This is a genomic window from Haloarcula amylovorans, assembly GCF_004681185.1.
Lineage (GTDB): Archaea > Halobacteriota > Halobacteria > Halobacteriales > Haloarculaceae > Haloarcula > Haloarcula amylovorans.
The window spans coordinates 1-57,671 of record NZ_SRIF01000006.1; the positions used below are offsets into that span (position 1 = coordinate 1).

41 protein-coding genes and 2 pseudogenes (1 of these 43 running past the window's edge) are annotated in these 57,671 nt (G+C 55.9%); 29 read left to right on the forward strand and 14 right to left on the reverse strand.

Annotation, left to right across the window (positions count from 1 at the left end):
* Nucleotides 1-596: 596 nt before the first annotated feature.
* The 10 genes from E4S61_RS18350 to E4S61_RS25590 all read left to right on the forward strand — a co-directional run bounded on the left by E4S61_RS18350 (nt 597) and on the right by E4S61_RS25590 (nt 14,217).
* The gene (locus E4S61_RS18350; RefSeq protein WP_135305401.1) at nt 597-899 is read left to right on the forward strand and encodes a pilin; all 303 of its coding nucleotides are present in this window, start codon (nt 597-599) and stop codon (nt 897-899) included.
* Between the two features lie 299 nt (nt 900-1,198).
* On the forward strand, nt 1,199-2,767 hold the full coding sequence (locus E4S61_RS18355) for a hypothetical protein (RefSeq protein ID WP_135305402.1): 1,569 nt from the start codon (nt 1,199-1,201) through the stop codon (nt 2,765-2,767).
* Between the two features lie 74 nt (nt 2,768-2,841).
* Nucleotides 2,842-3,645, forward strand: a complete 804-nt coding sequence (locus tag E4S61_RS18360; RefSeq protein WP_135305403.1) for a hypothetical protein — start codon at nt 2,842-2,844, stop codon at nt 3,643-3,645.
* An 81-nt stretch (nt 3,646-3,726) separates the two neighbouring features.
* A complete protein-coding gene (locus E4S61_RS18365) occupies nt 3,727-5,310 on the forward strand; it encodes a hypothetical protein (RefSeq protein ID WP_135305404.1) in 1,584 nt (527 codons plus the stop codon).
* Nucleotides 5,303-8,656, forward strand: coding sequence for a VirB4 family type IV secretion system protein (locus E4S61_RS18370; RefSeq protein ID WP_135305405.1), 3,354 nt, complete (start codon nt 5,303-5,305; stop codon nt 8,654-8,656). The genes E4S61_RS18365 and E4S61_RS18370 overlap by 8 nt, the downstream gene beginning before the upstream one ends.
* A complete protein-coding gene (locus E4S61_RS18375; protein ID WP_135305406.1) occupies nt 8,649-9,026 on the forward strand; it encodes a hypothetical protein in 378 nt (125 codons plus the stop codon). The genes E4S61_RS18370 and E4S61_RS18375 overlap by 8 nt, the downstream gene beginning before the upstream one ends.
* Nucleotides 9,026-9,487 carry a hypothetical protein gene (locus E4S61_RS18380; RefSeq protein WP_135305407.1) on the forward strand — a complete coding sequence of 154 codons (462 nt, stop codon included), beginning with the start codon at nt 9,026-9,028 and terminating at the stop codon, nt 9,485-9,487. Before E4S61_RS18375 ends, E4S61_RS18380 begins: the two co-directional genes overlap by 1 nt.
* Entirely contained in the window at nt 9,484-10,071 is a 588-nt protein-coding gene (locus E4S61_RS18385) for a relaxase/mobilization nuclease domain-containing protein (RefSeq protein WP_135305408.1), read from the forward strand. The genes E4S61_RS18380 and E4S61_RS18385 overlap by 4 nt, the downstream gene beginning before the upstream one ends.
* Complete coding sequence (locus E4S61_RS18390; RefSeq protein ID WP_135305409.1) at nt 10,071-12,599, forward strand: type IV secretory system conjugative DNA transfer family protein; 2,529 nt, start codon at nt 10,071-10,073, stop codon at nt 12,597-12,599. The genes E4S61_RS18385 and E4S61_RS18390 overlap by 1 nt, the downstream gene beginning before the upstream one ends.
* Nucleotides 12,600-14,064: 1,465 nt before the next feature.
* Nucleotides 14,065-14,217 carry a DUF7837 family putative zinc-binding protein gene (locus E4S61_RS25590; protein ID WP_167768564.1) on the forward strand — a complete coding sequence of 51 codons (153 nt, stop codon included), beginning with the start codon at nt 14,065-14,067 and terminating at the stop codon, nt 14,215-14,217.
* A 21-nt stretch (nt 14,218-14,238) separates the two neighbouring features.
* On the opposite strand, the gene E4S61_RS18395 is transcribed toward E4S61_RS25590, so the two are convergent.
* Nucleotides 14,239-15,288: a TrmB family transcriptional regulator gene (locus E4S61_RS18395; protein WP_135305410.1), complete on the reverse strand. Its 1,050-nt coding sequence runs from the start codon at nt 15,286-15,288 to the stop codon at nt 14,239-14,241.
* A 255-nt stretch (nt 15,289-15,543) separates the two neighbouring features.
* Here E4S61_RS18395 and E4S61_RS18400 point away from each other — a divergent pair, with 255 nt between their 5' ends.
* From E4S61_RS18400 to E4S61_RS27000, 3 genes are all read left to right on the forward strand, one after another.
* Nucleotides 15,544-18,297: a glycoside hydrolase family 97 protein gene (locus E4S61_RS18400; protein WP_245180832.1), complete on the forward strand. Its 2,754-nt coding sequence runs from the start codon at nt 15,544-15,546 to the stop codon at nt 18,295-18,297.
* 142 nt (nt 18,298-18,439) lie between these two features.
* Entirely contained in the window at nt 18,440-18,586 is a 147-nt protein-coding gene (locus E4S61_RS25600) for a hypothetical protein (RefSeq protein WP_167768565.1), read from the forward strand.
* A complete protein-coding gene (locus E4S61_RS27000) occupies nt 18,562-18,723 on the forward strand; it encodes an HVO_A0114 family putative DNA-binding protein (protein WP_449405168.1) in 162 nt (53 codons plus the stop codon). Before E4S61_RS25600 ends, E4S61_RS27000 begins: the two co-directional genes overlap by 25 nt.
* Before the next feature lie 193 nt (nt 18,724-18,916).
* On the opposite strand, the gene E4S61_RS18410 is transcribed toward E4S61_RS27000, so the two are convergent.
* The 9 genes and pseudogenes from E4S61_RS18410 to E4S61_RS18450 form a co-directional block, all read right to left on the reverse strand.
* The gene (locus tag E4S61_RS18410; RefSeq protein ID WP_135305411.1) at nt 18,917-19,210 is read right to left on the reverse strand and encodes a PadR family transcriptional regulator; all 294 of its coding nucleotides are present in this window, start codon (nt 19,208-19,210) and stop codon (nt 18,917-18,919) included.
* A 277-nt stretch (nt 19,211-19,487) separates the two neighbouring features.
* Nucleotides 19,488-19,676, reverse strand: a pseudogene (locus E4S61_RS26770) (S8 family serine peptidase); the annotation flags it as partial.
* Nucleotides 19,677-19,917: 241 nt separating this feature from the next.
* Nucleotides 19,918-20,217, reverse strand: a complete 300-nt coding sequence (locus tag E4S61_RS18420; protein ID WP_135305412.1) for a hypothetical protein — start codon at nt 20,215-20,217, stop codon at nt 19,918-19,920.
* Nucleotides 20,218-20,826: 609 nt separating this feature from the next.
* Nucleotides 20,827-21,873, reverse strand: coding sequence for a single stranded DNA-binding domain-containing protein (locus tag E4S61_RS18425; protein ID WP_135305413.1), 1,047 nt, complete (start codon nt 21,871-21,873; stop codon nt 20,827-20,829).
* Between the two features lie 1,190 nt (nt 21,874-23,063).
* Nucleotides 23,064-23,309 (reverse strand): hypothetical protein, encoded by a 246-nt coding sequence (locus E4S61_RS18430; RefSeq protein ID WP_135305414.1) that lies wholly within the window; start codon nt 23,307-23,309, stop codon nt 23,064-23,066.
* 147 nt (nt 23,310-23,456) lie between these two features.
* On the reverse strand, nt 23,457-23,921 hold the full coding sequence (gene hepT, locus E4S61_RS18435) for a type VII toxin-antitoxin system HepT family RNase toxin (protein WP_135305415.1): 465 nt from the start codon (nt 23,919-23,921) through the stop codon (nt 23,457-23,459).
* A complete protein-coding gene (gene mntA / locus E4S61_RS18440) occupies nt 23,918-24,406 on the reverse strand; it encodes a type VII toxin-antitoxin system MntA family adenylyltransferase antitoxin (protein WP_135305416.1) in 489 nt (162 codons plus the stop codon). The genes hepT and mntA overlap by 4 nt, the downstream gene beginning before the upstream one ends.
* Nucleotides 24,407-24,825: 419 nt before the next feature.
* Nucleotides 24,826-25,017, reverse strand: coding sequence for a hypothetical protein (locus E4S61_RS18445; protein WP_135305417.1), 192 nt, complete (start codon nt 25,015-25,017; stop codon nt 24,826-24,828).
* A complete protein-coding gene (locus E4S61_RS18450) occupies nt 25,018-25,257 on the reverse strand; it encodes a hypothetical protein (protein WP_135305418.1) in 240 nt (79 codons plus the stop codon).
* Nucleotides 25,258-25,407: 150 nt separating this feature from the next.
* Between E4S61_RS18450 and E4S61_RS18455 the strand changes: the two genes are divergently transcribed.
* The 6 genes from E4S61_RS18455 (at nt 25,408) to E4S61_RS18480 (ending at nt 35,574) form a co-directional block, all read left to right on the forward strand.
* A complete protein-coding gene (locus E4S61_RS18455; RefSeq protein WP_135305419.1) occupies nt 25,408-25,902 on the forward strand; it encodes a hypothetical protein in 495 nt (164 codons plus the stop codon).
* A 12-nt stretch (nt 25,903-25,914) separates the two neighbouring features.
* On the forward strand, nt 25,915-27,159 hold the full coding sequence (locus E4S61_RS18460) for a hypothetical protein (RefSeq protein WP_135305420.1): 1,245 nt from the start codon (nt 25,915-25,917) through the stop codon (nt 27,157-27,159).
* A gap of 183 nt (nt 27,160-27,342) precedes the next feature.
* Complete coding sequence (locus tag E4S61_RS18465; protein WP_135305421.1) at nt 27,343-30,231, forward strand: VirB4 family type IV secretion system protein; 2,889 nt, start codon at nt 27,343-27,345, stop codon at nt 30,229-30,231.
* Entirely contained in the window at nt 30,231-34,205 is a 3,975-nt protein-coding gene (locus E4S61_RS18470; protein WP_209309556.1) for a type IV secretion system DNA-binding domain-containing protein, read from the forward strand. Before E4S61_RS18465 ends, E4S61_RS18470 begins: the two co-directional genes overlap by 1 nt.
* A gap of 166 nt (nt 34,206-34,371) precedes the next feature.
* On the forward strand, nt 34,372-34,866 hold the full coding sequence (locus E4S61_RS18475; protein WP_135305422.1) for a hypothetical protein: 495 nt from the start codon (nt 34,372-34,374) through the stop codon (nt 34,864-34,866).
* A 432-nt stretch (nt 34,867-35,298) separates the two neighbouring features.
* On the forward strand, nt 35,299-35,574 hold the full coding sequence (locus tag E4S61_RS18480; protein WP_167768566.1) for a hypothetical protein: 276 nt from the start codon (nt 35,299-35,301) through the stop codon (nt 35,572-35,574).
* A 929-nt stretch (nt 35,575-36,503) separates the two neighbouring features.
* Here the strand turns inward: E4S61_RS18480 and E4S61_RS18485 are convergent.
* Both E4S61_RS18485 and E4S61_RS18490 read right to left on the reverse strand, forming a co-directional pair.
* Nucleotides 36,504-36,887, reverse strand: coding sequence for a hypothetical protein (locus E4S61_RS18485; RefSeq protein ID WP_135305424.1), 384 nt, complete (start codon nt 36,885-36,887; stop codon nt 36,504-36,506).
* A gap of 663 nt (nt 36,888-37,550) precedes the next feature.
* Nucleotides 37,551-38,561, reverse strand: a complete 1,011-nt coding sequence (locus E4S61_RS18490) for a tyrosine--tRNA ligase (RefSeq protein WP_135305425.1) — start codon at nt 38,559-38,561, stop codon at nt 37,551-37,553.
* An 878-nt stretch (nt 38,562-39,439) separates the two neighbouring features.
* On the opposite strand from E4S61_RS18490, the pseudogene E4S61_RS26775 reads away from it, so the two are divergent.
* The 9 genes and pseudogenes from E4S61_RS26775 to E4S61_RS18535 all read left to right on the forward strand — a co-directional run bounded on the left by E4S61_RS26775 (nt 39,440) and on the right by E4S61_RS18535 (nt 51,892).
* Nucleotides 39,440-40,624, forward strand: a pseudogene (locus E4S61_RS26775) (site-specific integrase).
* A gap of 1,437 nt (nt 40,625-42,061) precedes the next feature.
* Entirely contained in the window at nt 42,062-42,586 is a 525-nt protein-coding gene (locus E4S61_RS18500) for a vWA domain-containing protein (RefSeq protein WP_135305426.1), read from the forward strand.
* Nucleotides 42,587-43,017: 431 nt separating this feature from the next.
* Nucleotides 43,018-43,800 carry a CAP domain-containing protein gene (locus E4S61_RS26780; protein ID WP_135305427.1) on the forward strand — a complete coding sequence of 261 codons (783 nt, stop codon included), beginning with the start codon at nt 43,018-43,020 and terminating at the stop codon, nt 43,798-43,800.
* Nucleotides 43,801-43,958: 158 nt separating this feature from the next.
* Nucleotides 43,959-45,620 carry a protein kinase domain-containing protein gene (locus tag E4S61_RS18510; protein ID WP_135305428.1) on the forward strand — a complete coding sequence of 554 codons (1,662 nt, stop codon included), beginning with the start codon at nt 43,959-43,961 and terminating at the stop codon, nt 45,618-45,620.
* A 291-nt stretch (nt 45,621-45,911) separates the two neighbouring features.
* The gene (locus tag E4S61_RS18515) at nt 45,912-47,183 is read left to right on the forward strand and encodes a hypothetical protein (protein WP_167768569.1); all 1,272 of its coding nucleotides are present in this window, start codon (nt 45,912-45,914) and stop codon (nt 47,181-47,183) included.
* 121 nt (nt 47,184-47,304) lie between these two features.
* Complete coding sequence (locus E4S61_RS18520; RefSeq protein WP_167768570.1) at nt 47,305-48,048, forward strand: vWA domain-containing protein; 744 nt, start codon at nt 47,305-47,307, stop codon at nt 48,046-48,048.
* Between the two features lie 2 nt (nt 48,049-48,050).
* On the forward strand, nt 48,051-49,826 hold the full coding sequence (locus tag E4S61_RS18525) for a protein phosphatase 2C domain-containing protein (protein ID WP_135305431.1): 1,776 nt from the start codon (nt 48,051-48,053) through the stop codon (nt 49,824-49,826).
* Between the two features lie 13 nt (nt 49,827-49,839).
* Nucleotides 49,840-50,616, forward strand: a complete 777-nt coding sequence (locus E4S61_RS18530; RefSeq protein ID WP_135305432.1) for a protein phosphatase 2C domain-containing protein — start codon at nt 49,840-49,842, stop codon at nt 50,614-50,616.
* A gap of 205 nt (nt 50,617-50,821) precedes the next feature.
* Nucleotides 50,822-51,892 carry a protein kinase domain-containing protein gene (locus E4S61_RS18535; protein WP_135305433.1) on the forward strand — a complete coding sequence of 357 codons (1,071 nt, stop codon included), beginning with the start codon at nt 50,822-50,824 and terminating at the stop codon, nt 51,890-51,892.
* A 270-nt stretch (nt 51,893-52,162) separates the two neighbouring features.
* On the opposite strand, the gene E4S61_RS18540 is transcribed toward E4S61_RS18535, so the two are convergent.
* On the reverse strand, nt 52,163-55,441 hold the full coding sequence (locus E4S61_RS18540) for a hypothetical protein (protein ID WP_135305434.1): 3,279 nt from the start codon (nt 55,439-55,441) through the stop codon (nt 52,163-52,165).
* 12 nt (nt 55,442-55,453) lie between these two features.
* A complete protein-coding gene (locus E4S61_RS18545; protein WP_135305435.1) occupies nt 55,454-57,220 on the reverse strand; it encodes a hypothetical protein in 1,767 nt (588 codons plus the stop codon).
* A gap of 433 nt (nt 57,221-57,653) precedes the next feature.
* Here E4S61_RS18545 and E4S61_RS18550 point away from each other — a divergent pair, with 433 nt between their 5' ends.
* On the forward strand, nt 57,654-57,671 hold the 5' portion of the coding sequence (locus tag E4S61_RS18550; RefSeq protein ID WP_135305436.1) for a metallophosphoesterase family protein. It continues 462 nt past the right edge of the window; only the first 18 of its 480 coding nucleotides appear in the window; it begins with the start codon at nt 57,654-57,656; its stop codon lies beyond the right edge, outside the window.

The following is a 57,671-nucleotide window of genomic DNA, read 5'->3' on the forward strand; positions in this document are numbered from 1 at the left end:
CACGTCTTGAGTTAGACTTCACTAGTAGTGAGAGCGGCTTGGTGTGTGGGAGAATTATAGGATAAAAATACATTCTAAAGCGGACTGATTGCTAAGGGAGTAATCTAAATGAAACTAGTGTCGCGTCTACGAACCACGGCTTTCTGGTCACCAGGGAATATCCGTATTCGCTCTACCCCCTAAAGGGGAGTAGAGCTAATATGGGCTTGAACCAATGTCACTCGGTACATTTTTTACCCATCCACTTGTAAATCTCACTGAGATTGGAGTTGATTTCACAATAATTGAGCCATCAAAATTCAAATAAATCTGACATCGGTTTAGACGAGATCGCCTCCACGGTGACTGGGTGCGTGTGACGCGGCCCGCTCGTGGGGGTAATCAGGGTCTCCAGTAGTATCGCCAGCCAACCAGAGCAATCAGTAGCAAACCCCAATATGAGTATCAAACCGACCTCAGCGAATGACTCGCCCTCTAATCAGCGCCGAACTTTCCGTACCCGTATTCGGGCGGTACTGTTCACCGCACTCGGCAACCCCCGGTTTCGGTCGCTTCTCCAGCTGTCGCTTATTACTGTTCTCTTTAGTGGGTCGGCGATGGCCCAGACAGATGTCGGCTCGGTGTACTGTGGGACGGCTGTCGAGACTGCAATTAGTGTTGTCTTCGGCGCATTTGCGGCGTTGGGACTGCCAGCAGCGATGATCTTCACTGGTCGGAGTGGGCTTTCGTACATGCGCTCAACCGGAAACCCGAATCAGCAAAACGAGGCGCGGCGAGATCTGATTCTCTCGATGACCGGATTGGGGATTGTGTTCCTGGCTCTGATGGCGCCGGAGATCATCAACAAGTTCGGTAGCGAGATCGGCTTCTCGTTCTCTGACTGCGTCAGCCCGTTCTAACGAGATTCCCCGATTCACCTCCTGAAATGTCGCTGCTACGCCGATTCGTCGTGATTGCGGTGGTCGCCAGCAGTTTGGTGACGCCAGCCGTCGCTGTCTCGCCACAGGTGACGGCAGCATCGGAATCAAGTTCGTCCGCAGGGAATTGGACGTCTCAAAGCGGCGGAGTGGGCGATCCGTGTGGTGTAGATGAGTCGGCTCGCTCGGAACGGCCGGGGACGAGGCCGCCAAACTACACCCACACGTTCGATTCGTCGGCATTTCGGGCGTATTGGTCAGGTGACTCGGACTATGCGGACGTGAGTAACGAATCAGCTGACTCGTCGACAAGCCCGGCCGGCCACATCGCCTGCTCAGGAGACGTGACGTTCCGCGAACCCCCGGCAGTCGAAGCGTGGAACGACCGCGAGCTCGAACGGTACAATAACAGTAGTTGGTCGCGGTACCCAGCGCGGGTCGACTCGAACGATGGCCTCGTGGCAAACACATCGTACGTTGAGATATTCTCGACCAACCCGTCGACGGTCGTCCACACCGAGACAGGGACAACGCAGTACGTCCGTCCGAACGGGACGGTTCGCACGGTTGGCAGCTATAATGGTTCAGCACTTGGCTGTGCGAACACGAGCGACTTCTGCGTTCTCGAGTCAGTGAGCGTCAACGAGGTTGGCCTGTACGCTAACGGAACGCGACAAGACACTGCGGCCTCGCCGACTGCGGAACTCCAGTACCGGAATCTCACCGGGCCGACGACGCTGACTGTCCGGCTGTCGCTCTCGGTGACGGTGAATCAAACAACCGTCACTGGCGACAGCAACATCACGACATACAATCGCACGCTACGCGATTCGCGGCAGGTTACTGCCTACGAAGTGACGCCGTCGGATGTCGAGGTGTCGTTGGCAAATCATCGCAATAGTACGGGTGCAAGCCTCGCGGTGCCGAAGTTGTGGCGGAGTGTGACGTTCAAGACGGGCGATGTGGTGTATAGTCGCTGGCGGTTCTACACACGAAGTCCGCCGGGCTGGGAGCGCTGGAATACGTCCTCGGGAACGAACGTCTCGTCGGCCCAGCGGATTCGCCCGTTGCAAGTTCACGCCATCCCGGCACGGCAGGGACCGCTGGCGAATCTTGACCAGCACTCCCTCGCCGGGGATGCACAGTTCTTCCAGTTGGGTGACGACTACGACCGCATCCAGCTGGAGTTCGTCGTGTCTTATCGAAACGGAACGACGGCGAACAAGTCTCAGCTACCAGTGGAGGTCCAACTGACCCAGTCTCGCACCCATACTCGAACGGAGCGGTTCACGCTTCGAGCGAACGACACGCATCCGCTGAGTGACTATCGGTCGCCGACGGTGCATGGAATCGTTCGCGGAGAGAAGACCGAAAGTCGACTCTCGACGACGGCTGTCGTCGATGCCTACCCGGCTAACATGAGTGCGACGGTGGTCAACAGGACCACGAACGGAACGACGCTGGCGGTGACTGTGCGCTCAACCCGTGGGCATCCCGTGGATTTCGGGAACGTGACTGTGGTCGCTCGCAACAGCACGCGGATACACACGCTTGCTCCCGACGAACGTGGGGTGTTCAATATCACGGTGCCGGAGCGGGCTCTCGACCGGGTGACGCTGACCTACAGCCCGAAGTACTACTGGTGGGAGCAGGGCAATCCGGTAGTCAGCGATATCGTCGCGACCGAGCGGACGACGACTGTGGAATGGCTTGATGCGGGCCATCCGAAGTTCGTTGATATCGCGAATTTAGTGGTCGTGACCATACTGTGGTTCCTGCCGCTGGGGCTGTTGCTGTACGGTTTCGACGTCTGGACGAACGGACGGTTACTTGGAGTGTACTCATCATGACAGACAAGAATTCTCAATCGGCAGTATCGAATTGCATCGACCGACGGGGCCTCCTGAGCGCAGTCGGAGGTGGGATGGCAACGTTCGCCGGATGCAGCAGTATCGGTGGCTCGTCGAACGGGACCGCTTCGGGACCGACGGCGACCAAGAGTCCAAGTTCGCAGTCAGATGCGTTGAAATCGCTCACATTCGAGCCCAAACCCAAGACAAGCCCCCGGGTAATGGCACATGTCGAGTTGGCGGCGGATTCGCGGATCACGCAGATCGGACTGATAAACGGGATGGGAAACGAGGTCCATCGGGCGTTTATCTCCGCCCGTGAGACAGTCGCTAGTTTTCTCGTTGCCCGGATTGGCGATGACCCTTCCGAGCGAATTACGCGAGGCGAGAATACGCTGGTTCTCGTCGGCGAGGAAACAGATGTCGAGATTCCAGTGACGTACTCGGCATCGTTGGAACTTCAGGAAGTCATTGGTCCCGACGAATCCGATGGGTTTCCGCCGTCACATCGTCGAAATCGAAGGCATATCGGACTCATTGTAGAAAACACCGGGCAGCACGCCGATATTGCTCAGAAAGTCGTCTCGGAAGATGGTCCACATACGGAAGCCTTCGACAAGACCACTCTAGAGTATGATCTTGATTCGATGATTAAACCGGGAGAGAGAAAGCTTCTTCCAGTTCGCAACTACCTGGCGGAGTTATTCGATTGTTCAGAAAGCTATACTCGAGAGGCTAGTATGACGCTACAATCGGCATTTAGTGAACAGGTTCCTTTCACGCAAACATTCAGCTATAACCCGGCTGAGAACTCCTGTAGTCTCTCGCTGAAGGGAAACTATACTGTTGTCGAACAGACGGAGACGAAAACTCCCTAAGCAATGCAGAGTCAACCTCCAACACCGACTCCAACCCCAGGACAGGGAGCTGGAGGGTCCGCTGGACAGTTCAGTGGTGACGTGCCTACGTTCACCGAACTGGTTTTTCGGGCATTGATAGAGTTCTTGAAGATGTTTCCGACTGCCTTCGAGAGTTGGTTCAAAGAAAATGTACTGGATGTACTCGTCCAGCCTCTCGTTGGCACTCCAGCGCCCGTAGGGCCCGGAGCGGGCGGGCTGAATATGGCGTTCAACAGTGCCGTGAATAGCCCGTGGAGACCGCTGATCAACACACTCTATTTCGAGTATGTCGTCGGGCTGGCGTTTGGTGTCCAGATTATCGTCGTCGCCGTCGTGGGAGTGCGCTACAATGCGATCAATCCAGTCGTTCGAAAACGGATTGGACGTCGATTGGTGTTTGCGTTCCTTGCGCTCTTTTTCTGGCTCCCGATTGCGTCTCTTGCGTTGCAATTCTTCGATGTCATTGGTGAGACCGTCTCGACGTTCGCGAATGCGACTGAAGGCCAGATCGCCCAAGAACTGCTGGTCTTTGCGAAACTGTCTCTGTATAGTCCAGCAGTCTCATTCGTGTTGCTACTGGGCTTGCTCTATATCTATGCGAAAGTCCTCGTGGTATCGATTACCCGATGGATGGCGGTAATTCTCACTACGTTAGCGATGCCGCTGGTAGCGACGTTCTGGGCGTTAGAGGTCTGGCCGTTCAAAAGCTTCAGTGGCCTCTCGAAGCAGATTGCCGGGACGTATCCTGGTGCTATCGCGGCAAGTATTCCGACAGCGTTGCTCATCCGGATCTCGATTGAGATCAACGACTGGGGAATCCCCGGACTGGGGCTGTTCATTACTCCAATGGTGCTGTTGCTCTGTGCAAAGATCCAGAAGGCGATGCTCAAGAGGAGTAGCCCGACGTTGGTTAGTCTCAGCGATAAGATGATGGCAGCAGGGAAGAAGCCAGCCAAAGCTGCGGGGACTGTCGCAGGAGCAGGTGTGACCGCTGGAGCCTATCTAGCGGGCGGTCCGGCTGCTGCGGGGGCAGTTGAAGCTGGCAAAGGTGTGGCGAAGGGAAGTTCGCGAAGAGTGTTGAACGGCGCGCAGATGGTTCACCGAGGGAAATCTGGCTCGTCTGCAACCACGGCGGCGGGCACGTCGACGGGCCAACAGAGCGGGCAGACTCGAAGACAAGGAAGGGGTCCGTCGTCTTCGTCGTCGAAGAGGGGTGGATCATCTGGTGGGAGTACACCTAGCGGAGGACCCCCGCCCAGCGGTGGGAGCGGGGCTGGTAGTGCCAGCAGTTCAAGCGGTCTCGGACAGACTGTCGCTGTCCCATCTTCGTCTTCAACGCCAACGTCGAGTGGCAGTTCGAACAAACCGACTCGAACCGCGAAGAAGTCGGCCAGCGGCACAACGACAATTCCACCGACGAGCAGCAGTTCCGGCGGAGCAGCCACGAAACCGGTTCCGAACCGATCAGACACCAAAGTGTATCACCACGAAGAGGAATCGGCAGCGGACGGCGACCCGCCCGAGTTTGACTCGGTCGGTGAGCTGCTGCGCGAGCGGCTGAAGACCGATGAGGAACTCGGTCCCGATGCGTACCGCCTCGATGAGCAAGATCTGGCGATGGTCAAGGACAACAACGATGAGTAACTCGTCTAGCGAATTCAATACGAACATTATTCACGACGATCTCGGTGGCACCACCGAGTTCTGGGGACAGTACACGTTCGGTGAACTAGCGTTGTTCATCTTCCCTGTCTTTGGGTATCTCGCGCTCTTGGGCCTGCCGTTCGTCCCGGCTAGTTTCCTGCTGCCGGCGACTGGTCTGTTGATTGCGACCGAACTCCTCCTGTTCGGCCTGCATCGAGCGCGGCCCCGCTACTACCGACTAACTGAGTGGCTGGAGGTCCGCCTGCGGTGGGCGGTCAAGAAACCGGAGTACCTGTTCGGTGATGGCGCGCAGGATACGCGGACAGTCACGCGACTCGACCGCGTGCTTCCGCACGGCATCAAGCGCATCGACGGCACGCATCTCGGTGCTGTGCAGGTCACGCCCGCCAACATGGCGCTCAAAGATGGCAGCCAATGGGAGAAGGCCGTCAGTTCACTCACGGACTTAGCGAACTCCTTAGAGGGCGAGACGAACCTGTACGTCACCACCCGTGAAATTGACCGGGAAGTGCACGTCACCACCCATCAAGACCGTCTCGACGATGCCGACACCCAACGGCTGCCGATGCTCCGGGGTCTCTTGATGGAATGGCTCGACCGACACACGGATGACGAGAGCAATCCCGTCGGCGGGACCGAAATGGCGCGGGAGTATTACATCATCGTCTCGGTGACCGACGCCGACATAGACGACCTCGACCGTGAGTCAGCATCGCTCGTTGGCTCGCTGGATTCTGTGCCGGTCATCGGCCGTCTTGTCGAGATGATCTCCTCGGAGGGTCTCACCGAAAGCGAGCGAGATACCTACAAAGCGAAGAAATTGAAGGACAGAGTTGGGACGACGGCTCGTGCGATCAACAGCCTGTATCGTTGTAGTGGGGAGCCGGTGTCGCCACTTCGCCTTGCGACGCTCACAAAGGAGTATTGGGCATGTGAATCACAGTCGTTCGGCGACCTCGAAGAGACGACGGGCCTTTCGCCAGTTCATTACTCCCGGTCACAGGAAGCCGAGGCGCTGGACCGCGATATCGAAGATGTCGAAGACCTCGAAGATATCGAGATGCACGACTTTGACGACGACGATGTCGGGGAAGTGCCGCCGGCGTTCAGACAGCCCGGTGAGGAACAGCGGTCGTGGCTGGCGCCGTCGGCTATTGACTGGAACGAGGACTACACGGTCCTCGACAGTGAGACCTATGCTCGGACGTTCTGGATAGAAACCTTCCCCGAACACCCGACCAGTGGGATGCTTGAGCGACTGCTGCTAGACACCGACCTGAAAGCCGACGTCTCGATCCACATCAATCCATACGGGTCACAGGATGCTGTTTCGGTGATCTCCGAGTGGGTGTCTTCGCTGCGCGTGTTGCAGCAGGACGTCGGCGAACTGGACACGGAGGACCTCCAGCAGGATATCGAGCGGGCGAAGTACATCCGGCAGGCCGTTCGTCGGAACCACACGTCGCTGTATCAGGCTGGTGTGTTCATCCGTCTGACTGCCGACAGCAAAGAGGCCCTTCGTGAGCAGACCAACCAGTTAGAGACGCTGATGCGGGACTCGCCGGCGAACTGCTCGATCAAGCGAGCGACCCGCCGTCAGGAACAGGGATTAGCCACGGTCTCGCCACTAGGCGCGAACGAACTCGGGAACGAGCGATTGTCGTCGATGACTGGGGAAGCTCTCGGAGCGTTGTTCCCCTTCTCGTCGAACTACCTCCGGATGACTGGCGGAATTCGCTACGGTATCCACGACCACAACGACTCCTCAGTGCTGATTGACCCGTGGGACCTAGAGACAGGTCACTCGGAACTAGTGACGGGAATGCCCGGCGGCGGGAAGACCCACGGCACACAGGCTCGGGGCTTGCGGATGATGAAGAAGCGGTCAGACGTCAAGCAGGTCTTCATCGACCCGGTCGGGGATATGCGCGGCAGCGCTGAACTGCTGGATGCGAAGCGTATCACCGTCAGCGGGGACACGCCGCTGAATCCATGTGAGATGCATCCGACGCCCCAGCACGTTCTCGATGCCTCGCCGGACATGGAACCGGTTCGGGCGAAGATGGACGAAGTGTACGGGGTCATCATGAACTTCCTGACCTCGCGGGATATCGACCTCGAAATGCACAGCGGGCTGATTACGTTCCTGATTCAGACAACGTTCGAGCGGTCGGCCATCGACCCCGACGACCCGTCGACGCACACGCCGGCGAACTCGCCGACGATGCAGGACCTGCTCGACCTGATCGATGAGATTCAGGCTGACCCTGGAGTGTTCCCCGGCGCGGAGACCGCCAGCTCAAAGCAGAAGATTCGGCAGTACGCCGACGAGCTCTCGGTGGCGCTGCAGCCGTTCCGCCGAGGCAGTACCTACGGCAACCTCGCCGAAGAGTCAAACCTGAATCTGATCGATAACAATAGCAAAGCGGTGTATCTGGACCTCCAGCAAGTCGAGGGCTCTGGTGATGGACTGGGCAAGCAGTCGTTCATTATGCAGTTGCTGCTCTCGACGCTGTACCAGCAGGCCAAGAACATGGAAACGAAGGTGGAGGTGATCATCGACGAGGCCCACTATCTGTTCGCCGACGACGCGAACCTCGCCTTCCTCAATCAGATCGCTCGCCACCAACGTCACGCCGGGATTCGGCTGGTGATGCTCTCTCAGACGCTCAAAGAGTTCTACGATGGCGATGCTGCTGAGGAAATCGCGGGGATGTGTCCGATTATGGTCCATCATCGGGAGCCAGAACTGGACGAGCAGACGGCAAAGCGGGCGGGAATGACCCGCGAGCAGAAACACTATGTGAACAACGCGGAAGCCGGGAAAGAGACGGTCGGAAGCGAACACGGCTACAGCGAAGCGCTGGTCCGGGTCGACGAGCACGGCGACTACCCGGTCAAAGTTCGGACGTCGTGGGAAGAAAAGCGGGTCATCGATCTTGACCCGCACGAGCAAAATCCGCTAGACATCCTCGTCGAAGAGCAATCCGAGCAAGTCGAAGCATTCGAAGAGTTCCTCCGGACGGAGTCGATGAAGGGCGTGCTGGCCCATCATGGGCTGACGGTCGACCAGGCTGAACACGTCCTCGAAGGACTCTCTGCGGCGGAACTGGTCGAAGCGATGTCGACGGCACTGGATCAGGCGGCGGTTGAGAAGGCTGTCGAAACGACGGAGAACAGAGCGCCAACTGACGACGACTTTCAACCAGATACCATGTCTCGCGCTGAATCAGAATCACAGGTGCAACGCCAGTCAGATATGCCGTTCACGACGAATGGAGCCGACGGAGCACTCTACGAGAATAGGGGTGAGTCGGATGAGTGAGAACGTGACGTTCTACGCGCCGGATGAGCAAAAGGAGCTGATAGAGCGGATGGCCGACCGGCAAGGGATGAGTCTCTCAAAGTACTGCGTCGTCGCGCTGGACAAACAGATCGCTCGTGATGTACGCTCCGAGCGAGTCTCGGAAACCGGTCTCGAAGAGCAGTTGAATGACATGGAAGCGGCTATCTTGGATGAGGTAGAGGCCGCTCTGTCGCCCTCGACAGAGGAGGAAGTGCTACACGGTGTTGCGCTCTGGAATTTGATCGGTGGGGAATATCCAGGTGAGAAGCAAGCGGAGGCACTTTCGGAGGCGTCTGACCGGCTAGATACTGGGTTGGAGAAGCTACAGCGCCAGGAGGCGGATGACTGATGGTCGAAGACGCGCGCCTCCAGATTTACACGGACGAAGCACTCAACACGAAGCTCGACAAGCGTGCTGATTCCGCGGGGCTCTCGAAATCGAAGTACTGCGAACTGATCTTAAAGAACCACCACGGGATGGATTTAGATGGACGTCTCTCTCGGTACTCTGCCAATGATGATGTAGTCTCGACTATCGACAGGACGAGTACCGAAATTATCGCTGCGATTGAAGAGTTGAAGCAAGAAACGACGTCCGACGTGGAACATCTGCAGTCACTCCGAACGATGTACGTGCTGTCTCTGTGGGAACTGCTCAAAGAGGAGTACAGTCCCGAAAAGCGTGAGGCAGCGATTAAACGAGCGGCGCTCCAGATGGCCGATAGTCCTGTCACACAGACGAGTGATGGGAGGGAATCGGACAGAGAGGGCTCGTCGCCACTCGACTCGCTGCTCGCTGTTGACCGATGATATTGAAGACGGATTTCCAGCGGAGTGGCGCTGGGAAGCTACTGAAGTATATTCGCCGGGATCGAGAGCAAGATGCATCCCGAACAAAGGTTCCGCTCCGAGACCGGATCGGTCGTGAACTCGACGAAGAGCGAATCGAGCAGTTCATCGAGAAGAGTGAGAAGTTCGGGTTCCAGCGTCACCTCATCATTTCTCCGGACCCCGATGCCGACTTCACCGCGGAAGAAATCAGCGCCAAGACACGGAAGTTCATGTATCAAGGGTTCGGTGACCAGCCAACGACGGATTATGCGTACGCCGTCCACACTGATACGGAGATTCCACACTCTCACGTCGCTGCGACCGGGCATGAACCAGAACTGAAGATGGACGTCGACGACATCAAGCGCCTCCGTGACCGTGCAAAAGAATCATTTGACGAGCCTGAACGTCTCAAGGAGAAAGGCGCGGACAAGCACGCTGAACAGGCTGCTGAGAGTCCCGATGACGACCCGGAACAGACTCGGCCCCAGAAGGAGAAACTCGTGGAGGCAGCACAAATTGAGTCGGGTCCGGAGCGTGACTTCGACGCCGGTGGGTACTGATGGCAAACGATTCCCAATCGCCCAGAACAGCCCCGGGTCAGAAGTCCGGCGAGATGCCGACGAGTCTGAAATACGATGGGCCGGCGATGCTGTTCTGGAGCGTGTTCATGCTCTTGGTCCCGCCGATGTGGATAGATAGCGACAAGCTACTCCACAGGCGCTTCTGGGCGTGGCGATACATCTACGCCGGGTTCGCCATCATCACGGGACTGCTCTTCGCTGAAGCGCTGCTCAGCGGCGATTTGCTGGTGTTGCTACTGGCTCCCTTTGCTCACCTCCTCGCGGCGGCGCTCGTCATCGGATTGTTCGCTGGATTCCAAGTGCCCGGCGTGGCTCCGCCTGTTGTCTCGTATGAGACTGGGGTAGCGATTTACGTTGGGGCGCTGGTGCTCATTGGCGTCGTCGACATCGCCCGTCGCACCTCACCTCGGTCACTCGCTCGAAACCCATGGGGCTGCGGGGACGACGAATTGGCGGTACCATACGAGACCGTCAAGACGAAAAACGACGCTGCGCCTTCACTCCCAACACTTAAAGAGGACGTCTCGACCGCCGTCCTTGGCGAAACGGGGAGCGGGAAATCCTCGGCTATGCAACTCTTGGCCTACCAGTTCCCGTACAATCGGGATACGGCTATTATCGCCCACGACGCTGGCGAAGAGTTCCAGCAGTTCTACGCCGACCTCGGCTTCGACGTCAAGCGTGTCGGGATTGACGGGGATGTTACCTGGAACCTCTTTCGGGATGCCGATTCCCGACGGGACTTTCGGGAGATCGCAGCTGCGGTGTTTGGGAATCCATCTGGACACAACCCATTCCATACGCCAGCCAAGCAGGTGTTCGAGGATATGCTGCGCTATCTCCACTTGGAAGCCCAGCGAAACAACCGTCGGGAGAACCTCTCGCACATGGATATCGTCTCGCTGCTCGAAGAGGGGCGAGCTGGTATCTACGACGCACTCGACAGCTACGACCAACTCGAATCCGGACACTTAGACACCGAACAAGGGAAAGCTGCCCAGAACGTCTACCAGACGCTCGTCGAGTACACCCGGCCTATTTTCGTCGAGGACTTCGCCGAACACGGCTCGTTCTCACTGCGAGAGTACATCGAGAACCCCGATGGTCGGGTTCTTATCGTCGATTCGAGGCCCTCTCGGATGGCGACGCTCGGCCCGATGTTCCAGCTGCTGTTGGATTGGTCGATTCGCTTCGCGATGGAGTCACCCAATCCGACGGTCCACGTCCTTGACGAAATTGACCAACTCCCGCCGCTCGGTCAGATTACGAACCTCACAGCGCGTGGTCGCAAGGAGAAAGCGCGGGCATTGATCGGCGTCCAGACCATCGGCCAACTCTCAGATACCTACAGCGATATCTCGGGGATTCTGGGCAACTGCCCGCAAGGCCTGTACTTCGGGCCGGGTGACTCCCAGTCGACGGAGTTCATCCGCAACGAACTCGGTGAGCGGCGAGTGCTAGACCGACGCGAAACCCACTCGCTGTCGCGGCAGTCTGGGTCTCATTCGCATCGGTCTCAAGCGCGGGAAAGCTACCAAGAGACCGAGAAAGCACCCATCACATCCGGTCAGCTCCGAGACTTCGAGCCCGGCGAGTGTATCACGGTAACACGAACGGACTGGTGGTACGGACAAACTCACCAACTGCACGAAGTTCGTTCTGGACTACCTGAACGCGGGGCGGAGTCGCCGGGAACGCCGCGACAGGCAGACTCCGACGGAGACATCACCGAAACGGATAGCTGGATGGCGATACTTCGACACTACACTGGACGTATCGGGCAGTCCAACAGCGATGGGACGGAGCAACGAACCGATGCTGAGACCGACCCAGATGTGTGGGCTGCCGATGACGTCGACGAGACTCCGTCGATCACCTACAGCGACCGTCGATGGCAGGATGCACTCTCTCGCCTCGATGTCGAAGCAGGTCCAGTCACGCGAGGCCAGAACGTCGACGCGCTCTCAGACCTCGGGGCGATGCTCGACCGGCGCGCGCTCGACCTCCCTCCGGGAGCAGGAACGACGCTCGAAATTCGAGAGATGCTTACCGACCTTTATGTCGAGACTGGACTGACACCGACTGAGGTCCTCGCTGCTGTCGAGAAACGAACGACTGTCCTCCGGATGAGTGAGACGTTCCGCGATGACTATCGGTCCGTTGCGAAGGACGCCACCCCTACCATTGAATCATCTGATACGGACGATGAGATGGACGTCCCTGAAACCCTGTTCGAAGAGCAGCTGGACACCCAACCGACTGCTGAAAGTGACGGGGAACCAGCGCTGGAAGATGACGGTGAACCCAGGAATGATACGGATTCTGATATAGATTCAGCTGCCGAAACGTCGCCGCAATCTCCCGAAGACAACGCGGACGACACAGTCACTGATACTAGCACCGATGACCACCCCGAGAACGCTTCTCCAACTGCTTCATCCTCCGCCGAATCTGAAGCGGAGTCCGAGAGTGACGGCGACGATTTCGACGCAGCGGACTTCATGTAGTTCGGCCCTTCGACTGACTCACTTTTCGCTCGTTGTCGCTTCGAATCCCATACTAACACACCCAGCGCATGACAGTGGACAGATCCTCTTTGGTATCTTAGAATCCTAACTATTCTATCCCCCGCCTCGGTTCGTTCCCGCTCTATTGCTCGCTCCACTTCTGAGTGGCCGCTACCCAGCGCGAAAATACCTAAAACTCTCAGTAAAGTCATTTCTTCATATGTATTCTGGTCTAAAATAGCAGTACGGCACGCATCTGACTTGATTTTTAATAGGACTATATTGCCGTAACTCCCCAAAATCGCAGGACATCGGTGGGGTAGTGTTACGACCACTTTAACCGTTTTACTTGCCCCACAAATTCGGGGTATCTGCGCGATAGTAGCCAAGATAACATATCGAACTTTCGAGAGTTTTGTTGAGGGCTGTCGCCAGACGATTCACCCCCCGTTATCGATTTGTATTGGGCCGGCACTGGACCTCTCAGATTACAGAAAGAAGGACACCAGACATCACTGTACTCAACCGGGAAGCCTCTCGCCAGTTGGACTGCCCCACTGGCGTCGATACTGGGAACCCCTTCCCCCCAGCTGGCTGGCAGACCCACGCGTGTCCCACTTCGCTCGATCCCAAAACGATGCTGACCCTCACCGTATTACCGACTGCACTGTGCAGCGAAAATCTAGTCTCACATCCCCAGTCTTGGAGCTGGCGTCGGCACGCTCGTAGAGTGCTCTCACCACGAGTTCGCAGATACTTCTTGCCATCGAATTACCGAAACTCTAACAGTTCATTCAGACTCACGGGAATACTTCTTGAGTCGTGATTGTCTGAGTCCTTTCGTGCCGCTGTGTGCTTTGGTGAGTCCCTCACTCATCATCAAATGCGGATCATGCCAGCTACCCAGCGATGCGAGACGAAATCTAACCAACAATAGAGAGTAAAAAACGATTTTGTTGGTTAGCGATGGCTGCCTCTCTTAGCGAACTAGGCCTCGTCAATATTGATGTGGTGTGCATTCGAGCGCTCTGATCTGCTGGTAGCCAAAATGCGTAAGCCCATTCATATAGTAAGCGACCATAGCACTGAATTAATGTCGAGTGAGACAGTCTGGATCAAGAAACGTGGACCAGTCGGCGTCGGGACAACTATCCATATTCACACGGACCCAGACTGTCAGCCGCTTCAGCAGGCCACAGAGATCAGAGAAATAGAGCGTGAGAAACTTCCCGACCACTGGCCTGACTGCTCGCTCTGTACAGGCACTGCCGACACAGGAGGCGTCCCAGAGGGTGAAAGCACGCACACTCGTCGAAACCGGCTAGAAGCACTCGATCCGGACGAGCTCTAAGCCAGCGGGACTCGGCTACTCATATCTTGAACTATTGCCCACCCAACACTTACTACGGAAGCTACCGCAACACGAGATAGCGCAACGACCGATATCTAAGGGACTTACCTGTGCATGACTCATGATACGTCGATACTTGGCCGATGTCCGGACTGTGATGAAGATATTACTCCAGCGTGGCTGTTAGTCGAGTACGAGCAAGACGATGGGACGACAGGCATCTGGGCCGAGTGTCCAGCCTGTGAAGACGTCGTGAAACCCGAATAATGAGAACCGTCACTATGCGATTCAGTCTTTTTGCCGTAAGGTGATGCGCTTCCCTTCGTAGTCCTCCATGAATGGAGTTGGGCCACCAATACTCACTTCTCCTTGGTCAGACTCGATATTCAGACTCGTCTGTAGCGAGAACTCGTTCGTTGGGGGTTCGACGAGTCCTTGCCGGATCTCACGTACTGGACCAGAAAGTGTTTCGCCACTACCTGTTTCGATATCCGCCCATAGATCAATTCCGTTGCTCTTGTAGAGAGTGGCATGGAGAACTGCCTGGCGAAACCAATCAAACGTCCTCGGCAGCGGATACGGATCCGTCACGAACACCTCATTTGAAGCAGGCCAGAATGTTCCAAGATATGTTCCGAGTACTGTCCCTGTGAGTCGCGATCTCGTTACTTCAACTGCATCCTCATCTGTGTTTGACCCCGAGACTACCTCAGCACCACCAATCAAGGCCGTCCGATCGTCGACTGTGTACAGAAATGGGACTGACTCGTTCCAAGAGTGAACGACGTCTGCAACACCTGCAAACCGGGTTCCGTCCTCCTCTCCTACATTCGCTTTTCCAATTAATAGGAGCACGAGTATTTCTCGGTCAACAGCAGCCCTTAGTTCGGACTCCAATTCTGGATAGATGTGCTCCGGAATCGCGAGAATTACTTCCTTTTCGGCCTGTGAAATCGCCTTCTTTGCTCGCTTCAGCACTGTCTCCCGTGACTTCATCATCTGGACCTTGGGTGACTGAGGTTGTGACTCATTGAATCGCTCCTCCAGGAGCGGCGTCATAGAGTCGATCTCATCCGACAGTGTCGCCATTGCTGTTGCCGGCGGAACAGCCCGGATCGTCGTGGGAGATGCATGGCTGTTTACCTGAGCCAAGCCTCGTTCCTCGAGCCGCTCGGCGATTTTGTACACTCCCTGCTGGGTAACGTCTGCATCCTCGGAAATCGTACTCGTCGTCGCTTCCCCCCGGCTAAGCAGGGCTAAGTAACTCTCAATCTCCTTTTCGGAGAGTCCGAAGCTGGCTAGCTTCTCTTTGAGCGCGGTATCAGTCGTTTCGGTCATTACTGCTACTGTAGTCGGCATCTGTTGATAAATGCACGAAACGACCAGCACGTCTCTGGGTACCGGTCTGGACCGCGGCCTCCACACAGGCAACGTCAATCTTGATTGTTTTGCTGAGCCGAACAGGTATTCAGGACATATTCGATAGTGGCGCGCCCGCTGGCGATAAGCCGAGAATGGAAAAAGGTGCGTAGAAATCTTAAACAACTCGTTTAATCAGAATTACTATGTGGGTTGGGATCACGGTGAGAAACGATGGCACCTGACCTAGAGGAAATAGCAGAATTGATAGATACGAGTCTCAGCCGTCGGAAATTACTGGCTGCAACGGGCGCTGTAGCGGCGAGCGTTACTCCGACTATTGCGACAGCAAACACGTCTCCTGTCGAGAACGAACAAACGGACTCATCACAGCGTATCGAGTCCCCAGACGGTCGCTTACAAGTTCATTTCTCGCTTCGAGAGGGAACACCTACGTACGCCGTTAGCTACGACGGGCAATCCCTCGTTGACCGTTCGGCTCTCGGATTCGAATTCGAAGATATGGCACCACTCGGGGATGATCTAGTGGTCACTGGTGTTCGACAACGGAGCACAGATACGACGTGGGAACCCGTTTGGGGAACGACTGAGTCGGTACGGAACCACTACAACGAACTCGCTGTCGGCGTTGCAGAACGAGGTGACCCCGGCCGGTCACTGACGCTTCTGTTTCGTGCGTACGATGACGGGGCCGCGTTCCGGTACGTCCTTCCACAACAGGATGCGCTCGAAGACTTCACAATCACGAACGAGCGGACAACGTTCCGCTTCGCCGATGACTACACCTGTTGGTGGATTCCCGATAACTACGAGAGCTACGAGGATATCTACCAGGAGACTCCCCTAAGCGGCATCGAACCGACGCCGGAGGTCGGCGCAACGGTCGATGGGGCGAACACGCCGCTGACGATGCAAGTCGACGACGACCTATACATGAGTCTCCACGAGGCTGCGCTCACTGATTACGCCGGGATGACGGCGACTCGGGTGGATGATTGTCCATCCGTATTTGAGTCGACACTCGTTCCATTACCCGACGGAACCAAGGTGAAAGCCGAAACACCTCATGCCTCACCGTGGCGGACTCTGACGATCGGGGAGACACCCGGAGACCTTGTGGAGTCGAAACTCGTCCTCAATTTGAACGACCCGTCAGAAATCGACGATACATCCTGGATTACCCCCTCGAAGTATATGGGCATCTGGTGGGAGATGCATATCGGGAAGGCGACGTGGGCGCCCGGTCCAGACGTTGGTGCGACGACCGAGAACGCAAAACGCTACATCGACTTTGCCAGCGAACACGGAATCGAAAATCTACTTGTAGAAGGCTGGAACGTCGGCTGGGAGGGCGGATTCGATCAATGGAGCAATCCGCCGTATACCTTCAACTTTACTGAGTCTACAGAAAAGTATGACCTTGAGGAAGTCGTTCAGTACGGAGAACAACAGGATCCGTCGGTCGACGTAGTAATCCATAATGAGACGGGTGGCGGTGTGGAAAACTACGAGAATCAGTTGGAGGACGCCTACAATTACTATGAGGAACTCGGGATTCCATCGGCAAAGCTCGGATACGTGAGTGCTGAAGGGATGCTAATAGATGGGGAACTCTATCCACATCACTCGCAGGTGATGGTGAATCACCACGAGTACGTTGCGGAGATGGCTGCCGAGCACGAAATTATGCTCAACGTCCACGAACCGGTCAAGCCGACGGGTAAACGCCGCACGTGGCCCAATCTCATGACCCGTGAAGGCGTCAGAGGGCTGGAATACGAGAATGCGGGCCCGCAAGGGAACCCGCTGAATCACACCCTCGTCGTCCCCTTCACGAGAATGCTCGGTGGTCCCGTCGATTACAATCAGGGTATCTTCGACGTGAAGCATTCGGAGTACGGCGGAAACACGCGGGTTCATAACACTCGTGCTCGTCAGCTGGCACTCTATCTCATCATGTTCAGCGGCCAGCAGATGGTCGCTGACCTCCCGGAGAACTACGACGACCTTGATGAATTCGAATTCATTGAGAACGTTCCTGTGGCTTGGGACGAGACGACAGTCGTCAACGGAGAAATCGGACAGTACGCTACGTTCGCGCGTCGGAAAGGTGAGGAATGGTATATTGGAAGCGGCACCGACGAAACGCCGCGTGCCCTTGAAGTACCGCTGGACTCCCTCGACGATAGTCGTCCGTACGTCGCTACCGTCTATACCGACGGTGCGGACGCCGACTTCGAGAGCAATCCGACCTCGGTCACAACTGAGGAATTCATCGTCAGTTCGGCTGATACTCTGGTCGCTTCGATGATCAACGGTGGCGGACAAGCAGTCCGTCTTCGCCCGGCAAGAGGACAGGAAAAGCGGAAACTCCGTCAGTACAAGGAGCCAGAGTATGAGTACGGTTCATTCATCGTTCCTGAGGAGACGATGGCCAGCGAATCCACCTCAGCGCTCTTGGAAATTACGAATACTGGGAGTATCATTGGTGGAGAGGAGCTGCAACTCTACGTCGATGGGGAGTCGGTCGAAACGACATTCGCCCGTGTTCCTGCCCGAAATGAAGAGCAGGTAGAGTTCCCGATACAGCTCCGAGAGCCAGGCACGTACGAAATCGCTGTTGGCCGCCCCTCGGACGACGTCATCACCTCTCGAACCCTCGAAGTAACACCAAAGTCTACAGAGCTTGAGTGGCTCAAATTCGACGGTTTTGACGTTCCTGAGACGGTCGAGCGTGGAACGAAGATAGAGGTGGACGGAACCGTCACTAACACTGGGAGTGACGAGACTATCCAGATTTTGAAGCTGACTGTCGATGCAGATGTGATCCAAGCGAAAAAGATCGACCTCCAACCTGGCAAGAGCACAGACGTGTCCTTTGAGTACACGTTTGAGGCGCCCGGTGAGTACTCGATTGCCGTTGACGATATTGGCCCATGGACTGTCACAGTCTCGGAACTTGAGTAGGAACACAACGGTCGTGTCGGAGTAAGGCCCTTGGATGTCTTCTTTTCCAACTTCTTTCTGCTTTCTCCCGGTGACTGCGCTTAGCGGGACTCAACCGATGCGAGCGTAGAACGGTGATGGTCGCTGCACAACGACCGCTTCAATGACAGCACTGCTGAGGGACTCATTAGGGGATGGAAATGCTGAGGAGGATAGTTTTGGTGCTCAAATTGGCATCTCAATACAGAAAGTAGCCGTGAGACGGCTCGTCTCGTTGATCGAGATATTAGCCAGGTTCATCGGAATCTGAACGAGTTGGAGGAACTCCATCTCATAGAACTCGTCGACGATGGGCAATCGAAGCGACCATCGGTCTGGTACGATGCTATTGATATCGACCTCCCGCTTGTGGCTCCAGATGAGAGTTCGGACGAGGCAACGGCGTAAGTACGGTACAGCCAACATGCGTCGCTCTACCTACTAGAGAGGAGCTGTGTCGGTTAACCAGCTATGCGTAACGCTGCTAACCAACATTGACGATCAAAACAACGGTTGTTGGTTAGTGGCAACTACGTTTCCCGACGACTCGTTTCTCAGTGCGAGGAATGCTATTCACGGACCGAAACTGGGTGCGGTGGCTTTATGTGGCCGACGTCTCTGCAGACTCTACGTACTTGCGTTCCCACTCGCGGCGGGCTTCCAGTTCACGGTGGCCGCGTTGAGTGAGTGTGTAGACGTTCGTTCGCTGGTCTTTCTCACTCTTCTCGACGAGCCCCTTCTCGACAAGCGAATCGAGGTTTGGGTAGAGTCGTCCATGATGAATCTCTTTTTCGTAGTACTTCTCAAGTTCATCCTTGATGGCGAGGCCGTGTGGCTCCTCAAGGCCAGCGACTACATACAGCAGATCACGTTGGAAGCCAGTCAAGTCCTGCATGAGACGTACTATGTGACTACCTCTCATATATTTGCCGGCTTACAATTCATGCCTCCGCTCTACTGCGGTATAGTTTCACACTGAACGCTGCTCGGGATGGAGTGTACCGACCGCTTCGGCCTCGCTGCTCACACCAATGTTTTAGTCTTGCTGTCACATCTAGGTAAATGGATTGCGGTCCAGTGCATGGATGGATACCTCGCACCCACCGCAATCTCCGCTGGGGGCCCATAGACAATGGGCTCGCAACTTTCGTAGTCACAGCAAGTAAGAGAGGTTACAGCAGTTCCTGCGTTCCACCAGCGTCAAATTTCGGCACTGTCCCTTCATCAATATCGGTCGCTCCCATTGAGATGGCTTGCCGTAACTGCGTAGGTGAGAGGGCGGATTCATCGTCGGAGAGGTCGCTGAGGAGGGTCGCGAGGGACCCCGAGACAATCGGCGTCCCGAAACTCGTCCCAGACTGAAGGTTGCAGCGGGCGCGAAATAGCCCAGTAACTCAAGTACATCTTCGCCGTGGCCGGTAGTGTCCGGTGTGTCGTCAGCGACGTAGTTCAGCCGCTGGTCGATATCGAGGGTATCGGCTAGCGCAGCGGTCGGTTCGAGCACTGAATCGACAAGCCCAATCCGGACAGTCTCACCTTCGTAAGTCGAAGACTGGAGATTGAGAGTGACAGAGTAAGAGTCGAAAACGAACTGACGTAAATCTAGGAGCGAGCCACACGCCGGTGGGATCGGTCGTTTCCCTCGTCGAGCGTCCGGACGTCCTCCCGCTCAAGCTCGATCGATTTCAGCCCATCAAGCTCACACAGTTCATTTACGGTTGCTTTCGGGCTGGTCACACGTACAGTCGCCTGGCCAAGGGATGCCTCGACTGTGGCACCGAGCTGTTCAACACGGGCTATGAATTCCTCACGGTCGCCAGAGACGCCCAGTAGCAGCGTGATGGTGTCGTCACTACTGCTGTCTCGGAGCTTTGTGACACCCGGGTCGATGTACTCTGGCATAGCTGATTTCCTCGAGACGGTCCTCGGTGTTAAAGCTAGGTGCGGCGAGTGTTGAATGCTCTGATCGTGGTACTCTCTTTGCTTTGGTAGCAGGGAATGCAACAGATACTGAGAGCGACCAGGTGACGAATGCAGCGCAAGTAGCTGTCCGAAATCGCGATACCAGCGACACGAGTCTATAAATGAAACCCTGCCGAACGCTCGGTAGTTATAGGGACCGTGCCCGCCACTGCAGGCACGGTGGACCGCCGCGAGGCGCACGTGCGCCGAGCGCAGCGCTCCGTCGTCCTCGTGAGCGTCAGCGAGCGAGGGCTCGGAAGACGAACAGAGTGAGTCTTCCGGTGGCGCCGCGCGTCGTCGAAAACACTCACCATACATTTCTCACTACCCCACTGGCTGGCCTACGCGAGCGTCCCCCGAACCGACCACACTGGACACCCGGCCCGACTGACCCACGTTGATGCCGTTTGCGGCCCCAGCCTCAGTCCGTGCGCGTGGTTGGCTCGTCGCCGCCCCGCTGTGCCGGTGGGCGGCGACGAGGCCGCGTGCGCGAGGTGGCTCCGAACCGACCGGGCAGCCACCTCGACGGTGGAGCTGACCGAGTCGGATCTAGTCGGCCAGCGTCACCTCGACGGCTTTGTTCATGTCCATCTGGTTGACCCACGCGTGAGTGTCTGATTCTGCGTTCCACGGAGCCAGCCGGGGACAATCACCGGAACACCCGAACGATGCCCGACAGTCGCCGGTCGGGGCGGGACCGTCGCCGCGTTCGAGGATGCACATGGTTGTCTTGCTCGTCACGGCGAGCGTCTTCAGCCCGTTGTACTCGCCGGGTTTGCCCCCACAGAGACGCACGCGGTCGCCTTCGTGAAGGGTCCGGACCATCGTACCACCGTGAACGGATTTCACCCAGACCGTCACCTTCGCCGTGTCGCCACCGTCGTCCTCAACGTAGGCCACCTGATACTGATTCGGGGCGGCGGGGTCCTCAATAAGATGCGTGACAGTTCCTTCGATGGTCGCCTCGTAGCCGTGAGGATTCATGTCTGCGACCGGGACCGGCGCGTTCATCGCGGCGCGAGCGGCCGTGAGTGCACCGAAGACGCCGTCGAAATGTGAGTCGCTGTCGGTCGTGTGGCCGGCAACGAGTTGGCTTGCTGCGGCGTGGCTGATGCCCGTCTGGTTGCTGACCGTAGTGGCATCTTGATTCACGTCGGCCAGCACGTCGACGTCCATCTCCGCGCGTGGGTCGGGTTCGGCTTCGAAGGTTTCCGGTCGCTCTTGTTCGCTGGTGGTGAGCTGGCGGGCCGAGGCTTCGCGGTCGATCTCGCCGTGGGCATCCCGAGCCGTCTGGGTGTGACGGGCCTGTTCGGCTGCCTCGCCGTGGCGTTGCTCTTGGGTGGCCAGCGTCTCGCCGTGGCGGCGATTAGGTGCGACATCGGTCGAGCGGGTCCAGTCGTAGTCGTTCTGGCGAGCGTAGTAGTTGCCCCGCGAGTCACTGCCGCGGTTGGGTCGGTAGTCGAGTTCGTCGCCGTTTGCCGTCTCGGCGACTTCCTGTAGAAGATGCTCGGGACCGCCGTCGACGTGGGCACCGAGTTGCAGCTGCTGGTCGAGATCGGGCGATGCTTTCTTACTGCCGGAGTCGTTAGCGTACATTGTCTTTCGGTATCCACGGAAAGACACTTGTCGGGTGTGCCAGCACCCGATTTCCTGCGGCGTGACACTGCCTTCGTGAGCGCCGCGTGTCGTGCCGTTCCGTACATAAGGCCACGGGTGCCTGCTACTTAAAACCAACGACCAATTAGGATTGCTTCAAGTGGAATAGAGCGGCCATATAGTGTCTGAAGATCAAGATTACTAGATTGTGATTTTGGCGAGATTACTATATAAATGCAAGTTGATGGGATACCCTCGACGGCGGGGAACATCTTGTGCGGTGTGGTCGCGGTTCCGTGAGCATCCCGCGGGCCGCCCGAGTGCCGGATGGGTGAAAGCCCGGCACGGCTCTGCCGTGCCCGGAACACAGCGAACGGTGCGCGGTCGCTTGCGACCGCGAGAGACGAACGGCGAAGCCGTGAGTCAGTGAGCGTCCTCGTTCCGGCGAGGGAGGGCGGTCCGAAGGGTTCTGCTGCTGTGGTCGGGTGGGAATGGAAGGGGCACGGCGCTGGCGCTTGTGTAGTCGTGTCAGCGACCCCTCTCCGAGCGTAGCGAGGAGATGTCGCTGAGCGACCGCCAGCGCCGTGGGGCTTTCAAGGTGTGCTAGACATGCCTCACGGTCACCGCTGCTGTCACTACGAGCCTAGTAAATCCGGTTCGCTATCTCTGGAAGATTTCAGCGGTACGCATGTTAGTGTTGTCAACTATCACCGTGATAGTGTTGCTCGCCTTTCTCTGGAAAATCTCAGTTTACGCATGGACTATTGAAGCTCCGTAGCAGAATCCGGGTAGCGCCTCGTCGCTCTTCTCGTCCGGAGGTGAGGTACACACTCATAGAATTGGTCTCCTACACGCTTCTCTATCAAAAGCTCACGTACGAATTCCGTCACCGGCAGCTCTCCAATCTTCACAGCCGCCCAGCGGCGGCTGCTGCCACTCATACGAGAACACAAGAAAACCCTTTCCCAGCCAGTCTGTCAGTCCCAGGCCGCTCACACACCAGTCTCTCAGCGCTTGCTCCCGGCCGCCAGCCCCTCGCTGTCGTTCACCGGAACCCCGGTGTCTATTGGCCATTTGTCTGCCCATCGGAGGACGGACTCTCAGAGACTTTCGAGACGACGCTCTCGCACCTCATCAGTAAATCGCTATCACTGTGGTCAACCAGCACTGTTAGAGACTCAATCGAGATATCACTCATGGAGCGGTGTGACCCAGTCGGGCGCACAGTCATGGGTTCCACCGTAGATTGACCCATCAGGATACTGGTTATCGTCAGCCTCAACCGCGACGATCATGTCGCCGGCACTCGTCGAGATTCCACTAATAGTACCGATGACTTCCTCAAGTGGCCCTACGCCCTCCGTCCAATCAACGCGAACTCGATCTCCGTGGTCCAACCCGAACTCATCGAAGGTAACGTTGTGCTGGTCATTCATTGGAATCGCCTCCACTTCACGAAGGTGGCACAAAATCAGCGAAGACAGCAGCTAACCAACATCCGCGAAGAAATTAGAGCTATGTTGGTTAGTACGACAACGAGTCGGACGACGGCGTCAAGTTACGGAAACGCGTTGCGAGCCTTCTCAGTCGTCGAGTGCGCCAATGGAATCGAGATAGTCTCGCACCGCCTGGACGAACGCGCGATAGCGCTCAAGATCTTGGAGCGCGTTATAGACGACGTCGTGATTGATGATACTGCCGTACGTATGGGATAAGACGTTCCGGAACCGGGCGCCCTGTGCCATCTCTTCGGCCAATGGTCCCGAGAGGACATCCATCTCACCGAGCGTTCGCATCGACGCTGGATTACTCGTGGGTGGCTTGCCTTGCTCGTATTTGACGATCTCCTCAGCGATATCGATAGCAGCCTCTGTCATTTTGACGAACCGACGTTCAACGATATCACGCGTATCCGAGTCGGCTTTGTAGTCGGCGCGGCTGCAACGCTGCTTGCGAGCAAGCACGCCGAGACTTTCCTCGATGGTTTCGACAGCCGCCAGTATCCGGTTGAGCCGATCCGTCGGTAAGCTATCGTCGTCGGCCGTCATCCATCATCCTCTGAGTCGCCAGCGACGGGGACTCCAGATCCACGTTCGTCAAGATGGGCGTCAATCCGCTCTAATGCGCTATCGAGTCGGTCACGAGGCGATTGCTGTGGGGACTCCTCCGTAGTGAGCTGCTGGCGAAGTTCAGTAGCACGCCTCTGTTCGCCGAGAAGGAGCACACCATTGTCAAAGATGGATGTCGCGAGCTGTGGTGAGGATGTGTGGAGATCTACAAGGTCGACGTCGTCGGTCTCGAACACCTCACTGAGAGCAGCACTTAGCCCCAGAAAGACATCGTTGTAGTCTGGGTCGGCTGGTCGCTTATCGTCGAATTCGACCGCGAGATCGATATCACTCGTCGCATGCGTCGAGTCAGTTGCGTGTGAGCCAAAGAGGATCGCAAGCCTGACCGGATGTTCCGCAAGCATCGCTTGGAGGGCGTCGAGATCGAGGGTGTCTGTCAGAGTCGTCGACGCAGCGGTCCTCATTGGCAGAACTTAGGCGACGAGATATTATAAAACGCAGGTGCCGTTCTAGAGTCTTGTCCAGCGGTGACGTTGTGATGATTGCTCATTGGAATTGGCTCTACTCATGGAGGAGTAACAAGATCGATGGGTACAGATATCTAACCCAACAGTGGTAGATCTACCACGGTTATGTTGGTTAGAATGCTGTAGCGACTACTTGGAACGGCTCATTTCACCTCTACATATAATCCGTCAAGTTGGTTATGACGCTATCTTCCCACGTTGACACACGCCAGAACCGGCTGTCGCGCCAGCCGTCGAGAGTGAAAGGTGCGTCCCGGTTGTGACCACGGGACGCGATGGTCTGCGCCCTCTCTCGCATGTAGGCGACGCGGACCACCGCTAGCTGGGACAGCGTGCCTCAAAAACGTACGGGTCGGTCACTCGAGACCGATCAGACGGCGGCCAACCCAACGTGAGAACAGAATCGCCACGATAAGCCCGACAAATTTGGGCGTTAACGTTTCGAAGGCGAACAACGGGATAGCGACCGAAACGAGGAGCACGACAAGAAAGAGAACAAACCCGACGACTCTCCGGGTTGCAGTCTCGACGACATCGGCAACGGACATTCAGCCCTCGCCCCCGTTTGCTTGGCTGCCGAGAAGATTGTCGAACACGGCGGCGAGCTCGTTTTTGTCCGGGCGTGGCTTGTACCCGGTACTCCCATCGAGAGCCACGAGGAGGCGAGCGGCGAGTTCGTACGCCTCGTAGACTTCGATCTCTCGCCGACCAGCGACATCTTTGATCGCGCCATGCAGCGCGTAGTCGATGTAATAGTGTGGTCGTATGCCGTCGTGTCTCCCCGTCATTGGTGAATCTACATTCAATTTGAATGCCCATAGTAGTTTGGACTAACTAGGTATTTTTCGGACCAAACTTTTATTGCTAGTGAGTGTGTTGTCTAGAATAGGCGCAGGAGGTGTTGTGACCACCGATGATTCTGCGCCCTCTCTCGCACCATGTTCGAGCTAACACTCCCCGGGAGACTCGGGGACACGGCAGCGCAGTTCGTCGACCGGCTTGACACGGTCGAACGAAGAATCCTCAATCAGTTGTCCTTCCAGCAGGTACGTTCGGTCGCGATTCTGCTGGGCATCACGGCGACGACGTCAGGTGTGGCAGCTGCACAGAGCGTGAGTGAAGTCGGGAGCGCAATGTGTGGTTCCGGTGTCGGGCAACTCGTCGGGTTCGGATTCATCGCCGGGTCGCTGTATTTCGTGCTGAAGGGCGTCGCAAAGGCCATGACCGCCATGGACAAGATGGGCTCGACGAAACAACAGTCGGCCCGCGAAGGAAAGGAAGCGATGGCCGGCTCGGCCAAGACCTTCTCGGCGGCGTTCATCCCGGCCGTCGCCGCGGGCGTGTTTGAGGTGTTGGGCATCTCGACGGTCTCGTGTATGTCGCCAAGCCAGTGGAGCGTGCTGATGGCCAGCACCACTACACTTCCGCTCTAACGGAACTCGTCTGTGCCCGACACTTCTTCTGCACCGACGCCCGGAGACGCGCCTACACCGTCTTCGTCGAACGCAACGAACGGAACGGCCGGAGACGCCGGTGGCGGCCTGTTGCCGTCGCCGAAAGAGGCGATCAAGTCCCTTGTCGAGTGGGCGGTCCACTCGCTCGTCGAGGGCGCAACAGCGTTCCTCGAACTCTTCAACAGGTTCGTGTTCGGCATTCGTCTCCCCGGACGGGCAGGTGAGGTTGCAACCTGGGGTCCGCCAGAAACGGGCCTCTGGTCGGGCGCGTGGGCATTGTACTGGACGCTCGTCCCGCTGGCTCTCGCACTCCTCATCTTCCAGGCGATGCGTGCGCAGGGGAGTCTCTCAGGGCGAGAGACGAAAGTGAAGCTCGGCGAGATTGGGAAGTGCGCCGCCCTCATCCTTGCGGGGTGGCCGGTCGCGATTGGCGGCCTGTACCTTGCCGACGGTATCGCGATGGCGCTGGCTCCAGACGCTTCGGCGCTGCTGTCGACGCCGGGAAATATCGGCAAGCTTGGGCTCGGGATACTCGTCGGCGGTGCGCTCATCACGGTCCAATCGGGATTAGTGTTGTTGGCTGTCGCGATCGTGTTCATCGAGCAGATCATCCTCATCGCGGCCGTCGCCGGGTGGCCGATCTGGTGGGGACTTCGCCCCTCGGACTCCGGGTTTGCGAACGCGGCCTCGGGCATCGGGCTCTCAATGTATGTCGGCGTCGCCGGTGCGAAGGTCGTCCAGGCCTGTATCGCCTTCTTCGTCTTTCACAGCGAGTGGTCGCTAGCCGGCGGAGTTGGTGACGCTGTCCTCTCACTACTGGGCTCGGCAGTCGGCCTCGGTGTGGCCTTCGTTGGTGTCCCGGTCGTAATTGGTCGCAATTTTGTCCCGGAGGTGATGACCGTCCTCGGGACGCCGGGCGTCAAGGTTGCGGAGTCCTCGGCTTCAGTTGCGAGAGATCGAGCTGGTGGTGCGGCAGGAACTGCCAGTAACTACGCCTCGTCAGCTCGGTCCCGAGCGGCAACAGCTGCTCCTTCGTCGGTTCCATCGCCGACATGGTCGAGAGGCAGCAGCGAAGCTAGCGCAGCGCGGACGGTCCCTGACGACTACACGCCTTCGCCGGAGCCCGGTGCTAGACAGGCGTCCTCGCTGTCGTCGCCTGACAGCGATGCCTCGTCAAATAGCACTACGAACACAAGCAGGAAGCGACGTATCGAAGCCCTCAATGGGCGATACTAACCCTTTCACTTTCAGAAATCCATGAGTAACAACTCTCAACCGGCAGAACAGACGCGCAAAGATCCCGGTCAGCTAGTCCCACCGCGTGTGGATACTGACCCGGCACTACTCGGCGGTTACACCTGGAGCGATATGAAGGCCTACAGTCCAGCTGTGGTCTCACTCGCTGGGAGTGGTATTGGTATGGCGACGTCGTCACCGGTACTCACTGTTGGCGGCCTCGTTGGCGGTATCGGACTAGGCCTTACTGGAACCTACCTCCGAGTCTCTGACCGGGCCTATACGTCACCACGTGGCCGCATCTCGGTGTGGTCATCGCACCTCCGCCGGCGGTACCTCGACAGTCCTGATGAGGTTCTCGCGGATGTGACGGGCGTTTCTGGCGTCACCGAGCGTGGCTTCCTCGAGATGGACGGTGGCCGGTATGTCGCACCAGTTCCGGTCGAACCGCGGAACACGGCGATGCTTGATGCCGACCAACGCCACAGGCTCGCGGCATCGCTATCCTCCGCGATCGACGAACAGTTGACCGACATACCATTTCGATTCTACTCGACGACGCGAGAGGCCGACGTCGACGACGTGGCCGAGCGCTACGAACGACGCGCTCTGGACCCGGAGACCAATGAGCTACAACAGTCGGTGCTGCTTGACGTCGCCGACTGGCTGACTGAGGCCGATGCCCCGAACTGGGAGGCCCGCGACTGGCGGCATTACGTCGTTGTTGAGGCCGATGCTGGTGCAGTGACAGGCACCGATGAGCCATCGTTCATTGAGATGCTGAATCCGCTGGCTGATGCCGACGTGGTCTCCGATAGCGCGGTCGAGGCGACACTCGCCGACCGCGTCAAAACTGTCCAGGCCGCTATCGGGAGCGTAACGGGCCTGGAGGCGCGCGCCCCGACGCCCCGAGAGTCGCTGACCGTAGCGCGCGAGTACTGGGGGCGCGATGACAATCTTCCGGACGAGCTCGTCACGGACCTCGTCGGCGACGACCAAGGCGGCAGGCACGTCGAAGGTGAGGAGATGAGCGATCGTCTTGCCCGGGTAATCGAACCCGAGACCTGGGATCCACGAAATGGATGGGTGCAGGTTGGTGATCAATACGCAACGGCTCTCTGGCTAGCGGAATATCCCACAGAGACGGCGAGTCTCTGGCTCAAGGATCTCTGCACCCTTCGGGGAGTCAACGTCGACGTGACGGTCAATGCCGACCCCGTGCCACTCGAAGACGGCGTCCACGAGGCAGGAGCAAAGGCCGCGGATATCGGCTCCGAAGGAGAGGAGCGCGCCGAAGAACAGGACATCACGGCGATGGATACCGAGACCGCCGGCGATGCAACCCGAAAAATGCGCGAACTGTTCCGTCAGACGCCCTCCCAACCGTGGCGGCTCTCGACCTACGTCGTCGTGCGGGCCGACGACCGGGATGCACTCGACGCCGCGACCGACGAACTGGCGACGTTCGACGATGTCGAGGGAGCAAAGCGGCGGGCCCTGCAGACCGCTCGCGAGACGGTACGTGACACGCTGACCGGCCCACCGGCGAACACAACGCCCGTCGCTCCCGGTGCTGCCCAAGAGTGTACTTTCCGTGCGGCCTCACCGCTGACGGGTGATCGATGGGATGCTGAGACGCCAGCGGAGAAAGACCGGCTCGTTCCAGGCGCTGTGATCGGGTCGATGTTCCCCTTTGCCGCTCTCGACCGGCGTGAAGAGACTGGGATGGATTGGGGCCGCAACGAGGAGAGTGGGTCACATCTCCGTCTCTCGCCGTTCGAACGAGGCGGTGGGCCACACATGCTGACGATTGGACAGACGCGGTCGGGAAAGACCTACTCAGCGTCAAAGGCTGCGCTCCGGTGGTATCTCGAACGCGACGACCGGACGCTCATCGTATGCGACACCCAACGCGGGTTCGACGGACTGACCCAACTCTGTGGCGGCGAGCATATTGTCGTCGACGGAAACCAGTCAGTCAATCCGCTTCGTATTGAACCATCACCGGATCACCGGGCCGACGGAGCCGACGAGTTCCGCATGACCGTCGAGGAGACAGTCGGCTTTCTGGTCGGGTTGCTTCGGGCCGACGACGTCGCCGACGCTGGGGAGTACGCACCGCTGCTGGCTCAGGCGGCCGAGCGAACACTCACAAACGCCGGCATTGAGCCGGGTCAGCCCGAGACGTTTGATGCCGGGAACCCGAACCTCTCGGATCTCCTCGAAACGCTGACGGACATGACCTCGAATCCCGAGGAGTACACGATGGCCGACGGTGAGGGCCACGAGGGTGAGACGCATCTCGAACAGGTCGGTGAGCTCCTAACGAAACTTCGCTCGTTCCAAGAGGGCGGTAAATACGCGAGTCTCCTCGGAGCTGATGAACTGGGGCTGCTCGGCGACGACGTCGACATGGCGTATCTCGACCTTCATGCTGTCGGCGGTAGTGATGACGCCGAGAAGTCAGCGAATCTCCAGTTGATGCTCTCGCAGGTGCGAGAGAAAATCAAGCAAACCGACGGCGAGGTTGTCTGTATGTTCGATGAGGCACACGTCCTGCTTGACGCCGACCGCACGGCTGACTGGTTACAGAAAGCGGCGCGGGAGTTCGCCCGGTATAACGCTTCGCTGTGGTTTCTCTCCCAGTCCCCGAAGGACTTCGTCTCGGGAGAGGGTGAGACTGACGCCCGGGATACGATCCGTGCCCAGTGTTCCACGGTGCACTTCTTCCGGACACCACGAGTCGATGAGGACGTCCTCGCACAGTTCGGGCTCAACAGCGCACAGCGAGAGTTCGTGCAGGACATAGCCGTTCGTGGAAAGGAGGGTCGGGGGTACTCCGAGTGTCTCATTGATGCCGAAGATATCGAGGGCTGGATCCCATGCTATGTCGAGGCCACACCACTAGAAGATCGGGTACTCACTTACTCTCGGCGCGAGGCAGGCGGCCACGGTACGGCGAGAGAGGATTTTGTCGAACACATGACCAAAGGAACGGCTGTTCCCTCGAACGGTGAGAGTGGTACTTCACAGCCTGCTGATGCGACCGATGAGAGCGGAGGGCGAGAGTAATGGGGCTTCTCGACCGCTTCGCTTCGACGACCGACACGGAGACATCGGGATACGAAACTACGCAGATTGACGCCGATCTTGCTGAGGCGCTGACCACGCCCGGCGACCGGGACGCTATTTCGGTACGGCCGCATACAGATAACGGCGGGATTGAAGCGATGGACAGCGTCCTGGAGTCGCTCCATTCTGTCGAGACCTCATCAGGACTTCTCCGTGGTGGTGACGAGAATATCAGCCCCGCCCACTCGTTCGAAGTACGCTATACGCGACCTAACGATGGCGGCGACCGGGTGCTGTCACTTCGTTACGTTGCCGGCGATGACCGGACGAACGGCCCGCTCGAACGACAGTTGACCTCGCAGTATCCCGACTCGCAACTCTCGCGAACCTCCTCGGAGTTACTCTCCGGGAGTGGCGTCGAAGGGCGGCACATCGCCGGTGCGCGGCTACACCTTCGGCGCTACACGCTGTACCCGATCAAAAACGTGGATCTGCCGGGGTTCACCACCGACCCGATGGGAAGTATCCTCGAAGAGATGGTCGGTCAGCAAGCTGAGGATGCGACCGACGCCGACGTAGTCGTCCAGATCCAGTTCAAGCCCGCCCAGCGAGACTGGACAGATGGTATCGAGAATGGCCACGGCGTGCTCGACGCTAGTGACGAGCGAGTCCGGGGCGATCCGAGTATCAAGTCGCTGGCGATGAACCTCCGAGAGCCGACGTTTGAGAAACAATGGCGGGTGTTCACGCGGGAGACGATCGAATACCCTCCCTCGAAAGTTGAGAAGCAAGTAGCAAAACTCCTCGAAGAACAGCAGGGCGAGAAAGGATGGCGGCTGTGTCTCCGAGTGTTCGCGATCTCCGACGACCCCGACGTCGCGGTCTCCCGGGCCAGCAGCACTGCCGGGATGTTCCGGAACTTCTACGAGAACAACGCCGAGCAGACGTTCGTTCCCGACCCGCTCGACGGACGCGAACTATGCGACGTCGTCGAGAAAGCGACTCATCGGGAATGGACCGACCATGGCATCGTCAAGGCTCAACGGGAAGTATCGGGTCTGTTGAACGTCCCTGAGGCCGACCACGTTGCCACGAACAAACTCCGGTGGTCGATGTCCCGACCAGGAGAGGGGATTCCGCCGAGAACGCCGCGCTTCGACTTTCAGACCCACGGCGTCGCCGGGGCCAGTGACGACGCCCAACAGGTCACTATGCTCGACGAAAGTGGCGAGGGCGACCCCTACTGGTACGGGTTCGGCAGTCGGCATGGCGTCGAGGCCGGCGTCACGCCCGAGACACTGGAAACGCACCAGTTCGTCGGCGGCGGAACGGGGAAGGGCAAGACGACATGGTTGGTCAATTTCGCCAGTCAAGTCATGCAGCGCGGCCACGGCGCACTGATCTTCGATCCGAAGGGGAAGGACGCCGACGAGTTCGTCCGAGAGTGGCCCGACGACCGTGATCGCGAGGACTTCGTGTTTGTCGATCTCACCGACGAGTTCGATAAGCAGGTGCGATTCAACTTCCTGGAAGTGCCTAGCGACGCCGAGCCTGATAGCCGACAGTTCGCCTCGACTATCGAAGCGTTGTGCGATGATCTCGCTAGTATGGTGGCGCTGGCCGGTGGGCAAGACAACTACTGGGGTGCTCGCATGGACCGCGTCGTGCGGACGTTCATCCGCGGGATGGCGAAATCGGGCAAGACCTGTACCCTCCTCGACCTCGCGGCCCTCTGTACTGCCGAGGAGAATCGCGAGCGGTTCACCGAGTGGATGGACCGCGAACGGCTCCAGTTCATCAAGCGAACCGCCGAACGGATCGAGGGGTTCGACGATGCCGATCTCGAACCGTTGGCTGGCCGGCTCGATCAATGGATTCAGAACGACGCTATCCGCGACCTGATAGCGGCGCGAGAGTCGACGGTCAGTATCCGCGACGTCGTGCGCGAGGGGAAAGTCGTCGTCGTGCGAAACGCGCCCTCGTCGGGCGAGACCGAGAAACGGCTGTTTGCGACGGCGCTCATTCGCCGGGCGTGGGTGGCGGCCCGTGAGGCCGACGAGGACCGTCCGCCGTTCTACGTCGTGTGCGACGAGTTCGACAGCATCGTCTCGGAGAAATCGGATATCGCCAGCATCCTCTCGGAGGCTCGGGCGTTCGACTTTTCGCTGACGCTGTCGTGCCAGAACCCCTCGAATCAACTCCCCGAACGGGTGCAGAAGGCCATTGAAAACCAGTGCGAGACGTTCATCTCGTTCAACCCCGGCGGCCGTGACGACGCCCGCCTTATCGCCGGCCAGCACTCCCGAGACGTCGAGAAAGACGACCTGACGAACCTCTCGAAGTATCGGTTCTACATGCGGACCCACGACGCCGACGACGAGCTGACTCACTCCTACAAAGTCGACGCTTTCCCGCCGGTCGGCGAGACGCGGGAGCGGGTGTCGGGAGAGGCCGGACTGTCCGACGACGCTCTCGACGAACTGAAACGCGAGAGTGTCGAGAGGTACGGGAAACGCGCCGAGTCGCCCGCCGAGCAGCGACGGGCGTCTCACTTCTACGCCGAGGGCGACGACGTCGAGGCCGGGCCCGGGACTGGCCCCGATCACGGCGGCCCCGATGCCCGCGCCGGTCGGGAGCGGGCTGTGTTGAAAGCCGTCTTCGACGAGTCGATTCACGCCGACGGTATCGAGACGGGCGGGTTCATCCCGAAGGGCGACGTCGAGGCCCGGATACGCGACTATCTCGACGCCGACGGCGACGGTATCGCCGACGTGTGGGACATCGTCGAACGAGTCCCCGAGGACCTGCTGGCCCGCGACCACCGCGACGGCGAAACCCACCTTCAGGCGACCGAGCGTGGACAGACTGAGGTGTTCGCCAGCGGCGACGACGAGAAAGCCGGCGGCCTGAAGCACCGGCAGTTGCTTCGAGACAGCTACGAACCGCTGGCCCGCCTCGGGCTGTGCGTCGACATCGTACAGCAGGACGACGACGATCTCCCCGACGCCCGCGCCACTCCCGAACCGATGCGTGGCGTCGACGTCGAGGCGCTGTCGCTGGCCGAGACGCGGGAGGTAGCACAGGGCTTCGCCGAGGACTACCCGACGCTTGACCGTCTCACGGGCGGCGAGACGGCCGCTGTCGAGACCGAGAGCGAAACGAGTGAGAAGCCCGGCCAGACTATCAAGAACCTCGCCAAGGCCCACCAGAGCGGCGAGAAGTGTCTCCTCGTTGCACGCCCCGACGACGCTCGGCGCGTCGAGGGCGCGCTGTCTGACCCGCCGTTCGTCCGCGACGTCGGCGACGACGGGACGCAGACGTTCTACAACCGCCGAGACCTGTGGGTCGACGGCGACCGTATGCTTCGGCCAGAAGGCGCTGAACAGACTGTGTGGCGCTTCGACCCCGGCCGAGAGGCATACATCCTCTCGGACAGCGACGGCCGAGAGCTAGCTACCTTCGACGACCACGAGGCTGTGTTCAAGGACGCCGAGGCCTACCCGGCGACCGAGGGCGACGTCGACGACCCCGACGAGTGGCGGCGCGTCAGAAAGCCTGTGATTCCCGAGCGCGTGTTTGACGGCGAGACGCCCGACCCCGACGACTGGCGTCTCGTCGTGCTCGGGGCCGAGGACGTCCCGACCGACCTGGCGCTTCGGGCGGACGGCGAACTGACCCCACTCGGAGAGACCGACGAGACGACCACCGGGAGCGAGGGCGAGGAGACCACCGACGACGCCGACCCTCTCGACGACGTCGCCGAGCGGCCGGCGGCGCTGTACGATCTCCTCGTCGACCACGGCGATAGCGTCGAAACCAGCGAGGCCCACACCCTCGCTCAAGAGGCCGACGACGGCCCCGACGTCGCCCGGCGAACTATCGGGAACTACCTCGACGACCTCGCCGACGCTGGTGTGCTTGACGTCGACCGCAACCCGGGTGAGGCAAACGTCTACCACCTCGCTGAGAGATAGCGACGACGTCTCGACGACCTACTGAAATCTATTCTTTAGAGAGTATTTGCAGTGAAACAGCTGTGAGAATGACCGTGCGAATAGACCGATACCCAATTGGTAGTGTTTCTTATCATGGAACTACCAAAGGCTTATTCCATCATCTTTAGAAGCGGAACTCGCCTTCATGTCCCAATCATTCATCCGCGCTAAGCCCCTTCAAGCCCTCAAACTCGGTGCCGTCCTCGGAATCCTCGGATTTGGAATCGCCGGAGTCGCCGGTTTGTTCCCCGACGGAGGACTTAACAGCCTCCTTCTTCTCGCTTTTTTTCCGATGGTTCTCGCCCTCGTGATCGGTGCTGAGACGCTCTTTGCGGGCTACCGTCTACTTCGCGCCGACGACCCGAGGAGCCGATTACGAAACCAGCCCTTCTACACGGCAGTCCGGGTGTTCGAGGTCGTCGCCACTATCGGCGCGCCCGGTACATTCTATGTCCTCATTGTCGAGGTCGGTAGCGAGGTTGCCGGCCCGGGTGCGATCGGGGTGCTGTTCTACGGGGTTGGCCTCGGCCTGCTCGCGTTCGGTGCGGTGGTACTGCGAACAGCGGTCGAGTACTACGACCACCGCCAGAATCGTTCCACGTCAGGACACGTCCGAGGCGGAAATGACGTCACCAGATGACAAAGAGGTTCCCGCTCGGGACGGCCCCTGTATTGAGCAATCTGGATGCGTAGATTGCAACAGGGATTGCATGAACGAACTGTAAGAGTGATCCTGCCAATTGACCGATGTTGGGCCGATTATACCAAAGTTGTACTCAGTAAGCGGTCGTGAATAAATACATTTGAAGTAGAGTACTGAAATATGGCTCAGCGAGGCCCCAGTCGTCTATTCATTTGTTTTTGTGTCCTGATTCTCCTCACAGGGTGTATGTCGATGCCGGTCGGTGAGGAGTCCGGACAGGAAAAACCAGTTACTATCGGGTAAATCAATTCGGCGAATACAATACACACTTTCGAAGTTCAGGTAGTCACACCTCCCGCTAACATCACTATTCATCGCAGTGATGGATTGGTTGAGCAGATAAGAGGAGACGAAGCAGAAGCAAATTTAATGGAAACAAGTGGAGAGCTTAAGTTCACCTCGATTGAGTTTCCTGACTCGTCTCATTTCCAGAGAGAATTTGAGTTAGCACCCGGCGAGACAAACGAGAGTGAAATTGAAAACCTCCCCACCAACTTTGCGATAGTCATTGCTGTTCACCACGGAACAGAAATAATTGCGGTGGCAAGTACCACCTGTGAAGGGAATTTGAATTACTTTGAAGTGAGAAGCGATACCGACGGCGCTTCTATTGCCCACAACTGCGAAGGTCGTGGTTGGTTTTAGATTTATCGAGAACTGTGTAAAGCGGGTGTAGCGAACGTTATCTATTTCATCTGTATTCAGCACGCCATTCGTGACAGCAGTTGAAGAGACTGCACCCCGTAGCGTTACATCAATCACCTGTACTGAGCGACCGAGGAGAAGAAATGTCAGTATTCTCTATCCCCTGTGAGAATTAGATTTCAGCGGGACAGAACCCCGTTTCCACCTCGAAAATGACCCCTTTCGAGGTGGGTGTTCCGGCCCCCACCTCGAAACCCACCTCGAAAGCCTCGAATCCCGCCACCGTCCCCGGGTTTCATCCCACCTCGCAAGCGAAAACGCCGACCCTATAAGGCTGAGAATCACCGGGAAGTCCACGCCCCGACAGCAGGGGGACACCCGCCCCGTGGCGGGACACGCCGAGGACACCCGCGCAAAGCGGGACACCTCGGACACCCAACATACCCGATACACCTCGATAACGGGGTGTGATGACACCGCTGACGGCGACCGACGCTCCCGAGTCTCTCACGAACGGCAGCGACCCCGAAGCCTACGTTTAGGGCGTTACTGAACCGACGGCGAGGAGGGCGGCAAGACGCCGCCGGAGTTGCTTCGACAAAGGGCGCGCGCCGAGTGGGACGCTGTCTGTGGGGCCGTCAACAGCAGCAGTAGTACTCTGTGGAAACAGCGGATGACCCGCGCCCACCGTCTATCAACGGTACTGGCGTCGGGCTCTACGACGCCGTCGAACCGTGTGCGCTCTTTGTCGACAGCGACCTTGCTGAACCCTTTTTATTACAGATGTTTGTGACCGATACCACTTGATCGCTCATGGCTAAAGCTGGAGAAATAGCTGATAAGAAAGACAGTGCCTTCTATCTCTAATACTCACTTCTATAGCGAATCTTTTTTCTTTTCATCCGGATGTCCAATATGATTATGTCAGATTATAAGGCCTCTGTTGCTTTGCGACGAGCTGAGCGATGATGACCATTCTGAGCGATATTCCGAAGCCGTTTTTCGGTTTTGCTACTAGACGCAAGATCGTCTAATGCAGTAACAGCAGCAACTGCAGCCTCTGGATGGTTTGTATTCGCTTTACCAATCCTTTCCAAACGTGCGTAAGTCGTTGAGGTGCTGCACATATCATGCAGAGCATCGACAGCACGAACAGAAGCTTTCAACCACATGCTCTCTATCGCAATATTTTCCAGTCTTTGATACGTCTTGCTATCACTACAATTATCGTGGAGCTTTTCAACCGCACGAAATGCAGATGGCGCGTCATCACTATTCTTAGCGATCAGCTCTAACCCCTCATAGTCAGTCATATAGATTAAGATATAGTTCATGCAGATTAATACTATCGTCTTATATAGGACTCAATAGACATATCATATATCCATTCTATCTTGTGTAAATTAAGTACCTAGTGAAACAATTGTCCTCAGTAGGTATACCTGTGAGTGACACTGGGGGGGAGCCTCACTAGCGGCCAGTTTTTGTGCGTGCGCTGATGCCTGTGACATAGGCTGTTAACAGGATACTGATTCTTATAGCTGTCAGAAGCCGAGCATCGATGGGCCGTTCTGGGACGGACTGGTAACCGACTGCAATCAGTGCTACCGGGAGTTTGCTGCAGTATTGAGCAGACAAATGAGACAATTCGGAAATAATCAGATAATTTATTATTAAAACAGTCTTACAGGTGGGTTAGGCGTTGAAGATACCTCAGAGCATTGAGCGTAATTTGAAGGCGTGGGTAACGACGCAATGCTCGTGGACAGCATCGAGGCATGAGTGCAGCACGGGGCGAAATCGAACTAAACTCGACAGTCCTGCAGGAGGCACATGAATAGATCTACAAGAATCAAAGCCAGATATCATCGACCGCTATCGAGAGATTCAGGTTGATATCTTTCACGGGTGACACCACCCTTGAGAATGCCAGGCCAGCGACAGAGGGCCTGGAAGAAATTGAATTTTACTTCATTTCACATTTCTTCGATTGGTTGTAAAATTTCAGGACAGTCCTTTACCATCTCCCGAACTGGTTTGAGTTCAGCGACAAGCCAGTCAGCAATCCCTGTCTTTACGTCTTGTGGGTGGATTGTCTCGCCATCGTCCGAGTCACTGGCCCAGTTCTGCATTTCGGCGTGTATCTGCTCGGTATCGGTATACTTTCGATCTACGTATTCGGTCTGGATATGGAGTGTCTCCCCACGTTTGAAGATGAACCGGTCTCCAATTTCAAGAATAGGGTTTTCAGCGATGGTAAGCTCTGGATCCAAGAATGCTCCCTGGATACGGCTACGCACAGTTTCTTCAGGAGCGTGAAGTGGGAACATTGTTTCAGGTTTCGAAGTGCTCATTTTCTCACCGGTGCCGGTCAACGCTGGAAGCAGACCGAAGTGGAGTGCGGTCGGACTTGAAAATCCTATTCGTGGCAGTTCATCACGGGCCAGCATATGAATCTTACGCTGGTCGGTCCCACCGAGCGCCAAGTCTACATCAAGATATTCAATATCAAGCGCCTGCATTAATGGGTACTCAATTTGGGAGATCGTCGCCGACTCGGAATCATCGGCGACATCTCCCAGTGCCCGAACAGCCCGATTTACCGTCACCTCGCTTTTCAGTCGTTCGAGATCATCTTGATAGTCGCTAGTAGTCTGGAACTCACTACCAAGGATGTATTCGGCGTCTTTGAGTCCCAGCGCACGGAACACTGCCTCCCAGTACTCCGCCATTGCTTCGAGCCACGCTAGCTCACCCTTGCTGTTCTTGTAGGCGTGCAGATCTGCAAGTAGGACGACCGGGGTGAAACCCGCTTTTTGAACGTCCAGCAGTTTGAAAATCGATAGCCAAGTCCCAAGATGGACCGGGCCAGAGGGTTCAAACCCGATATATGCACGGATAGTATCCTTGCTCTCAAGTAGGACTGTAAGTTCATCTTCCGTGATCGTCTCCTCAGTATCCCGCTCTACGAGGTGTTTTCTGTCCATGGATATCAGCGCAGGGTAAATCCCGTATTTATAAGAACAATTTCAGAATATAAAAGTCGTTTGAATGTCGACCGCCAGATTCCAGAATTCAGCTGCAATCAAGGGAAGTATTAGCAGATGATGAGCTGGCTATAGTGAAATGATACGGTTTCGCCTTTGTAGCCTGCTGAGCCAGTATCTTGCCTGAGTTGACCACCGAGTAGGCGATGGTGTGATCGACACCGTAACTGATTCTCTGAACATCAACGGTAGTCTCAGTTACATCCAGCATGCCTTAGGCTGCATCGGCGTTCCGTCTCGTGGTTGACAATGAGGCGGCCGTTGATGGTACCTGCATGTTGGATATGAGTTTGACTGGGTGGCTATGTGTGAGTATATATTGGCCGCTAGTGAACTTAATCCACGGCTGTAAGTCAGCGAGTTATTACAGTGGGCCACTGCTGAGCTCCTCTAGTACATATCCAAGACTCAACTTAGCCAGCTTGTTGTGTGCGTACCGCTCCGGAGACGGTATCATCGTATTAAGTTCTATTCAGACGGACGTCTTCAATCCGGTATCCCTTGGGTCAATCCACGAGGCCAGATTCGATGCGTTGACAGCCGCACGTTAAACCGACTACTCCTCATCACAAGCTAATTCGAGCAGTCTGCCGGTCAATGACACAGCACCGGTTAAGTTTCAAGTATATAAAAGTGTAATTAACACGCTCCAACTTATTGGCCCACTACTATAGTCATGTCGCTATTTTTTCAGCAATTTTTGAAATGTCATTTCATTGCCTGCTTGCTATAACTAATGTACGGCTGGTATATCCAGCCTGCTACCAACGGGGAGGGTGGGAGCCGGTCCGAATCTACAAGTGAGCCAGTAATGTTCTCTGAGACATTCGAGTGCTACCTCTAGAACAAGGGAAGGTCGCAGCGGTGATGGCGGAGCCCGGGAGCTTGAGCGATTTGCTGAATGGGCTGCCGGCGACCGTGGTCGTGACGACTGGACTGGGTTGTTCCCAACGACGTTGACCGAAAGCCGGCTTCCGAGGACTTCGACAAACGAATGTTCCGAGAGTACGCCCGTCACCTCGCCGGTGACAAGGGACTTAAACAGAACACGGTACAAATCTATTATTGTTATATCTCTGCATGGTGCGGCTGGTGCGTCAGCGAGGGATATCTCGAAGCGCACTACGCCCAACGGGCGAGTAAGACGGCGCCGCTGCCCGGAAATAACGGCCGAAAACCCGGTGACCAACAGGCCTGGACGTCTGAGCAACGTCACGCGCTCACGTGCCACGTCGACGAGCGGGCCCGCAACGCCATCGAGGCATACACGACACTTCGATCAGATGCAGGTCCCATCGACAGACAGCGAGCACGCTATGATGCATCGAAGACGGCTCGTGACCAGGCGCTCGTGTTCGTGCTCGCCTATTCGGCTGTCCGTGTCGGTGAGTTACTCCGTGACCCGAACGATTCACGTCGGCGAGGTGTTCGGTGGGGCGAGATCTCGCTCAAAGACGAGTATGGACGTCTACCGGAAGAAACAGTAGTGGGATGCAGCGAGTCTCCCTGATCTAGTGATTTCGCCGCTGCGGAGCTACCGCAAACTCGCTGGCCCGGCAACTGAACGCTGGCCTGTGTTCCCGACGTTCGATCAGCGGACACTCGCGACGCTCGTGCGAGACGAACATCGCCGCCCGAGGGCTACAACCGGATGATCGACGAGCGACGTGACGAGTACGCTCGCGACCTCCTGCTGGCGCTGGAGGAGGATATCCGACCACCGTCTATAACGACAGATGGAGCACGGTCGATTCTCCAACGACTCTCCAAGGACGGAGCGGTCAACATTGACCATCCAAAACACGACTATCCCGCCCCCACGGCGGTCGACGCGGGATGGGTGAGATCCTCGTCAGAGCGTTCGGCTACACGGTTGCAGCTCGATATCTCGACAACTTGGAGGAGTGGTATGAGAACGGCATTCACATATCGAAGCCGGGGAATTGGGGAATGTAGCTACTGAAGCACTGGATCAAGTAGATCATATTTATCGGAGCCAATAATACACTGACAGCCAAAATCCGAGGCTGTAACCCACACCCCCGAGTAGAATAAATATTACCTCACCGGCTAGAGTTAGGTCGTACACTTCCGATCCAGCGACTGCCACGACGTATCCAATTGCCATCCCTGAAGGAAGTTCTGTTTTCAACGGAAGGACACGGTGTGAGAGACCGATCACGGTCAAAATAAACGTCATTAAGGTCCATATGAGTGCTACTTGAGGTATAGCGGAACCGTATGTTGGAGCTGAAAAGAACAGCTGAATGGCGATGGTCCCTCCCAGTAGAACCACAAATGCTGATAACAGCTTATATTTTAAATTGCGTAATATACCTCCCCCAGCTCCTTGTCCGCGAAGGAACGAATGTATCTTCCGAAGAAATCGAACCTGACCAACCCCTTCAATCATACTCCCGACTACATAAAGGAGAGCGATATATACGGGGATGAGATTGTACCGTCTAAGGACTCCAATCGTTAAAAAGAAAAATCCGATTGATAAAACAATTGCAACCCTCCCCTCGTTCTGTAATGGGACTGAAAATTTATTGTTACTCCGTTTTGAGAGAATTGATGTAGTCTCACGAATATGCGCATACAGCATTATTAACATCCCGAATATAGTTAGTAGAGTCCCTATGCTGGGTGGTATCGTTGGTAGAAGCCAGTCAATTTGCAGAGGATACAATATCATAGATCTTCGTTGGCGAGTCGTTTGATTGTCAACATAGTGATTGCAAGCGGTAGACCAAAGACTAGGAGAAGGGATACTCCACTCATCAATTGAATAAAAACAGGATGTTCTTGTAGAGTGTAGAACGATAAAATAGCGATTGATCCACCGAGACCGAGTTTGGTGACTAGCGATAGCTCGACATCTACATCAACTTGGTCATTGATTGTTTTATTCTGTACTCTCATAACGTGGACCACCCATACACCGGAGAATACGGTTATCAGAGCTAGTCCCAGTAGAATATAGTGTTCTGGAGATAGTGCCCGAAGTATATCGGTAAGTCCAGATCTCGGGGACAGCCCACTTTCGCCCGTAATCTGTAATATTCTGTAAGTGGCCATACTGAATGAACCAGAGGTTTACGCCCACTTAGACATACCTTATCTCTTGAATAAAAAATAGCTGCTGCTATGACCCCAACACCTGAAGAGGGGTGAACTCTAAAAACGAGGGATTTATTTTATGTTTCCCTCACACAAAGACGTACATTCGAATGAATCGACTTGGCGATGTTGACCCGCTCATGCCACGCATACCGATAGTCATAGTGCTGGAAACCTCGGGTGGGATGCGAGGACAGGTTCGTGCCAGTGAGAGCGAACGTCGGCGGCACCTTGAACTGCTGAACGACGGACTCCAGAAGTTTGAGCACCGCGTAGGACAGGAACAGCCTCCGCACTGTACCTTCGATGCCGGCGTTGTGTCATTCGGACCCGAAGTTACTGTCGACCAACCTGTCGCTCCAGTCGGAGAGTGGGATTCGCCGACGCTAGAGAGTGGCGGTTACGCACCACTCGGAGAAGCCATCGAGCGTGGTATCGACCTCTTGGAGGAGTGCAAAGCAGAGTACAGGAAGGGCGGATTCCCGTATAAGTACCCCCTCTTCGGGCTGCTCACTCGCGGTCGGCCGACGGACATGACTGAGAGCGACTCGATGTGGGGCCGCGTCCAGAAGCAGCTTGAGGTGGGAACCCGTGAGGACCACTTCGAGCTGGTCGGCGGCGGCGTCGGCGACGGAGCAGTTGACACGCTCTGTGAGCTGACTGTTCTCGTCGACAGCCCTATCCTCCAGGTGGTGCCAGCAGAGGGTGGATACGAGGAGTACTTCCGACTCCTCGCCGAACTGCCCGGGTCTGTGCCGCCCCAACATCCGACTGGGGCAGCGTCTCGGTTACACCGAGGGGACGTCAAGCGGGAGTATAGTGGCCTACACCCCGTCAAGTGATGCTGCCAGTTGAGTCCACCAACGGCATCGTCACCTCATGACGCTTTGTGTCCTCTTGTTGTAGGACAATATTCCAGCCGGAGATCGCTTGCCGGTAGCGAGGCGAGCGCTGCTGACCATCTGCGCGCGAATCGAGGCAGTCCCATCAGACGTGACACAACAAAATAATTTGAATTAATTTGTTCAGTTGAACTGGAGGTTATGGATATTTGGCTTAACTTCGTTAATTGTCTCATCCTCAAATGATTCACTCGGAAAAGCAACCGATCTGATGAACGGGAGAATCACTTCATCGATAGCAACGACTGTCCACATCCACTTCGAGCAACTCGCGATCTTCTACCCGTTTATCCGGACGCCGCTGGAGACGGACGCAAGGTGGCAAACGATTCAAACCGAAGGCCAGTGAACATGAATTTGAACTGAGTTCCATGACGGACAGAGAATATTCCACCCCTGGACAGGGGGGAGATGATGAAGACGGCTTACAACCCGTGTTCCCCGACGGTGAACGAGGAGAGGTCCCCGACGACAATGATCACGCCGATGCGGGCGAAGCTGGCTCCCCTACCGACCGTACTGACAGACTGTCGGTAGCGACCTGGTGTGGCGAGTGTGTGGAGTGTGGCAGGACGGCGGTTCGGAACCATCACGGCGACTGTAGAGCCCCGATAATCCGGATCAGTGGTGAATGGCAGTGTGGCGCCTGTGGTGTGGGACTCTCTCCAGCTGATACCTGTGCTGATTGCGGGGGTGAGGTCGATACCGGTACGATTGAACTCCCATTAGATTTAAGCCCCCCAGACCGATCAAAAGCGTTTGAGCAGGCGATACATACGGAGACGAATAGGCGCCGCCTGAATCACGGCTTGTCCGCCTTGGAGTACAGTTCTCATCTGAGCGCGATCGCTCTCAAACACAGTCGAGATATGGCGGAACATGACTACTTCAGTCACACTGGGCCGGACGGTAACGACGCAAGCGACAGGTATCGAATCTACGGACACGATACGCGACGTTGTGGTGAGAATCTCGCGTTAGAATATTCGAATCCAACTGCTGCGCCCGAGGCAAGCGCTCAAACGGTTGTCGACGGTTGGATGGATTCGCCTGGTCACCGAGAAAACATACTTATGGAGGACTTTGATGAGCAAGGGATTGGTGTCTATCTCCAGCCAAGTGGGGCAATGCTCATCACGCAAAATTTCTATTGAGTGATACGTTTCGGCCGACGCAGCTCTGAGTTACGGGTTCATGGATATGGCAAACACCTGAACGTCATGTCTTGCAAGCACCGCGAGATATATGAGAAAATATACTATTCTGGGCAAGATTAATAATTGGAGAGGATATCAGATATGGATGACTGGAAATGAAACGTCAGTCTGAACGAGTACCGTATGAACAGGTGCTGAATCTTTTCCTCTTGGACACGTCCGGATCCATGAGGAGAAAGACAAAAAACCATCAGGGACAGGAGAAGCGGAAGATTGACCAACTCAACGAAGGTCTCACATTCTTCACTAACGAGGTTGGAGAGGATGATGATACCCGCGAAAGAGTAGCTGTCTCTTTGGTATCCTTCGGCGGAGGGGTTACGGTGGAACAGGACTTCCAGCCTATCAAGAGTTCATGGCTGGAGGACGGCCCTCCGACGCTGAGTGCCGGCGGTTCAACCCCGATGTGCGAGGCTATCGTCAAGGGGCTTAACAACTTAGAGTCGTATGTAGTTGAAACCGGCCTCTCCCAGGAGCAAGCGTTCGTCTGGCTTCTAACGGATGGGCGCCCAGACAACAATAGTGGGAGTAAGTGGGAAAAAGTGAAGCGGAACATTGCATACGGTTCGGCACACGACGACTTCCACTTCTACGCGGCTGGAATAGGGGATGAAGCTGATATGGGGACGCTGCGAGATCTCTTGGCCGGCGTCAATGACGAAGACAAGACCGTCTTCAATCTTGATGAGAACCAGTCTCTGGAGTTTTTTATGCGCGCTTACGAGAGTGCGAAGCAGAAATCCAAACCCGCCGACTTTTCCTCATTTGACCTGATCAACTCCGCTCATGGCTCAGGTTCGGGTCAGAGTGAGGGTGATGATATCGTAGATGAAGATGATTTTGAGGGAAGGAAGGTACGCGTGGGAGATACGTTGGTATCCGTGGGGCAGAAGATCGGCTCCGGCAGTCAGGGAGCTGTGTATCGTCTCGCAGGGAATGACAACTCGATTCTGAAGATCTTCAACGATCAGACGCGAGATAAGAAGGTCGTCAAAGTGCGGACGATGATCGACAACGAGCCCAAAGACTCGACATACGCCCACCAGGGGGATTGGTCAATCATCTGGCCCCAGGCGGTAGTTGAGGACCCGAATTCGGGTGTCTTCCTGGGCTACGAAATGCCGTACAAGGACCTCAACACAGCCAAGAATGCTTTCGAATATGCGATGACTGAGCTTGATTGGCAATCTAGTAAAGAAGAACATCGATATCGTGTAGCTTCTAATCTGGCGATTTTGGTGGCGGCCATCCACAACGAAGGCCACGCGATTGGAGATTTCCATCACGACAACATCCTCATCTATGAGGACGGCTCCGTTACGCTCATCGATTGCGACACCTTACACATCACTGACGACAACACTGCCTACCCCGACGAAACCTATTATCCGCGGTACGCCCCACCAGAGCGACGCGGTGGCACCAGCCTAACCGCCGTTCAGGAGGCCGATTGGTTCGGCCTTGGCGTCCATATCTTCCAGTTCTTGATGGAGGGCTTTCACCCCTACTTTGCGCAGGGCCCCGAATCGGTTGACGGTAGCATGGAGGACAGTATCGAAGGGAATCGCTTCCCGTATGATGCCGAAAAAACGGGTATTCGACCGCCTCCAGCGGCCCCTGACTATGAGCAGCTTCCCGTGGACATTAGACAACTGTTTAGCGAGAGCTTCAGACACACTCCTGAAAAGTCCAACTGGGATAGCCCTAACCGCCCCTGCCCGATAGACTGGATTGAGGTATTTGATGATCATCTTTAAAAAGACGAACCAAACAAATAATACCGTCAACAATAATATAGTAGTGGGTCATAATGCGCTACCGCACTGACGTAACTGATAGATTGAACGTAGGGTGGGTAAATGTCGTCATTGAGTAGTGGTGATCTTGAGGGAGAGCGTGTCAGCGTTGATGGGACGGAAGTAATAGTAGGCGATACAATTGATTCGGGCAGCGAGGGTACGGTGTATCATGTTAAGGGCAACGATGATTTCGTCCTGAAAATTTTCGATCCGAGTAAGCGACCGGCCAAGTCGGACAAAATCAGAACGATGCTTGGGAACGTGCCCGATGACCAGAGCAGCGCCCAGGCGGGAAAACGGTCGATCATCTGGCCTGAGGATGTGGTCACGGGGATGGGGGGCGAGTTCCTCGGCTACCAGATGCCGTACAAGGACCTCGACTCGGCCAAGAACGCCTTCGAGTACACGCTGACGGAACTGGATTGGGAGTCCAGCGCCCCCGAGCATCGGTACAACGTCGCGCACAACCTCGCGGTCATGGTGGCAGCCATCCACGACGAAGGCCACGCGATTGGTGATTTCAACCACGACAATATCCTCATCGACGAGGATGGGTTCGTGACACTCATCGACTGCGACGCCTTCCACATCACCGACGGCAACACCGCCTACCCCGACAAAACCTACTACCCGCGCTATGCGCCCCCCGAGGGACGTGGTGGCGACAGCTTAGCCGCCGTTCAGGAGGCCGATCGGTTCTGTCTGGGCGTCCACATCTTCCAGTTTCTGATGGAAGGGATGCATCCATATCTGGCTCAGGGACCCGAATCGGTCGACGGCAGCATGGAGGACAAATTACGGGGCAACAAGTTTCCCTACGTCTACTCGGGCTACGAACCGATTGACAGTGCTCCGGACTACTCGACACTCCCCAAGACCATTCGCGAACTGTTCAAACGCTGTTTCAGCGAAGTAGGTAAGAATAAAAAGACGAAGGACACAGATGTCAGAGCCGAAACGAACCGTCCCGATCCGGGCGAGTGGATCCGGATTCTAGAGGATCCCGGCGGAGACATCGGGACAGATAGTGAGGGCGACGACCAATTGGATGTCGTTGATCCAGGTGCAAGCAACAGTGGTAGTGCAACGGACCCGACGACCACCAATAACGGTGGAGCGGCTAACACGACTGGGGGGGCCAACACTGGAAGTGACGTAGAGGCTGTCGATCCGGGCGGCAGCGGTGGTGGTGGAGACACTAAGACGACTAGAGGAACCGATGGTGACGGAGGAGTCGCTCCAGCCGATCCAGGCGGCAGCAGCAGCGGCGGAAGCGGTGGAACAACTGGAGGGAACGACGACGATGGTGTATCTCCCGTTGACCCCAGCGGAAGCATCGGTGGGGGAACGAAAGGCACAGCGACGGATACCGACGATGATGGGGCGAGTCCTGTCACCCCGAGCAGTGGTGGAGGTAACTCCGGTAGCGGGAACGGAGGAACGGCCGCAGATGACGACGATGACGACGATGACGGGAGCGGGTTATCGCCGGTTACTCCCGATAAGAACGACAGCGAGTAGACAACAGGGGGGGGGGTAACAGCAACGGCTACGCCGATATTTACCGCCGTCAAATAAATGATTACGGTGAGTAATAACAATCTTTAATATATCTATGTTTCACATCCTATTCGAGAGACAGATGTCAGGCAAAAATGGTGATTATGGTCTTGGAGAGGTTCCGCCGCAGATCAAGCGGGTTCCAAACCTGTTCCTCCTGGATACATCGGGGTCCATGCGGAAAGAAACTACAGACTCACAGGGACAGAAGCGTCGGAAAATAGACCAATTGAACGATGGACTGGAGCTTTTCAATGACGAAATCGGAGGTGATTTCGAGGCGAGAGAGGGCGTAGACGTGTCAGTCGTGACGTTCGGAGGCGGAGTCAATGCCGAACAGGAATTCCAGCCGATCAAGACAGCGTGGGTCGAGGGATCGGGGCCGCCAAAGCTCTCGGCAGGCGGCATGACGCCGATGTGCGAAGCGATCGTCAAAGGGCTGGAGAACCTGAATGCGTACAAGGACTCCGTAGATCAGAACAACCTCGGCCGACACCGGGCCCTCGTCTGGTTACTCACGGACGGCAGACCAGATAACACCAGTGGGAGCGACTGGGATGCAGCCCAACAGTCGATCGAAAGTTTTACCCAGAACGAGACGATCCTCTTCTTCGGAGTCGGTATCGGAGACGAAGCCGACATCGCAACGCTGAACGACTTAGTCGCCGGGTGTCCCGACAACGCCACCGATGTCTTCCAGCTTGAAGAGGGGAAATTCGACAAGTTCTTCGAACTCGCTTCGAACAGTGCAACCCAAGCATCCAAAGGAGGCAGCGAAGACTCAGCCAGCGACTACTCCCAGAAGAACAAGGACAGTAGCAACTAATAATGGGTCCCACAGCGACCGAGGCAGGACTGCTTACCGGATGTTCAGTCATCGGTCCGAAGCACGTTCGTGGTAATCTACCGAACCAAGATGCTTGGTGCGCCGAGAGGCTTGACGACGGACGGTTCGTCATCGCAGTGAGTGACGGTCTCGGTGAAGCAGAGTTTTCTCAGGTTGGGTCGGAGCAGGCGACGAGCGCCGCTATCGACAGCCTCAAAAAAAATCTTGAATCGGTCGACCGACTCGACACGGAGGCCGCGGAGGAACCGATCAGAGAGGCGATAACGACGGCTCGCACCGCAGTCGCCGACAAAGCCGCCGAGATGGATGAGCAACCTACGGAACTCGATACCACGTTGCTCGTGACGGTTGCTGGGCCGACAGGGATCGCTGGCGCTGCCGTCGGTGACGGTGGTATCATCTGTGCCGATGGCGATACCTACCCTTTGCTTGTACCTCGAGAAGAGGCGGTCGTCAACCTCCCTGCCTCTCATTACACTATTCCAATTATGAGGGACAACTGGGAAGACTCCTATCGGTTCGGTACTAGAGACTCCTTTGACGGCGTAGCGGTCTTTTCCGATGGTCTGGAGAACTTCACTTGGAGCGACCTTGAGTCAGCGAGGACGGATTTTTTTGATTCGATCTTCGCCTTGGTGAGAGATCATGATGACCCTGATTCCGCTGCCGAGACACTAATCGAAATACTGGAGAGCCACCCCTACAACGAATTCGGCGACGACAAAACGATTGTCATTGCCGATCTTCCACCCGGGTTCGAGGACGACAAAGTGCGTACCGAATCCGGGGAAGTACGTTCACTCGGTGAACCACTGGGATACAGGACGAACAGTTCGGTCTTCCGCCTTGAGGGCTCAGACACAGATGGCGTGAACCTGTACACCCCGGAGAAGCGTAATGAGGACGGACTTGAAGCGAAGATTCAAGCCATGGTGGAGAACCCACCCAAAGACGCGTCTACAGCGGACGATACTTCGTCATCTGCTTGGCCGTTGGAAGCAGTCCGGTCGGAAGAGGACGGCCAGTTCGTGGGGTATCGGTTCTCTCTCCCACATGACTTCTCCCATCGGAACGTTTTGGAGGTCGCCGAAACGTTCCCATCGGATGAACTGGGTCAGGATAACCGTTCACGAGGGCTATTGGACACGGTACTCCACCGCCTTGGGTTCGCCGACAATCGGTGGCAAGACGACCGTTACGACCTAGCCCTCGGCTTGGCGGAGCTGGTTGCTTCCGTCCATCAACGAGGCCATGCGCTCGGCAACCTTCACCATGAAACCTTCTTGATAGACGGTACCCGGGTCTACTGGAGCGGCTGTGAGGATGTCCACGTGGTCAGTGACGGCCATACATTTGAGAGCAGATCCGCTCCCGAACGATACCAACCGCCGGAAGGAACTGGGACCGAACTGGACGAGGTCCAGCGTAGTGACCACTTTGGGCTAGCCGTTCACATCTTCCAGCTATTAATGGATGGGCACCACCCATACGAAGCCGAAGGGACGGCGGCGACAGACGGGGCTTTCGCCGAGATAACTCGATCGAACCACTTTCCGTATCGCGACCCCCAGCCCGATCAGCTAGAACCACCAGCGGATTCACCTTCGTATACGCGGATACCGACACACGTTCGCACCCTCTTCGAGCGGTGTTTCATCGAAGGAAAAGTTCACCCAGAGGTGCGGCCAACGGCGAAGGAGTGGGTCGCTTCGTTCGAATCGGGTTCCAACAGGAAACAGTCATATTTCAGCCACTGATCAGCGATCTCGCATGGAGACCGTGGATCATCTCGGAGATCGGCTCATCGGATGTTCGATCAGGGGTTCCAAGCACGAGGCCGTCGATGTCCCTTGTCGAGACGCCTGGAACGCCGCACAGTTATCTGACGGAAAGTTCGTAATGGCAGTTGCCGACGGTGTCGGAAGCACGAGCCGCTCGCATGAGGGGGCGAACCTGGCAACCCGAGAAACAGTGGCCGCCTTGGAGAGGTCTCTGGACACCGGCGGAGACGCCGAACGTGAGACAGTCGAGTCGAATATCAAGGACGCGGTAACGACGGCACGGTCAGCTATTCATGCTCGAGCTGACGAACTGGGGGAACCGCCGACGGAACTCGACACGACGCTACTCGTCGCCGTGGCATGGAGAGGTACGGTCGCCGGTGCCGCCGTCGGTGACGGCGGTATCGTCTACTCACTGGGTGCTTCCTACGGGCTCCTCGTTCCACGGGAGGAGTCCGTCGTCGACCTACCGTATTCCAACATCACTGTTCCGTTGCAACACCAAGAGTGGGATTCGTCCTATCGGTTCGGGTACATAACCGACTGCGATGGGATCGCACTGTTCTCTGATGGACTGTCACAGTTCGCTTGGGATGGCCCCGAGCCGACGAACGCAACGTTTTTTGATACAATGTTCGACATCGCGAGAGAAGACGACGGTGACGTGGCTTCGACGGAGCTCGTTGCTCTCCTACAGGGAGAACCGTATCGGGACATCGCCGACGACAAGACGATTGTGATCAGCGATGTCCCGCCCAGTCAGTGATGTACACCGGCCCCGGTCCGGTCCACGGTGGAACGTTCAAACCTTCCGTAGTACTGGCCATCACGAACCGGTGTTTGACGGTGGGAGGTAATCACGGATCACAACGTACCGGCTACGACCAGTGTTGACGAGAACTGTCAAGTACTGACGAGTCGTACTGAACACACCTAGTAGCGTTCGATCACCGGAGTAAACAGAGAACGATATGTTTCAGGACTCTGATTTCAAAGGCGAATCGGTTCGCCTCCCATCCCAGACGGTACGTCTCGGGGAAAGCATAGGAAAGGGATCAGAGGGGGAAGTGTACCACGTGAGGGGCGACGATACGTCGGTTGTAAAGGTATTCTGGGAGGATTCCCGCGACAGAAAGGCAGACAAGATACGAGCAATGGTGAACAACCCGCTCAAGAACTCAACCTATGTGGAAGGGGAGGTACAGTCGATCATCTGGCCCGAAGCCGTCGTCACGGACACTGGGGGCGAGTTCCTCGGCTACCAGATGCCGTACAAGGACCTCGACTCGGCCAAGAACGCCTTCGAGTACACGCTGACGGAACTGGATTGGGAGTCCAGCGCCCCCGAGCATCGGTACAACGTCGCGCACAACCTCGCGGTCATGGTGGCAGCCATCCACGACGAAGGCCACGCGATTGGTGATTTCAACCACGACAATATCCTCATCGACGAGGATGGGTTCGTGACACTCATCGACTGCGACGCCTTCCATATCACCGACAGCAACATCGCCTACCCCGACGACACTTACTATCCGCGGTACGCCCCACCAGAGCGACGTGGTGGCGACAGCTTAGCCACCGTTCAGGAGGCCGATCGGTTCTGTCTGGGCGTTCACGTCTTTCAGTTCCTTATGGAAGGGATACATCCATATCTAGCACAGGGCCCCAAATCGGTCGACGGCAGCATGGAGGACAAATTACGGGGCAACAAGTTTCCCTACGTCTACTCGGGCTACGAGCCGATCGACAGTGCTCCGGACTACTCGACGCTCCCCAAGTCTATTCGCGAACTGTTCAAACGCTGTTTCAGCGAAGTAGGTAAGAATCACATGCCTGCGGGGTTAGACCTCGAGCACGACCGTCCCAGCCCGCTGCACTGGATGAAGGCATTTGAAACCCGAACAGATTCGGAGAACGACCCCGATAACCAGACCGCGGGTAGAAACCCGATCTGGGAGCGATGGGAGATCCGAGAAACCGACGCGCCGAACGGTAGATCTACAAAAAAGAGCGACCTATGGGATGAGTGGGAGATCTGATTCGCGATCCCATCGACAAAGATCTATATACCCTGTATGATCGATAGAAGGTACCTATTTGGTATCGGTACTGGAACCAGCGAGAAGGTTGTTTGCGGTCGGCCGTCCGGTCACGCCGTGCCGATAGGTCGTTTCTTGCAAACGTTCTTCGAAAACCAGTCCCCACCGCGACTCTCAAGATGAGCGACGTAGGAGATCGATGTCCCGAAGGAGATTACAATGCGCTAGTTACGCCTCGAAGCCCATACGTCGATTCCCTAGGTCCGCCTGTTATCGCAATCTCGTAATGGGTAGCGTATTAGACAATATCGATTTGATACTGCGAACCAATTCTGCGAGTTTCGAATCCGTTCCGTGTTCGCTCTTCAACTCGGAGAGTTCGTCCAACAGTTCTTGACGCGCTCTTTCGAATTGGTCCTCGTCGATGACGTTGTCACCGTAGAGCTCTTTGAGACGCACGTACTCCTTACAAACCTTGAACAGTAAATTGTTCGAGCCGACTGTTGTCTCATCATGGAGATATGATTCGAAGGTCTCTATCGCCTGATCTGGATGATCGGTTTTTTTCAATGTATCATTAAGGGAGGATATGACGTCCTGAACAATGTGCTCCGTTAGTGATTGTGAAAGGGTCTGTATTTGCTCTTGGATGCGGGAATGGAGTTCCTGCCTCGATTCTTGAGAGAGCGATCGACAGGTGGATATGAAGGCGGAACTCACATTTGACTCTGAACTGGCAGATTTCGGATTGACGACCCGCGCCAGCGTTTGTAGTCGCTCTATCTTATATTTCAAGGAGCCGTCTCGTTCCGTGACTTCGGTGATTTTGGTTTCGATCTCGCTCTTGCCTATCCGGAATCTCTGCTGCCGCAGGTCGTCAAGGACATCATCGGCTTGCGAAACGATCTGTTGACCGAAATCAAATCTGTAAGACCGATGTATGAAATCGCCGGTCATCTGCTGAATGTAGGTCTCGACTTCGTCTGGTAGTTCAGCGATGGTCCGCTGTTCCTTCACGGCGCGTCTGATCGTTTCGACTGTATCTATGCTCTCTTCGATCTCTTCGATACCAGCATCGGGACCGGTATTTTGGGACCGGATAAACGTCGTAACCTCCTGTACCCTTTCCTCAACGAGTTCGTCCATCGCCGTCTCCAAGAATGAATCGAGAATCGTCTCGAAATCCTGTCTGAGGTCCTTCTGATGTTCACGCGATAACACCCGATCCGTTCCCCTCGTCCGTTTGATTAGCTCCAGTACTGTTTGTACCCGCTCCTCGAATCCCTGCGGGGGGTCTGGAGCCAACATGTCGTTGCTGGTCGTCGAACTTTTGGGACGCAGGTAGTCCAGAAGCGAACGGAACACATTAATCTGATTTGTCGGGTCATCATTTAATTGCCGAAAAAGTCGTTTTACGTTCGTCTCGAACTTGTTCCGTATCGACGTGAGTTCCTGCTCTCGGAGCTCTTTCAGGGTTTCAGACCGGGACTCTGCTACCCTACTTTTGATTTCTTTGATATCATCTGAAACTAGGATTTCGTGTTCGTCGTCTCCAGATAGAGTTCGAAGTCGACGCCGATACGACAGGTCGAGTTCCTCTGGCAGCGTACTTTGACTGGCTCGACCGTCGAGATATCTTTCGACACTACGAACTAGTTCAATCGCCTTCGTTCTGTCTCCGGACCGAAGAGCTGACTCGATCGCTTCCTCGCGCAACGATTTGATTCTGTATTGATATCGCTTCACCTCCTGTTCCCTCAGCGTTTTCTCCCGGTCTTCGAGTTGTGTGCACATGTAAGATTTCAATTGTTTCTTCTTACTTGCGGAAAAAATCTCTTCATTTTCTATCTCTTCGGATATGTCGCGAAAGCTGGCTACCACACGATTGTCGACATCAGCGAATTGGTCGAACACATTCCGCCATTCGGAGAATATTTCATGTTGTTGCTTGGGCAGAAAGGCCTCTTTTACCCATTTAATATGGTCGTCGACTTTTGCACGGAGTTCGTCCTCTCTCTCTGCTACGACATCCGACTCGTATTCAGCCAATTCGTTACACAGCGTTCTTTGTAGTCTCGTTCGCTGATTCTCGTGAAGTATTTCGCTACTGTGAATGCTCTCTACCAGACGTTCGAGAGCATCTCGCTGCTCGGAGTCTAACACTTCTGTCGGAATAGTTCGCCCGGGATTACGAACAGCTGCTTGAAGCGCACCAATCGAGCCAGCAACGGTTACGGCCTGAGCGGAGTCTGGGGAGGGTAAATTGCGGGTCCATGTCTGAATCTGACCATTCAGATTCTTTTCCGTTTCGTCTCGGAGTTCGGTTTTTCTCTCTTTGATCGCATTTCGTGTAGCGTTCGTTAGACTGTGTTTTTTCGACCGATCTAGAATATTTGATGATTCTATCTGATCTATAACCTCAAAGATCTTCTCTGCTGGCTCGAGTCTAACTGATTGGTGACTGTCCCCGCCTTCGGATAGTCGCTCCTCGATCGTATTAAGTTCGCGAAATTGGAACTCGGCGCGTTCCTCACCGAGCTGGGAGAGATGCTGATTTACTGCTTCACGTATCTTCTCGTCGATGTTATCGTCGTACGCTTTTCGTTTGCTCGCGATCGAGTCTCGGAGCTCAGATACAATCTCGTCCCTCGTCCTCTGGTCCAGTATCTCCAAGGGAGGTGTATCTCTCACCGAGTCCTCGTCGCGTATTGCCACCATACGGGCTAAGGCTTCACGTCCGTGTTTGCTTTGAAAACTGGACTCCGTGAACTCAGATTTGTCTGGATCACAGAAATACCGTTCCAACCTATGAAGTTCCTCCAGCGACTGTATCGGAGTAAGGCCCGGGTCAGTAACGACTGCCTCTACGAGTTTGCTGGTGTCCTCTAAATAGTAAGATTCGGTTTCTGACCGTAACGCCTCGGACTTGGTTGCGATACGATCCCGTGTCTCCGGCGTGAGTATTTTGAAGTTGTTCGTGCGTCCTGGGACAAGTACCAACTCTGCCGAACGGATCGGTCCCTTTCTTTCGTTTGAAGCGATAGCGTACGTTGCTTGCTTATTCCGTTGCTTCAGGAAGTAGCTGAGTGCTTGGGTTGCCTGCTCAAATCCGGTAAATCCGAAATCAAGGGGTTTTTGCTCCTCGATCAGTCGTCGTACGGTGAACAGGGGCCCGATATCGAGATCCAGACTTTCTGGAGTACGGTCCTCGTTTTGGGCTACGAGCCAGGGGACCGACAGTCTTGGAGTAGTAGTGTAAAACTCCCAGTTCGTACGGTTCGCGAGTTTCTTTAGTTCGGAAACCAGCGAGGCAGGAAGCGTTACCGGATCTTCGTTTTCGAATACGACGTGAAAGTTGGCCTTGTCTCGCCCCTTCACCTGCGGCGCGTTAGCCTGAATTAGTGCTATTATCCTCGACTTATTCGTGTCTATACAGAATTCGACGACGTTATCGATGAACGGTTGTATGTTTATACAATTTTTTTCGGAGGCAGACTCGCTGGAATAGACCAGTATACCGTTAGTGTTATATATTTTTAACGATGACATCAGACGTGTGTTTTACTCGCCTACGATCGCGTTCAGGAGCGGTTCGTAGCCGATTGGATGGATTCGTCCGTCTTCCACCTTGAGTTTGGTCTCCTCATCTTCGTTTGTTCCAGTGAGATAATAGACAGGGAACACAGGGTGGTCCGCAAGTTCAATCAGTGTACTGACCATGGGGTGTCCGTTGTCTAACATTTCTTCAGCGTGCTGTCTGAACTCGCTGTATTCTTCGTCCGTGGGGAGTGTTCCCGCGTCCAAGTCGTCATATTCCTCCATCAGATAGTCCGCTTTTGTCGCTACAGGGATTACCTCGTCTGGTCCCGCGCTTTGTGATATTTTTGTCATCTCGGTCAACATCATCCCTGGGTCATTTTTTATGATTCCATCCTCTGTTACAAATCTTTGTGAGTCTATCAAGATGATGAGTTTTTCTGCGGATCCGACATTCTTGATCAATGCCCGTGTAACTATTTCGCGTTCCGCGAGCTCTCCACCAGACGTCGACTCCAATTTGTCCTCTGCAGATTCTGTCTGTGTTGCCACCTTGTCGGGACCAAATTTTTCAGTATCTTCGGTGTCAGCATCTTGCGCTTGATCTACTACATCACCAAGAGTTCCGAGATCCTCGTCTTCTTGATCAGTGCTCGAATCTGGAGGCTGTTCCCCGCCGTCTGTCATTTTTTGTCCCCTCTGTTGATCAAGCTCTTCGGACAGGTCTTCAAGCACCTCTCCCGGGTAGTCAAACATATTGATAGTACCGTCGAGGACTTTCCCTCGATCGGTGTCTGTTTTCGTGAACTCAATTCCGACTCTCTCGGCCGTGTCAATCAATGTATTCCCGATTCCCCAGTCTATCAAACCGTCCGTCACCCCAATCACACGGTTACTGTGCTCCTCAATAATCTCCGGCATTCTCCCTAGTAGTGACTGAATCGTGTACTTATCGTCCCGCGTGAGTGTCAAGAGGAATCCTAGGGCGAGGTAGGTCTTACCGGATTGCTGGGGGCCGAGTACCTCAAACTGGACGTTGGGTTGGTCTACCTTTTGTTCGAAGTTGATCGTCGAATCGGGACTGGAACCCGCTTCAATCATCATTATATTTATGTCTAGAAAAGAATACAAGAAGTACAATAGTCCTAAACTCGTTATAAAATGGAGGGCGACCTGTACTGTATTTTGATTGAAGATGAAATTAAGAACATTCCCTCCCATCACCACTACGATGATAAAGAGAACCAATCCGCGATACGCAATAGGAAACTCTGCAGGATTTTTTCTGCCTCTCTCGGTTGTGACCCAGTGTGCCCACGTGTTTTCGCGGTTCCGGTAGTCGATTGCTGTCAAGTCCCCACCGAGTTTGTCTGCGCCGGGTCGAGACTCCGTGGCGACCCCAATGAAAAGTCCAATTATAAACGAACCAACATTGACCGGCCTAGTTAAATCTAAGTTCGGGATACCGACTCCAAGTGCCGCGAGTGTGACGACGGTGACGATCGTCCCCAGCATCAAAATATATCCTTGATACCGCTTGCGCCAGTCGTTTGCGAATAACACCAGCCATGAAAGATACAGTCCACTCCCCAGCATCACTAGCGGCTGTAACCCCGACGCAGTCTCGGGGACGAACGGAAATGAGATTAGGGAGTCAAAGAACAAGTACGCTCCCTGCGTCCACATCTTGTAAAACATATGAGTGACCGGAAGCGTGAGGATAGCAGTACCGATCAGGTAGAATACAAATGAACCCCGCTCATCCTCGTGCGTACTGATCGTAGTCGGCATACCCTGATATAGTGTTTTTCCACTGACCATAAAAATCCTCTCCTTAGCTAAATTCCTAATGGAGGCCAGTACTAGATTGGCATGATGAATACCCATACTATGCCTGATACATTATCTTTGCAGAGATATTAATTTCTTAACTATTGTAGAGAGCCTACTGTTCCTATCATCCTTCCGTGGAGGTGCTGCGAGCGGCGGCCATCATCAAGGAATTATACCCAGAATTACAACCGTACAACTGCTTATTTATAGATGTATAGTCACCAGAATTTGAAACCTGCATCACCCCGTGCGACTTCTCACCATTCCGACGTAAACTACAAGTGCCCACTCGACAGCCGGTACATAATGGACTATCTCATATCTAATCTCCACCTCGACCACAACCAACATCATCGACTACTGCGACCGGCCGTTCAGCTCAGTCGGGGAGATGAACGCGACGCTGTTC

Excerpts from the sequence above, each read along its gene's own strand:
- E4S61_RS18350 (WP_135305401.1), top strand. The coding sequence starts at position 597 with ATGGCCCAGACAGATGTCGGCTCGGTGTACTGTGGGACGGCTGTCGAG.
- E4S61_RS18360 (WP_135305403.1), top strand. The coding sequence starts at position 2,842 with ATGGCAACGTTCGCCGGATGCAGCAGTATCGGTGGCTCGTCGAACGGG.
- E4S61_RS18370 (WP_135305405.1), top strand. The coding sequence starts at position 5,303 with ATGAGTAACTCGTCTAGCGAATTCAATACGAACATTATTCACGACGAT.
- E4S61_RS18375 (WP_135305406.1), top strand. The coding sequence starts at position 8,649 with ATGAGTGAGAACGTGACGTTCTACGCGCCGGATGAGCAAAAGGAGCTG.
- E4S61_RS18380 (WP_135305407.1), top strand. The coding sequence starts at position 9,026 with ATGGTCGAAGACGCGCGCCTCCAGATTTACACGGACGAAGCACTCAAC.
- E4S61_RS18385 (WP_135305408.1), top strand. The coding sequence starts at position 9,484 with ATGATATTGAAGACGGATTTCCAGCGGAGTGGCGCTGGGAAGCTACTG.
- E4S61_RS18390 (WP_135305409.1), top strand. The coding sequence starts at position 10,071 with ATGGCAAACGATTCCCAATCGCCCAGAACAGCCCCGGGTCAGAAGTCC.
- E4S61_RS25590 (WP_167768564.1), top strand. The coding sequence starts at position 14,065 with ATGACTCATGATACGTCGATACTTGGCCGATGTCCGGACTGTGATGAA.
- E4S61_RS18395 (WP_135305410.1), bottom strand. The coding sequence starts at position 15,288 with ATGACCGAAACGACTGATACCGCGCTCAAAGAGAAGCTAGCCAGCTTC.
- E4S61_RS18400 (WP_245180832.1), top strand. The coding sequence starts at position 15,544 with ATGGCACCTGACCTAGAGGAAATAGCAGAATTGATAGATACGAGTCTC.
- E4S61_RS25600 (WP_167768565.1), top strand. The coding sequence starts at position 18,440 with ATGACAGCACTGCTGAGGGACTCATTAGGGGATGGAAATGCTGAGGAG.
- E4S61_RS18410 (WP_135305411.1), bottom strand. The coding sequence starts at position 19,210 with ATGCAGGACTTGACTGGCTTCCAACGTGATCTGCTGTATGTAGTCGCT.
- E4S61_RS18420 (WP_135305412.1), bottom strand. The coding sequence starts at position 20,217 with ATGCCAGAGTACATCGACCCGGGTGTCACAAAGCTCCGAGACAGCAGT.
- E4S61_RS18425 (WP_135305413.1), bottom strand. The coding sequence starts at position 21,873 with ATGTACGCTAACGACTCCGGCAGTAAGAAAGCATCGCCCGATCTCGAC.
- E4S61_RS18430 (WP_135305414.1), bottom strand. The coding sequence starts at position 23,309 with ATGAATGACCAGCACAACGTTACCTTCGATGAGTTCGGGTTGGACCAC.
- hepT (WP_135305415.1), bottom strand. The coding sequence starts at position 23,921 with ATGACGGCCGACGACGATAGCTTACCGACGGATCGGCTCAACCGGATA.
- mntA (WP_135305416.1), bottom strand. The coding sequence starts at position 24,406 with ATGAGGACCGCTGCGTCGACGACTCTGACAGACACCCTCGATCTCGAC.
- E4S61_RS18445 (WP_135305417.1), bottom strand. The coding sequence starts at position 25,017 with ATGTCCGTTGCCGATGTCGTCGAGACTGCAACCCGGAGAGTCGTCGGG.
- E4S61_RS18450 (WP_135305418.1), bottom strand. The coding sequence starts at position 25,257 with ATGACGGGGAGACACGACGGCATACGACCACACTATTACATCGACTAC.
- E4S61_RS18455 (WP_135305419.1), top strand. The coding sequence starts at position 25,408 with ATGTTCGAGCTAACACTCCCCGGGAGACTCGGGGACACGGCAGCGCAG.
- E4S61_RS18465 (WP_135305421.1), top strand. The coding sequence starts at position 27,343 with ATGGCGACGTCGTCACCGGTACTCACTGTTGGCGGCCTCGTTGGCGGT.
- E4S61_RS18470 (WP_209309556.1), top strand. The coding sequence starts at position 30,231 with ATGGGGCTTCTCGACCGCTTCGCTTCGACGACCGACACGGAGACATCG.
- E4S61_RS18475 (WP_135305422.1), top strand. The coding sequence starts at position 34,372 with ATGTCCCAATCATTCATCCGCGCTAAGCCCCTTCAAGCCCTCAAACTC.
- E4S61_RS18480 (WP_167768566.1), top strand. The coding sequence starts at position 35,299 with ATGGAAACAAGTGGAGAGCTTAAGTTCACCTCGATTGAGTTTCCTGAC.
- E4S61_RS18485 (WP_135305424.1), bottom strand. The coding sequence starts at position 36,887 with ATGACTGACTATGAGGGGTTAGAGCTGATCGCTAAGAATAGTGATGAC.
- E4S61_RS18490 (WP_135305425.1), bottom strand. The coding sequence starts at position 38,561 with ATGGACAGAAAACACCTCGTAGAGCGGGATACTGAGGAGACGATCACG.
- E4S61_RS26780 (WP_135305427.1), top strand. The coding sequence starts at position 43,018 with ATGACGGACAGAGAATATTCCACCCCTGGACAGGGGGGAGATGATGAA.
- E4S61_RS18510 (WP_135305428.1), top strand. The coding sequence starts at position 43,959 with ATGAAACGTCAGTCTGAACGAGTACCGTATGAACAGGTGCTGAATCTT.
- E4S61_RS18515 (WP_167768569.1), top strand. The coding sequence starts at position 45,912 with ATGCTTGGGAACGTGCCCGATGACCAGAGCAGCGCCCAGGCGGGAAAA.
- E4S61_RS18520 (WP_167768570.1), top strand. The coding sequence starts at position 47,305 with ATGTCAGGCAAAAATGGTGATTATGGTCTTGGAGAGGTTCCGCCGCAG.
- E4S61_RS18525 (WP_135305431.1), top strand. The coding sequence starts at position 48,051 with ATGGGTCCCACAGCGACCGAGGCAGGACTGCTTACCGGATGTTCAGTC.
- E4S61_RS18530 (WP_135305432.1), top strand. The coding sequence starts at position 49,840 with ATGGAGACCGTGGATCATCTCGGAGATCGGCTCATCGGATGTTCGATC.
- E4S61_RS18535 (WP_135305433.1), top strand. The coding sequence starts at position 50,822 with ATGTTTCAGGACTCTGATTTCAAAGGCGAATCGGTTCGCCTCCCATCC.
- E4S61_RS18540 (WP_135305434.1), bottom strand. The coding sequence starts at position 55,441 with ATGTCATCGTTAAAAATATATAACACTAACGGTATACTGGTCTATTCC.
- E4S61_RS18545 (WP_135305435.1), bottom strand. The coding sequence starts at position 57,220 with ATGCCGACTACGATCAGTACGCACGAGGATGAGCGGGGTTCATTTGTA.